Source organism: Streptomyces roseus, assembly GCF_001044425.1.
Classification (GTDB): Bacteria; Actinomycetota; Actinomycetes; order Streptomycetales; family Streptomycetaceae; genus Streptomyces; species Streptomyces roseus.
On record NZ_LFML01000037.1, the window covers coordinates 1 to 57671 of the forward strand.

Genomic DNA, 57671 nt, shown 5'->3' on the forward strand with positions numbered 1-57671 from the left:
CCGGCACACGGGAACACCCACCACCCGCTCGCTGATCGCCTACGACCACTGACCCGAGCACTTCGGACTTACTCGTCTAGTCCCCGCGGGGCGTTGACGAAGGGGCGGCCCCGGGACCCGATGGTCCCGGGGCCGCCCCTTCGCGTGGGGGCCTGCGCGTCAGCGGCCCGAGGTGAACCGCTCGTACGCGTCGCAGACCTCGTCGGCGGGGCCGTCCATGCGCAGTACGCCGGCCTCCAGCCAGATCGCCCGGTCGCAGGTCTCGCGGACCGTGCCGATGCCGTGGCTGACCAGGAAGACGGTGCCGGCCTGCTCGCGGAGCTCCTCGATGCGGGCCTGGCTGCGGCGCTGGAAGGCGGCGTCGCCGGTGGCGAGGGCCTCGTCGATCATGAGGACGTCATGGTCCTTGGCGGCGGCGATGGAGAAGCGCAGCCGGGCTCCCATGCCGGAGGAGTACGTCCGCATGGGCAGGGAGATGAAGTCGCCCTTCTCGTTGATGCCGGAGAAGTCGACGATGCTCTGGTAGCGCTCGCGGATCTGCTGCTTGGACATGCCCATCGCGAGGCCGCCGAGGACGACGTTGCGCTCGCCGGTCAGGTCGTTCATGAGGGCCGCGTTCACGCCGAGGAGGGAGGGCTGGCCGTGGGAGTAGATCCTGCCGCGGGCCACGGGCTGGAGGCCGGCGATCGCGGAGAGCAGGGTGGACTTGCCGGAGCCGTTGGTGCCGATCAGGCCGATCGCCTCGCCCTTGTACGCGACGAAGGTGACGCCCTTGACGGCGTGGACCTCGCGCATGCCGGGGGCGGGCCCCCGGGTGAAGAGCCGGCTCAGTGCGGCGGTGGCGCCGCCCTTGCGGGCGCCCGCGCCGTTCACCTTGTAGACGACGTGGACGTCGTCGGCGATGACGGTCGGGGTCCGGGTGTCGCGGGGGCCGGGGAGCGCCGCGGCCGGCGGGGTCGCGGGTGCGGGTGCGGGTGCGGATGTGGATGTGGATGCGGTTCGGGTGTCAGCCACGGCCGTACTCCTCCTCGGCCTTCCAGAAGTAGATGAATCCGCCGACGCCCGCGAGCAGCGCCCAGCCGGCGGCGATCGCCCATACGTGGTGCGGCAGCGCGTGCGCGTCGAAGCCGTCGATCAGCGCGTAGCGCATCAGGTCGATGTAGACGGCCGCCGGGTTGGTCTTGAGCAGGACGGTCACCCAGTGCGCGAGGTGGTCCTTCTTGAGCATCGAGTCGATCGACCACATGACCCCGGACGAGTACATCCAGGTACGCAGGACGAAGGGCATCAGCTGGCTGACGTCCGGGTTCTTGCTGCCGATCCGGGCCATGACCATGGCGAAGCCGGCGCAGAAGACGGCCATCAGCGCCAGGGCGGGCGCGGCCAGCAGCCACCTGGGGCCCGGGGTCTGACCGAGGGCGAGCAGGAGCAGGACGAGCGCGCCCATGGTCACCAGCAGCTGCTGGAACAGCTGGGCGACCGTCGACAGGGGGAGGCTGGCGCGCGGGAAGTGCAGGGCGCGGACCAGGCCGAGGTTGCTGTGGACGGCGCGGGTGGAGGCGTTGATGGAGCTGCCGATGAAGTCCCAGACGAAGACGCCGGTGATCAGGAACGGGATGTAGTCGCTCACGCCGTGGCTGGCGTCGAGGACGATCCCGAAGATGAAGTAGTAGACGGCGGCGTTGAGCAGCGGGGTCACCAGGTGCCAGACCTGGCCCAGCTTGGCCGTGCTGTACGTGGCGTGCATCCGGGCGGTTGCGTACGCGGTCACGAAGTGGCGCCGGCCCCAGAGCTGGCGCACGTAACTCGGCAGTGAAGGGCGGGCGCCGCTGACGGTCAGGCCGTGGGCCGCCGCCAGGTCGGCGAGCGCGGCCGAGGTCGCCGCCGGTGCGGCGGGGTGGGTGGTCACTGTCACGGGGGGTCGCTTTCGACGGGGTCAGGGCGTCGGCAGGCTGGAGGCTGACGATGGGACGGACCCGTATCGTCGCTACGGCGAGATTAGGGGGGCGTGCGACGGAACGCAACCGTATCGTCGTGACGGGTGGGTGACGGCGTGCGCGGCTATGCTCGGTGCATGACCACCACGGACCCCGCCACCACAGCCCCCGGCCCCGCTCCCGCTCCCGCCGCCGCCCGCCGCGCCCCTGCCGGGGCCGCCGTCCTGCGCGAGGACGTGACGGAGGCGATCCGGGCCGCGGTGCTGGACGAGCTGGCCGCGGTCGGGTTCTCGCGGATGTCGATCGAGGGGATCGCGCGGCGGGCCGGAGTCGGCAAGACGGCCGTGTACCGGCGCTGGAAGTCGAAGCTGCACCTGGTGCTGGACCTGGTGGGGGCCTTCGCGGTGGACGGCCTGCCGGTGCCGGCCACGGGCTCGCTGTACGGCGACGTACGGGCGCTGCTGGAGGTGATGTCACACGTGCTGCGGCACCCGGTGGCCTCGGCGGTGATCCCCGACCTCCTGGTGGAGGCCGCGCGGAACCCGGAGATCGCCGACGCGGTACGCGGCGCGCTGTTGGAGGGGGAGCGGCGCATGGCGCAGGGGATCGTCTCCGAGGCGGTGGCGCGCGGAGAGCTGGCGGAGGGTACGGACCCGGGGCGGGCGCTCGACCTGGCGATCGGCCCGCTCTATTGGCGGCAGGTGGTGGTGCGGGAGGCCGTGCCGACGGAGTACCTGGACGACCTGGCCAGGTCCGTGGTCGCGGGGCTGACCGCCGCTTCTGCCTGACACCGGCCAACAAAGCACTACCAGGGCCGGAGGCCGGCGGTCAGGGTGGGTTCCCGGGTCAGGGGCGGCGCCGTCGGGGCCGGGGTGCGCTCGGCCAGGGGGATGACCGGCGGGGTGGGCTCCGGATCGTTCAGGAAGACCCGGCGCACCACCCGCTCCGCCGCGTGGCCGTCGTCGTACGAGCAGAAGCGGGATCGGAACGCCGCGCGCAGCTGCGCCGAGCGCGAGCCCTGCCAATGGCCCGTCGTGAAGATGTCCACCAGCTCGTCCTCCGTGCGGGCGATCGCCCCGGGCGGACAGGTCCGCAGGTCGAAGTACGTGCCGCGGGCGGCCTCGTACGCCTCCCAGTCGTCCGCGTGGATCACGATCGGCCGGTCGAGGGCCGCGTAATCGAACATCAGCGAGGAGTAGTCCGTCACCAACGCGTCCGAGGCCAGGCAGAGTTCCTCCACCGACGGGTACGCGGAGACGTCGACCAGCCGCGCGTGGCGCACCGGCTCACCGGGCGCGTCCGCGTACGTCAGGTGCGTACGGGCCAGGATCGTGAAGCGCGGACCCAGGTCCCGCAGCAACCGCTCGAAGTCCAGGTGTTCGGGCCGGCTGCGCCGGTAGTCGCGGTGGGTCGGCGCGTACAGGACCGCCGTCGACCCGGGCGGGATGCCCAGGCGTTCGCGCAGCGCCACCACGTCGTCCAGGGTGGCCCGGTGGAAGGCGTCGTTGCGCGGGTAGCCGTACTCCAGCGTCGTGTACGAGGACGGGACCGCCCGCTCCCACACCAGGGTGGAGTGGCGGTTCGCGGACAGCAGGTAGTCCCACTGGTCCGCGCCGCGCAGCAGCCCCGCGAAGTCCGTCGTCGGGGTGGCGGCCGGGCGGTCCTGGAGGTCCAGACCGACCCGCTTGAGCGGGGTGCCGTGCTGCGTCTGGAGCAGGACCTGGCCCGGCCGCTTGACCAGGGCGCGCTCGAAGTTGACGTTCGTGGTGAGGTACGTGGCCCGCGCCAGGGCCGTCCAGTACGCCGCCGAGCCCGGGCGGAGCGCGGCCGTCTGCGCCGGGAGCGTCGCCGCGTGCCGGGGATCGCAGATCCACGCCGTCCGCATGCGCGGGGCGAGCTCGCGCAGTTTGGCCTCGATTGCCGCCGGGTTGCAGGCGTAGCCGCCGTGCCAGTACGCGGAGAAGACCGCCAGCTCCGGGCGCAGCGGCAGCAGCCGCTGGCATCGGTAGTGCAGCCGCAGCGCGCTCTCGCGCAGCCCGCGCCCCAGCGCGACCCCCGCCCGCCCCGCCGCCAGCGCGGCCGAGCGCAGCACCGACAGCGTGCCGTACGTACGGCGCGCGCCGAGCCGCATCAGCAGGTGGCGGATCCGGTCGGTGCGCGTGAGGGAGGGCGGGGGCGAGCCGGCGCTGCGGTACCGGCGCAGCAGCGTGGCGGCCCGCCGGAAGAACTCGGCCCGGCAGGCGCGCGGGAGGCGGCGCGGATCGGCGTACAGGGCGCAGAAGTGCTCGGCCATCCGCCGGTGCACGGCGGGGCGCCAGCGCTCCAGCTCGGGGCGGCTGGCGAGATGGCCGAAGACCCGGTCGTACTGGTCGAAGACGTCCAGGTGGCGGCGGGTGGTCGTGGTCAGGATCGAGCCGGTGCGCCGCTGGCGGTAGTGGACGCAGACCCGGTCGAGGACGGCGATGGACTCGGCGGCCAGCAGCGCCGGGTAGGTCCAGGGGGTGTCCTCGTAGAGGCCGGGCGGGAACCGCAGGCCCTCGCGCTCCACGTACTCGCGGCGGTACGCCTTGTTCCAGACGACCATCAGCATGCCGAGCAGGGCCGGGCGGTCGGCGAGCCGGAAGCTGGCGGGGCCCTCCTCGGACAGCCGGTGCGCGAGGCGGTTGCGCACGAGCTCCCCGGTCCAGAAGGTGCGCGCGTAGTCGTAGACGAGGACGTCGGGGGAGCCGGTGTCCTTGAGGCGGTCGGTGAGTGCCTGGAGGGCGCCGGGGGCGAGGGTGTCGTCGCCGTCGAGGAAGACCAGGTAGTCGCCGGTGGCCCGGGCCAGACCCGCGTTGCGGGCCGGGCCCAGGCCGAGGTTGTGCGCCAGGTGCACGGCGGTCACCCGGGGGTCCCGGGCCGCGTACTCGTCGATGATCGCGCCGCAGGCGTCCGGGGAGGCGTCGTCGACCGCGATCAGTTCCAGATCCGGGAACGACTGGGACAGGACCGAGTCCAGACTCTCCTGGAGGTACGCCTGAACCTTGTACGCGGGCACGATGACGCTGAACCGGGGCACGGGACATCCAGGGGTCGGCGCGGGCATGTGGCTCCCCCAGCAACCCCCGCGTGGCGATCGGGTTACGCAGCGTGTGGCATTCGGGTTACCCAGCGTCAACGCCGCACGTCAACCACCATGATCGGCCCGCTGTGCGCTACTTGACCGCTCCGGCCATCACCCCCGTGACGAACTGCCGCTGGAACGCGAAGAAGACGACGAGCGGGACGATCATCGACAGGAACGCGCCGGGAGCCAGTACGTCGATGTTGTTGCCGAACTGCCGCACCTGCTGCTGGAGCGCGACCGTGATCGGCGGGTTCGCCGAGTCCGCGAACACCAGCGCGACCAGCATGTCGTTCCACACCCACAGGAACTGGAAGATGCCGAGCGAGGCGATCGCCGGGCCGCCCAGCGGCAGCACCACCCGGGCGAACAGCCGCAGTTCGCCCGCCCCGTCCAGGCGGGCCGCCTCCAGCAGCTCGCGCGGGATCTCCGCGAAGAAGTTGCGCAGCAGGAAGACGGCGAACGGCAGCCCGAACGCGGTGTGGAACAGGACCACGCCCGCCGTGGTCTCGAACAGGCCGATGGCGCCGAAGAGTTCGGAGACCGGGATCAGCGCCACCTGCACGGGGACGACCAGCAGCCCGACCACGACCAGGAACAGCCAGTCCCGGCCGGGGAACTCCAGCCAGGCGAAGGCGTATCCGGCGAGCGAGCCCAGCGCGACCACGAGCAGGGTCGCCGGGACCGCGATGGCCACGGTGCTGAGCAGCGCACCGGTGATGGTGTCGTTGGCCAGCAGCCGCTCGTAGTTGTCGGCCGTCAGCCGGGTCGGGGCGGTCAGCGCCTGCCACCAGCCGCCCTTGTTCAGGTCGGTGGGGGAGAGGAACGAGGAGATCAGCAGCCCGAGCGTGGGCATCAGCCAGAACAGCGCGGCCAGGACCAGGAAGACACGGACGGCCCCGGCCGCGGCCCCCGCGGCCAGCTTGCCGGCCCTGGCACCGGCGCGCGGAGCGGGACGCGCTCCGGCACGTTCCTCCGGGCGGGCCTGCGCGGCGGCGCTCATCGGGCCCCCTCCTTCCGCAGCCTGCGGATGTTGTAGAGCATGACCGGGAGGACCAGCACCAGCAGCAGCACCGCGATGGCGCTGCCCAGCCCCGGGTCGGCGTCGGTGCCGAAGGAGGTCCGGTACAGCTGGAGGGCCAGGACGTTCGCGTCGTCCTGCACCGAGCCCGGCGCGATCACGAAGACCAGGTCGAAGATCTTCATGACGTTGATGACGAGGGTGACGAGGACCACCGCCAGCAGCGGCGCCAGCAGCGGCACGGTGACCCGGCGGAACACCTGCCACTCGTTCGCCCCGTCCACCCGCGCCGCCTCCAGCAGCTCACGCGGTACGGCGGCCAGCCCGGCCCCGATCAGCACCATCGCGAACCCGGCCCACATCCACACGTACGCCCCGATCACCGCCGGGGTCACCAGCGTCGGGCCGAGCCACTCCACCCCCGCGTACGCCTCGCGGAAGTTCGCCGCGGGCAGCCGCAGCACCGCCCCGTCCGCCTTCGCGGACAGGGTGAACGTGCCGTCGGGGCGGGCCGACGCCGAGTCGACCACCCGGCCGTCCTTGACCGCCTCGACCCGGATCCCGGCCAGGCCCGACTCGGTGGGGTCCACCGCGTTCGTACGGCCGCCCCCGCCCCGGGTGAAGTCCTGCCAGACCGTCCCGGTGACCTTGCCGGGTTCGGCGGCCGCGGGGCGGGCCGTACGGGTCCCCCCGGGCAGGTCCTCCGGGGCCACCCCGACCAGCGGGAGCAGCACCGGCACCCCCGCCCGTACGGGATCACGGGTCGTGAAGCCGCCCGCGTCGGCCCCCGAGGCCGGGACCAGCGGGGAGTCGCGGCCCGGGCGGGCCTTGGGGAAGGCCGAGGACTCGGCGAACGTGTCGTGCACCCCGACCCAGACCGCGTTGGCGATGCCCCGGTGGGGGTCGTGGTCGTACACGAGCCGGAAGATGATGCCGGCGGCCAGCATCGAGATGGCCATCGGCATGAACACGAGCAGCTTGAAGGCCGTTCCCCAGCGCACCCGTTCGGTCAGCACCGCGAAGATCAGGCCGAGGGCGGTGGCGGTGGTCGGGGCCAGCACCACCCACAGCGCCGTGTTCCTCAGGGCCGTACGGATCGTGTCGTCGTGCAGGATCTCGCCGTAGTTGGCGCCGCCCACGAAGGTGTCGCCGGAGCGGTCGAAGAAGCTGCGGTAGAGGGAGTAGCCGATCGGGTGCACGACGAGCGCGCCGAGCAGCACCAGGGCGGGCAGGAGGAACGCCGCCGCGACGAGGCGGCGGCGCCGGGTCTCCGCGGACCGTGCGGGCGTGGCCGGTATGGCCCCGGTGGGCGTGGCGGCCTTGGCGGCCTTGGCGGTCACCGGTTCAGTTCCCGTAGGCCTTGGCCGCGTCCGCCTCCAGTCTGGCCTGTGTACCCGCCACGTCCGACGGGTTCGCCAGGAAGTCCTGGAGCGCCTTCCACTCGCCGGCCCCCGGGGTCCCGCCGAACGCCGCCGGGGCCTGGTCCGACATGTCGAAGCGGAAGTCGTCGCCCGCCGCGATCAGGGCCTTGGCGATGTCCCGCTGGATGGGGTTCGGATAGGCGCCCGGGTCCACCGCCTTGTTCGCGGAGATGAACCCGCCCTCGCGGGCCTGGATCTCGCCCGCGTCCGGGGACGCCAGGAACGTCAGCAGCGCCTGCGCGCCCTTCGACGGCTTCAGCGCGACCGCCACGTCACCGCCCGAGATCACGGGCGGCTTGGCGCCGACCGCCGGGAAGTTGAAGACGAGGGCGTCCTGGCCGACCTTCGCCTCCGTCTGCGCGATGTTCACCGCCACGAAGTCGCCCTCGAACACCATCGCGCCCGCCGGACGGTCGCCCCCGGTGAAGGTCTGCGTCACCGACTTCGGGAACTCGGTGGCCAGCGCCCCGCTCGCCCCGCCCGCCAGAAAGTCCTTGCGCCCGAACAGCTCGCCGAGCGTGGTCAGCGCCTGCTTGACGCTCTCGTCCGTCCACTTGATCTCGTGCTTGGCCAGCTGGTCGTACTTCTGCGGACCCGCCTGGGAGAGGTAGACGTTCTCGAACCAGTCGGTGAGCGTCCAGCCGTCCGCGCCGGCCACCGAGACGGCCGGGGTGCCGGAGGCGGAGAGCGTGTCGGCCGCCTGCACCAGTTCCTTCCAGGTCTTGGGGGGCTCCACGCCCGCCGCCTTGAAGGCCTTCGCGTTGTACCAGATCAGCGACTTGTTGGCGGCCTTGTAGTACACGCCGTACTGGGTGCCGCCGACCGCGCCCAGCTTCTTCCAGCCGTCCGCGTAGTTCGCGTCGAGCTGCGCCTTGGCCTCCGGCCCGACCGGCTGGACCCACTTGTTCTGCACGGCCGCGGTCAGGGCGCCCACCTGCGGGAGCAGCGCCACGTCCGGCGGCTGGCCGCCCGCGATCTTCGTACCGAGGAAGGTGACGATCGGGTCCTGGGCCGGGACGAAGGTGACCGTGGCACCGGTCCGCTTCTCGAACTCCTTGAGGACCTTCGTGAAGTTCGCCTGCTCCGGACCCGTCCAGACCGCCGCGACCTCCAGCTTCTCGCCGTCCAGACGCGGTAACGCCACCGGCGGCCTCGCCTGCGGGGACGACTCGGCGCCCTGCGGCGGGTCGGACTTCCCGTCCCCGCCCCCGCACGCGCCGAGCGCGAGCGCGCCCACGGCCGCCAGGGCCGTCCAGGCGACCGTGCGGCTCCTTCTCCGGCCGCCGGTGCGGCTACCGTCCTTCGTCCGGCCCGTTCCCTGCCTGCGCATGGCTCTGCCCCCGATGCCCGTGGTGTGCCCGTGGTGTGACCTGTCGTGTGACTCGCCCCACAAGGTCTACGCCGAGCCGCGTACCCCCGCAATACCGCGTCGAACCGCGCCGCGCGCCCGCGGGCGGGTTCAGGGCGCGGGCGGGAACAGCACGGGTATCGCCGAGACCAGGTGCGAGGCCCGGTCCAGGGCGCTCGCCAGCAGCGCCAGGTCGGTGGGGCCGTTGCCCAGCTCGCGCACCGGCCGGCGGGCCGGGGGATCACCCATCCGCTCCCACTCCACCGGGACCACCGTCGGCCGCTGCGTCGCCGTCCGCGGGATCCGGCCGGTCACCCGGCCGCCCTGGAAGGGGACCGTCCGCCCGTCGCGGTAGCGCAGCCGGCCGCGGCCGGGGCCCGGCTGGTCGGGAGCGTCCAGCTCGATCCGCAGCGGGTTCGTCCGGGCCAGCTCGGTGTCGGCCGTACGGTCGGGGCGGGCGCTGGTGGCCACCAGGTGCACCCCGAGCCGGGCGCCGTCGCGGGCCACCGCCTCCAGCGCCCGTACGACGGACCCGGCGGCGGGGCGGCCCGCGCTGCCGAGCCCCGGCGCGACCAGCGCGTCGAAGTCGTCCACCAGCACCACCAGTCTGGGCAGGGGGCTGGGGCCGGGCGGGTCGGCGCGCACGGCGGAGGCGCGCAGCCGCAGCGTGCCGGTGCGCTGGGAATCGAGGTCGCCGAGCAGCTCGCCGGGGCTGGGCTGGCGGGGTGCGACCATCCGGTCGGAGACCTCCCGCCGGGCGTGCCACTCGGCGAACGCGGCGCCGTCCAGGAGCTCGGCGCGCCGTTTCAGCTCGGCCCCCAGGGCTTGGGCGAACTCCCGCATGCGCAGGGGGTCGCAGGCCACGAGGTGGGCGCAGACGTGCGGGAGCTCGGTGCACGGCCGGAGCCCGTCGCCGCGCTCGCCGCCGGCCCCGTCGAGGAGCAGCAGCCCGAGCCGGTCGGGGCGGGCGGCCGCGGCGAGGGAGGCGGCCACCGAGCGCAGCAGCTCCGTACGGCCGCTGCCGGCGGGCCCCTCGACGAGCAGGTGCGGGCCGTCCTGGACCAGCTCGGCGCCGACCGGGCCGCGCCGTCCGCTGCCGAGCACGAGCTCGGCGCGGCCGCCGACGCCCTGCCCCTGGTCGGTGGCGGCGGCCCAGCGGGCCATCAGGGAGGCCGGGGTGGCCCGGGCCAGTCCCAGCTCGTCCAGCAGGCGGGCGGTGTTCGGGAGGGCTGCGGCGACGGCCTGGCGGGGTCCGGAGGGGGAGGGCTCGGCGCGCAGCGGGGCGAGGGAGCGGGCGAAACGCTCGGCCCAGGCGGCGGAGACGGCATCGGCGGTGGCGGTGGTCCCGGGCGGGGACGGCTTGCCGCCGGTCACCGTGAACGTCCGTACGGTGGTGGCCACATCACCGCTGAGCAGGGCGACCGCGCCACAGGTCCGGAAGGCGGGGACGCTCGCGCAGGCGGCCTCGTACGTCTCGGCGAGCGGGGAGGCGGGCGTGGCGGCCGGTGCCTCGGCGAGCACGAGGAGGTGGATACCGGCGGCCGGGCCGTGCGCGGCGAGCCGGCCGGTGATGTCGTGCAGCGCGGCGGCGCCGGGATCGCCGTCGACGACGACGAGCGTGTACGGGCCCGGGTGGGCCTCGCCCGGGGAGCCCTCGCCGAGGGGTCTCCCGCCGAGGGGGCTCTCGTCGAGGCGGCGGGTCAGCTCGGCGGTCCGGGCGGCCGCCTGGTCGCGGTCGTACGCGAGGAGCAGGCGGCAGTCCTGGCCGTGCGCGGGCCGTACGTGCGGCAGCCAGCCGAGCCAGCCCCAGTCGGCGCGCCGCTCGGGGAGGGCGCGGGCGCGGTCGGCGGCGAGGAGGACGATCTCCAGCTCGCCGGGCCCGTGCAGGGCGGCGAGCTGGGCGATCACGCAACGGGCGACGCCGGTCAGCCGGGCGCGGGGACCGGCGATGCCGAGGGCGCCGACCTCCTGGAACGCGATCCGGCTGCCGGCCCCGAGCCCGACGTCGAGCCGCCCCGGGCCCCGGGACCACAGCCGCCGGGTGGGCCCGAGCGCGGCGAGCAGCAGAGCGGCGGGATCGTCGGCGTCGGGTGCGGCGGCCGGGACGGCTTCGGCGGCGGCGCCCTCGTACCCCGGATCCTCTTCCCCGCGGACCCATTTGCGGGCCCAGGCGCCGAGCCCGCGCTTGCGCGGCCGCTGTCCGGCGTCGTCGACGCCCTCGCGGGAGCCGGGGGAGCCGTACTCCGCCCCGGCCCGGCCCGTACCGGGCGCGCCGATGTGCAGGCCGGCGCCCGACCCGACCCCGGAGGCGGCGCCGCTCCACCCGGACCCGTTGGTGTCGGAGTCGGGGCGTACCCCGGAGCCGTGCGCGGGGGCGCCGGTCCGGGAGGGGGTGGGGTGGGGGGAGGGAGCCTCGGGGTGGGCGGGTGCGTCGGGCTCGCCGGGCCGGCCGGAGGCGGAACCGGGCGCGCCCGCCCGCGGGCCGCCCTGGCCGGCCGGCAGGGACAGGTGGCCTTCCAGGTCCGGGACCAGGGGGAGGGGGGCCGGGGCGTCGGGGGCCAGGCGGAGCGTGGATTCGCCGATGCGCAGCAGCGCCCCCGGCGCCAGCGCCACCGGCTGCGGGCCCACCGGCGCGCCGTCCACCGTCGTACCGTTCGTGGAGTTCAGGTCGGCCACGGCCACGCGGCCGTCCGGCATCACCGTCACCGCGCAGTGCAGCCGCGACACGTCCGGATCGTCCAGCGGGACATCGGCGTCCGCCGAGCGCCCGATCCGGATCGCCCCGGGGTGCAGCAGGTGCACCCCGCCCGCGTCCGGCCCCGCCACCACGTGCAGCTGCGCGCCGTCCGCCCCGACGGGCAGGACGTCCCCGTCCGGCAGGACGCCCGGCACCGGCGCGCCCAGCCCCAGCACCGCCCCGTCGACGAGCGGCGGCTCGCCGAGCACCCGCCGCTGGAGGTCGAGCCGCTCCGTCCCGGCGTACAGCACGACCGTGCCGCCGGTGTCGGGGCCGCCGACGGTCGCCGCGAGCCCGGAGGCCACGGCGGCGAGCGCGGTGCCCACGGGCGCGGTGACGAGCACGTCACAGCCGGCGGGCGCGGTCTGGTGGCCGCTGCGCGACCCAAGGACGGTCAGCCGGATCTGCATCGCCGTCAGCGGTCCCTTCTGCGCGGTGCGCGGTGCGTGCGCCCGGCAGGGGTGCGACGGGGCATGGCCGCCCCGATCAACCCCCCACCCGGCACGGCGCGTCGTCCGGTCAGGTCTGCCCGGAACGCGGGCTCCCGTCCCGGCCGTTCCGTACGGGTGCATCCTCGCACCTGTCGCCGACAACACGCCCGGCGCCCGGCAATAAATGATCTTGAATGATCACACCCCCGCACATGTCGCGTACACGCCCGGGCGCGTGGCCCGGCCGAAAAGTGGAACGCGGGCGGGGGAAAATCACCTCCGGCATACCCCTCAAACCTCACCCTTCGTACAAATGTGCGGCAACCAACCTCCGGCGCCCCGCGTCTTCCCCGACGGCACCCCCTAGAGTGGGCCGGAAAAACGCACCACGAAACGAACCACAGCAGGACGACAGCAGGGAGCGCGAGACGTGCGGCCAGTCGGCAGCAAGTACCTGCTCGTAGAGCCGCTCGGACGCGGCGCCACGGGCACCGTCTGGCGTGCCAGCCAGCGGGAGACGGCCGGCGCGGAGGCGGCGGTCGCCGGGCAGCCCGGCGAGACCGTGGCCATCAAGGTCCTCAAGGAGGAGCTGGCCCAGGACGCGGACATCGTCATGCGCTTCCTGCGCGAGCGCTCGGTCCTGCTGCGCCTGACGCACCCCAACATCGTGCGCACCCGCGACCTCGTCGTCGAGGGCGACCTGCTCGCCCTGGTCATGGACCTGATCGACGGTCCGGACCTGCACAAGTACATCCGGCAGAACGGCCCCTTCTCGCCGGTCGCCGCGAGCCTGCTGACCGCCCAGATCGCGGACGCGCTCGCCGCCAGCCACGCCGACGGCGTGGTCCACCGCGACCTGAAGCCCGCCAACGTGCTGCTCGACGAGCGCGGCGGCCAGATGAAGCCGATGCTCACCGACTTCGGCATCGCCCGCCTCGCCGACTCCCCGGGGCTGACGCGCACGCACGAGTTCGTCGGCACGCCCGCGTACGTCGCCCCCGAGTCCGCCGAGGGGCGTCCGCAGACCTCCGCCGTCGACATCTACGGCGCCGGCATCCTGCTCTACGAGCTGGTCACCGGACGGCCGCCGTTCGCCGGCGGCACCGCCCTCGAAGTCCTCCACCGCCACCTCAGCGAGGACCCGCAGCGGCCGCCGAACGTGCCCGAACCGCTCTGGATCGTCATCGAGCGCTGCCTGCGCAAGGAGCCGAACGAACGCCCCAGCGCCGAGAACCTGGCCCGCGGCCTGCGCGTGGTCGCCTCCGGCATCGGCGTGCACAGCGCCCCCGCCGAGGTGGAGGCCGCCCTCGGCGTCGGCGCGCTGCTGGCGCCCGACCCCTCGCCGGCGCCGGTCCCCGAGACCCCGGGTGCGGGCGGCGCCGCCGAGGCGACCCAGGTGCTGCCCGGCCGGATCGGCGCCGCCCCGCCGATGGGCGCGTACGACCCGAACGGCATGACCAGCGTGCTCCCGCCGGTCGGCGCGGCCGACGCCACCTCCGTGCTGCCGAGCACGGGCCGCCCCGGTGGCCCGGGCGGCCCGGGCGCGGACCCGACCTCGGTCATGCCCCCGGTGCAGCAGCCGGACCAGCCGCACCCGTGGCAGTCCCAGATGCGGGCCGCGCGCGACCGCAACGAGCAGACGCAGATGCAGTACCTCGACCCGGGCGAGGACCCGCTGCGCCGGCGCCCGCAGCGGCAGGCGCCCCCGCCGCCGCAGCGGCCCCAGCAGCCCCCTCAGTACCGCCAGGGCCCGCCGCCCCCGCCGTACCAGCAGCAGCCGCCGTACCAGCAGCCTCCGCAGCAGCCGTACTACCAGCAGCAGCCGCCGCCCCAGCACTACCAGCAGCCGCAGCAGCCTCCGTACCAGCAGCCGCCCCAGCGGCAGGCCCCGCAGCGGCAGCAGCCCCCGCAGCAGCAGCCCCCGCAGGCCCCGCCGCAGCGCCGCGAGCCGCGCGAGCCGCGCCCGCGCAGCGCCAACCCGATCAAGATCCCGGGCCTGGGCTGCCTCAAGGGCTGCCTGGTCATGATCCTGCTGTTCGTGGTGGCGGGCTGGCTGGTCTGGGAGCTCACCCCGCTCCAGGAGTGGGTCGGCACCGGCAAGGGCTGGTTCGACCAGCTGTGGACCTGGGGCTCCGACATCGTCGACTGGGTCACCGCCCTCGGCGACTCCACGGGCGGCGGCTCGGGCGGCGGCACGCCCTGAACCGGGCGTCCAAAGCGTTGGGTTGTTGATTTGTCGACTTCTGGGACGTGATTTCGCCCCCAGAAGTGAAGGTCGCCGTGTTCCGGGGCGTTCAACCCCCATCCGGCCGCGTAGCTTTGGTGCGTACGCCAGCCGCTGAGGGAGCAGTCGTGGCACGGAAGATCGGCAGCCGGTACACCGCGCACCAGATCCTGGGGCGCGGCAGCGCGGGCACGGTGTGGCTGGGCGAGGGGCCGGACGGGCCCGTCGCCGTCAAACTGCTGCGCGAGGACCTCGCGTCCGACCAGGAGCTGGTCGGACGCTTCGTCCAGGAGCGCAGCGCGCTGCTCGGCCTGGACCACCCGCACGTGGTGTCCGTCCGCGACCTCGTCGTGGACGGCAACGACCTGGCCCTGGTCATGGACCTCGTCCGCGGTACGGACCTGCGCACGCGCCTCGACCGGGAGCGCCGGCTCGCCCCGGAGGCGGCCGTGGCGATCGTCGCGGACGTCGCGGACGCGCTGGCGGCGGCGCACGCGGCGGGGGTCGTGCACCGGGACGTGAAGCCCGAGAACGTCCTGCTGGACATGCAGGGGCCGCTGGGGCCCGGCGGCTCGCACCCGGCGCTGCTGACCGACTTCGGGGTGGCCAAGCTGATCGATTCGCCGCGGCGGGCGCCGTCCGGGGCGCCGGGAGCGCGGGCCTCGGCGACGACGACGCGGATCATCGGTACGCCGGACTATCTGGCTCCGGAGATCGTCGAGGGCCTGCCGCCGCGGGCCGCTGTCGACATATACGCGCTGGCCACGGTGTTGTACGAGCTGCTGGCGGGGTTCACCCCGTTCGGCGGGGGGCACCCGGGCGCGGTCCTGCGCCGGCATGTGACGGAGACGGTGGTTCCGCTCCCCGGCATCCCCGACGAGCTGTGGCAGCTGATGGTGCAGTGCCTGGCGAAGGCGCCGGCCTCCCGGCTGCGGGCCTCGGAGCTCTCGCTGCGCCTGCGGGACCTGCTCCCCCTGCTGGCCGGCATGCCGCCGCTGGACGTGGACGAGCCGGACGAGCCCGAGCCGGAGCAGTCGTCGGCTGAGCCCGCCCCGGAGGCCGAGTCCCCCCGGCGGCGGGGCGTGGTCCCGCTGGTGCCGGGCTCCGCGACCGACTCGAACCGGGACACCCACACCTCGATGCGGGTGCCGGGGCCGGACGAGCTGGCCGGGGGCGCGCTGGGCACGGCCCGGGTCCCGCGCCCCGCGGGCGGCCACCGCCCGGGCTCCGCCCGCCACCGCGCCGAGACGGCCCGCAAGCGGCGCCTCGCGCTCACCGCGGGGGCCGTGGCGCTGGCCGCGGCGCTCGGCGTGGGCACGTGGCTGGCCACCTCCGGCGACGAGCCCCCGCCCCAGGACACCAAACACTCCACCCCGGCCAAGCCGTAGCCGGGGGCCGACCCCGCAGCCGCACTCGGGCGCGGGGGAGGGCCCCCGCGCTCCCGTACCGGGCTACGCCTCCACGAGCTCCGGGTGCCAGCGGCGGGCCACCGCCGGGTGGGCCCGGGTCCAGCCCTTCAGCTCGTTGCGGCCGTACTCGGCGTGCAGCGGGTTCGAGGAGTCGTGCGCGACACCGGGCGCCGACCGCAGGTACTCGCCCGGCACCGTCTCGATCACGGCGTCCAGCCGCGGGTTGTAGAAGAAGGGCACGGAGTAGCGCTCCACCGCCCCCGGCGGGCTGACCACCCGGTGGTCCGTGGCCACCAGGTACCCCTCCGTCGCGATTTCCAGCAGCTCGCCCAGGTTGACCACGAACGCCCCCGGCATCGGCGGGATGTCCACGAAGCCGCCGTCCCGGACGACCTGCAGCCCGCCCACCCCGTCCTGCAGCAGCAGTGTCAGGAACCCGTAGTCCTTGTGCGCCCCGACCCCCTGGCCTGCCCCGGAGGGGGCCGATCCCGGGTAGCGGATGAGCTTGGTGTGCAGGTGCGGCCGGTCCGCGAACGCCGCGTCGAAGAAGTCGGACGGAGCGCCGATCGAGGTCAGCAGCCCCCGCAGCAGCCGGTGGGCCACCGCCGCCAGCCGCGCCTGCCACTCCAGCACCACCGGCCGCAGCTCCGGCAGGGCCTGCGGCCACTGGTTCGGGCCCTCCAGCCACAGGTACGCCGGGTCGTCCGGCCCCAGCACCGGCGCCGGCCGCTCGGCGCCGACGTCCAGCTGGTCGCGCCAGTCGGAGGCGCCGCCGGTCAGCTCGTGGCCGATGCGGGTGTACCCGCGGAAGTGCGGCGAGTTCAGATTGCTCACCGCGAGCCGGTCGGCCTCCGGCAGGGCGAAGAAAGCCCTGGTCAGCTCCAGGATGCGGGCGGTCTCGGCCTCGCTGATCCCGTGTCCGGTGAGGTACAGGAAGCCGGTGTCCCGGGCCACGGCGTGCAGCTTCTTCAGGAAGTCGGCCCGCTGGGCCGGGTCGTCGGCCTGGGACAGGTCGATGACGGGAAGCGCCGGAACTGCGGATTCGGCGGGAAGATCGGTGTGCGCGGACGGCATGACGGCTCCGTTTCGGATGTCACGGGGTCCTGTTCCCCAGAGGTGTCGGGGCAGCGGATGGGGAGGGCCGCCGGCAGGGATGGCGCCGGAGCCGCTTGGGCCGCGTACAGGACCAAGTCGGATCGGGGTGGATCAGGCTTGGGGATGGTCCGGCGGCAGACAGCTCGTCGTCGTGACACGCATGTGGTCCACATGGCGGCGCTTGACGAGGAGCAGAGTCATACCGTGAGCGTACGCCCGTTCCCGCCCTCATCAGAACGGGTGATCCGGCCTGCCCGGACGGGGCCGCCCGCGGACCGGCTACGCTGGACCCGTGGCAGTCGTCGATGTTTCCGAAGAGCTGAAGTCCCTCTCCTCGACCATGGGGTCGATCGAGGCCGTCCTGGACCTCGACAAGCTGAGGGCAGAAATCGCCGTGCTCGAGGAGCAGGCCGCCGCGCCGTCCCTGTGGGACGACCCGGAGGCCGCTCAGAAGATCACGAGCAAGCTGTCGCACCTCCAGGCCGAGGTCCGCAAGACCGAGACCCTGCGCAGTCGCATCGACGACCTCGCGGTGCTGTTCGACCTCGCCCAGGAGATGGACGACGCGGACACCCTCGCGGAGGCGGAGACCGAGCTGGTCTCCGTCCGCAAGGCGCTGGACGAGATGGAGGTCCGCACCCTGCTCTCCGGCGAGTACGCCGAGCGCGAGGCGCTGGTCAACATCCGCGCCGAGGCCGGCGGCGTCGACGCCTCCGACTTCGCCGAGCGCCTCCAGCGCATGTACCTGCGCTGGGCCGAGCGCCACGGCTACCCCACCGAGATCTACGAGACCTCGTACGCGGAAGAGGCCGGCATCAAGTCGACCACCTTCGTCGTCAAGGCCCCGTACGCCTACGGCACCCTCTCCGTCGAGCAGGGCACCCACCGCCTCGTGCGCATCTCGCCCTTCGACAACCAGGGCCGCCGCCAGACCTCCTTCGCGGGCGTCGAGGTGCTGCCGGTCGTCGAGACCAGCGACCACGTCGAGATCGACGAGACCGAGCTGCGCGTCGACGTGTACCGCGCCTCCGGCCCCGGCGGCCAGGGCGTCAACACCACCGACTCGGCCGTGCGCATCACGCACCTGCCGACCGGCATCGTCGTCTCCTGCCAGAACGAGCGCTCGCAGATCCAGAACAAGGCCAGCGCCATGAACGTCCTCCAGGCCAAGCTGCTGGAGCGGCGCCGCCAGGAGGAGCAGGCCAGGATGGACGCCCTCAAGGACGGCGGCAGCTCCTGGGGCAACCAGATGCGGTCCTACGTCCTGCACCCGTACCAGATGGTCAAGGACCTGCGGACGGAGTTCGAGGTCGGCAACCCGCAGGCGGTGCTCGACGGCGAGATCGACGGCTTCCTGGAGGCCGGCATCCGCTGGCGCAAGCAGCAGGAGCAGAGCGCGTAAGCGCCGCCGCGCGCGCCAGGCACCACGTACGGCGAAGGGCCCGGACACCTGGGGTGTCCGGGCCCTTCCGCGTCCGTGGAGCCGGCCGAGTCGTCGAGGTCCGTCGGCGTCGATGACCGGGACGCGGCGGGGGGAGCTACGCCGTCTGCTGGGCCAGGAGGGCGAGAGCCGCCACGAGGACCACCATGAGCACGATGAGCGCCAAGGGGTTCAGGCCGCCGAAGGGGCCTTCCTGCTGCTGGAGGCGCTCCCGGTTCGCCCGGCACACCGGGCAGCGGCCCTGGCTGACGGGCGCGGCGCAGTTCGCGCACACGAGCCGGTCATAGGTCATGCGCTCTCCTCCTCTCGTCCCCTTGAACTACGAACACCTTGAACAACGCTTGAACCAACGACTGCGTTCCCCTACCACTGTGCCAGCTCCGGCGACATTCGGCGCGGCCCGTCCGGGCAATCCCGGTCCGTCCCGGGACGATCCCCTCCCGGACCAGGGGATATATCGGGCAACTCCGGCCGCCGGGCCCCCGCCCCCCGCCCGTTCGCGTATGGTCACGCACACCGACTCCGCACACCTACTCCGGCGACCGTGGTGCACCCGTGATCCGATTCGACAACGTCTCCAAGTCCTACCCGAAGCAGAACCGCCCCGCACTCAGAGATGTCTCCCTGGAGATCGCGAAAGGCGAGTTCGTCTTCCTGGTCGGCTCCTCCGGCTCCGGCAAGTCCACCTTCCTGCGGCTGGTCCTGCGCGAGGAGCGGGCGAGCCACGGCCAGGTGCACGTCCTGGGCAAGGACCTCGCCAAGCTCTCCAACTGGAAGGTCCCACAGATGCGGCGCCAGCTGGGGACCGTCTTCCAGGACTTCCGCCTGCTCCCCAACAAGACGGTGGCCGAGAACGTCGCCTTCGCCCAGGAGGTCATCGGCAAGCCCCGGGGCGAGATCCGCAAGGCCGTCCCGCAGGTCCTGGAGCTCGTGGGCCTCGGCGGCAAGGAGGACCGCATGCCCGGCGAGCTCTCCGGCGGTGAGCAGCAGCGCGTGGCCATCGCCCGCGCCTTCGTCAACCGGCCGGCCCTCCTCATCGCGGACGAGCCCACCGGCAACCTCGACCCGCAGACCTCGGTCGGCATCATGAAGCTGCTGGACCGGATCAACCGCACCGGCACCACCGTGATCATGGCCACGCACGACCAGCAGATCGTGGACCAGATGCGCAAGCGCGTCATCGAACTCGAACAGGGCCGACTCGTGCGCGACCAGTCGCGCGGCGTCTACGGCTACCAGCACTGAAAGGCCCTTGAGACGTCATGCGCGCCCAGTTCGTCATGTCGGAGATCGGCGTCGGCCTCCGCCGCAATCTCACCATGACCTTCGCGGTCATCATCTCCGTGGCCCTGTCGCTGGCCCTGTTCGGCGGCTCCCTGCTCATGCGCGACCAGGTGAGCAAGATGAAGGGCTACTGGTACGACAAGGTCAACGTCTCGATCTACCTCTGCAACAAGAGCGACGCGGAGGACAACAGCGAGAGCGGGAGCAAGGCCTGCGCCAAGGGCGCGGTCACTCCCGACCAGAAGCAGCAGATCGAGACCGACCTCAAGAAGATGGAGCTCGTCGAGACCGTCCACTACGAGTCCTCCGACGAGGCCTACAAGCACTACAAGGAGCGCTTCGGACACACCGCGCTCGCCTCGGTGGTCACCCCGGACCAGATGCCCGAATCCTTCCGGGTGAAGCTCAAGCAGCCCGAGAAGTACCAGGTCATCACGACCGCCTTCGCGGGCCGCGACGGCGTCCAGTCGGTGGAGGACCAGCACCAGGAGCTGGACAATCTCTTCACGATGCTCGGCTACCTCAACCTGGCCGCCCTCGGCATCATGCTCATCATGCTGATCGTGGCCCTGCTGCTGATCGTCAACACCGTGCGCGTCTCCGCCTTCAGCCGCAGGCGCGAGACGGGGATCATGCGGCTCGTGGGCGCCTCAAGCTTCTACATCCAGGTCCCGTTCATCATGGAGGCCGCTTTCGCGGGCCTCGTCGGCGGCGTGTTCGCCTGCGTGATGCTCGGCGCCGGCCAGTACTTCGTCATCGACCACGGCGCCTCGCTCCGTACGAAGATGGAGCTGATCAACTTCATCGGCTGGGACTCCGTGTTGACGAAGCTGCCGTTGGTGCTGGTCATCGGGGTGCTGATGCCCTCGCTGGCCGCCTTCATCGCATTGCGCAAGTACCTGAAGGTGTGACGAGCGCCCCGTGTGAGGTCGGTCCAACCCGCCCTGCCCCCACGGGGCTTGTCCTAGACTCGGCGCCATGCCGGGACTGCCCGTCTTCTGTCTCCGGCCCCGCGACCTGCGTCGCGGGGCCGTTTTGACGTTGGCCTTCATCGCCGCCGTCGCCACCGCGGCGGGCACCGGCTGCTGGGACCGCGCGGACGCCGTCGCCGCAGCGGGAGGCGGCTTAGCGGCCGCCGGTCCGCGGGACCCCGCGGCCGCCGACCCCGGGGCGCCCGCCGGGACCGCGAGCGCCACCGCCGACCGCGAGGCCGTCGCCCGCGCCGCGGCCGAGGCCGTGGCCGAGGGCAAGTCCGGCAAGAAGGCCGCCCAGGAGGTGGTCAGCCGCAGCGGCGACCGCTGGGGCATGGTCTACGACAAGGGCGAGTACGCCGCCTTCACCGACGACCTCGACGGCCGCTGGACCGGCGTCGGGCTCTGGATCGAGAGCCGTCCGGGCGACCGCGTCGCCGTCGAGAAGGTCCAGCCCGACAGCCCCGCCGCCCGCGCCGGCCTGCGCGCCGGGGACCGCCTCCTCAGCGTCGACGGCCACCCCGTCACCGGCCTGCGCGTCTGCGACGTGGTCGCCCTGCTGCGCGGCGGCGCCGGCACCCCGGTCGTCCTGCGCCTCACCCGGGACGGCGCCGACCTCACCGAGACCCTGCACCGCGAGCGGCTGCACACCGAGCCCGTGACCGTACGGGAGCTGCCCGGCCCGATCACCGTCATCAAGGTCGCCTCCTTCAGCCGCGGCTCCGGCGAGCAGGTCCGCGCCGCCGTCCGCGAGGCCCCGGCCGGCTCCGGCATCATGCTCGACCTGCGCGGCAACCCGGGCGGCCTGGTCACCGAGGCCGTGACGGCCGCCTCGGCCTTCCTGGACGGCGGGCTGGTGGCCACGTACGACGTACGGGGAGCCCAGCGCGCCCTGTACGCGAGCCCGGGCGGGGACACCGCCCGGCCCCTGGTGGCGCTGGTCGACGGCGGCACGATGAGCGCGGCGGAGCTGGTCACGGGCGCCCTCCAGGACCGCGGCCGCGCGGTGGCGGTGGGCACGAGGACCTTCGGCAAGGGCTCGGTGCAGATGCCGACGCCGCTGCCGGACGGCTCGGTGGCCGAGCTGACGGTGGGCACGTACCGCACCCCGGGGGGCCGCAGCCTCGACGGCAGCGGCATCACCCCGGACCTGGCGGCGGGCGACGGGGTCGAGGAACGGGCCCGCACGGTATTGGGTGGCCTCGGGGTGGGTCCGTAGTGCGAAAATGACCGCACTATGGCTAAGGAACAAGGGCGCAAGCTGATCGCCCAGAACAAGAAGGCGCGGCACGACTACACGATCATCGACACCTACGAGTGCGGTCTCGTGCTCACGGGCACCGAGGTCAAGTCCCTGCGCCAGGGCCGTGCCTCGCTGGTGGACGGCTTCGTGTCGGTGGAGAGCGGCGAGGCCTGGCTCTACAACGTGCACGTGCCGGAGTACAGCCAGGGCACCTGGACCAACCACAGCGCCCGTCGCAAGCGCAAGCTCCTCCTGCACCGCGAGGAGATCGACAAGCTGGACTCGAAGACCGGCGAGACGGGCAACACGATCGTGCCGCTCTCGCTGTACTTCAAGGACGGCCGGGCGAAGGTCGAGATCGCGCTGGCGAAGGGCAAGAAGGAGTACGACAAGCGCCAGGCCCTGCGGGAGAAGCAGGACACGCGCGAGACGAACCGGGTGATCTCGGCCGTGAAGCGCAAGGAGCGCGGCCAGCTGTAATCTCCTGGCATGCCGTGGTCCACTTCGCGTACCATGGCGTCAGCACCACCCCCCGGGGTGGAGCAGCTTGCGCAGTACCTAACTGAACAGCGTGAAACATGGGGATGATCGGTTTCGACAGCGGATGTCGATGCAGGGGAAGCGAGCCGAGGAAGCGGCAATGATCTCGCTAACCACATGTCGCAAAAAATAATCGCCAACTCCAAGAGCGATAACTCCCGCTTCACCCTCGCTGCCTAATAACAGTGAGCTGAAGCCTCTGTGAGGAGCGTCAGCCCGGAAGTGGTCCCGGTCCGGATCCTGGCGTCAATTAGGGATCTAAACCTCTAGCCCCGGTCACGGGGGTTGGAGGGAAACCAAACAGTGACTGAGCCCGTCGGAGACTTGTCCGTGTGATCTCCGGGGCCGAGAAAAGCGCAGCGGACTGCGCTCGGAGAAGCCCTGCTTCTGCACCGTTGGACGCGGGTTCGATTCCCGCCATCTCCACCACCCCATGTGGGCGAAGGCCCCGCGGCCGTCAGGCTGCGGGGCCTTCGTCATGCCCGAAGCGTCCGCCGTGTCAGTAGTGGAAGCGGGCCTTGAGCACCTTCACCTCCTTGTCGTCCGCCCGGTACACGAGGCGGTGTTCGTCGTCGATGCGGCGGGACCAGTAGCCGGACAATTCGCCCTTCAGGGGTTCGGGCTTGCCGATCCCGGTGAAGGGGTCGCGCTGGATCTCGCCGATCAGGCGGGTGATCCGGCGCGCCATTTTCATGTCGGACGCCAGCCAGAACAGGAAATCCTCCCAGGCGGCCGGGTCGAAGTGAACGCTCCTCACTCCTCCCCTCCGGCCAATCGCCTCAGCTCGTCCATGCTCTTGGCGACCGAGGCCGCGCCCTCGCGGTCGCGCGCGACGGCTTCCATCAGCCGTTGGGCGTTGGCCGGGGAGCGGAGCAGGTAGACGGTCTCCTGCCAGGAGTCGTAGTCGTCGGCTGACATCAGGACGGCGTCGCCGTTCTTGGAGGTGATGCGCACCGGGGCGTGGTCCGTGTTGACCCGCTCGATCAGCGGGAACAGGGTCGCCCTGGCTTCGCTGGCGCTGATGGACATGGTCCGCTCCTCCGGTAGTGGTACCGCTTTACCGTAAATGACTCGTACCGGAAAGTCGTACCGTCTGGCTGACGGCGAGTGCCAGGAGGGCCGCCGCGGCCGGGAGGGCGAACGGGGTGGTGGGGCCCAGGCGGTCGATCAGGTGGCCCGCCGTGGCCGCACCCAGGGCTATGCCCGTCAGGATCGCCGTCACCGCCAGGGTCATCGACTCGTTGAGGCGGCCCTCGGGGGCGAGCGCCTGGACGCGCGACATCGCCGTGACCATCGTCGGGGCCGTGGCCATGCCGGCCAGGAGGAGGGCGCCGGCCAGGAGGGGGAGGGAGCCCGTGGCGGCCGCCGCCCAGGGCAGGGTCAGGGCCGCCGCCAGGGCGGTCAGGCAGGTGCGCAGGGAGCGCGGGCGCAGCGCTCCGTAGAGCAGGCCGGCCGCGCAGGAGCCCGCGGCCTGGAGGGCCAGGACCAGGCCGGTGGCGGCGCCCAGACCCCGGGCGCCGAGGTACGCGATCGACGTCACCTCCATCGAGCCGAACAGCACGCCCAGGGGGGCGAAGAGGGCCAGGGCCGGCAGCAGCGTGCGCAGGGGGGAGCTGCCGGCGCGGGGCGCCGACGGCGGGGGCTCCGTGCGGCGCTGGGAGGTGAAGACGAGCATGCCGCTCAGGAGCAGGGCGGCCGCCGTGAGCGTGCCCGCCTCCGGGAAGGCGGCCGAGCAGAGGAACGCCGCCGCCACCGGGCCCAGCATGAAGCACAGCTCGTCGGCGGCCTGCTCGAACGACATCGCCGTGTGGTGCGCGGCGGGGGAGTCGCGCAGCAGGTGGGTCCAGCGGGCCCGGGACATGCCGCCGATGTTGGGGGTGGTCGCGGTGGCGGCGTACGAGGCGAACAGGGTCCAGGCGGGGGCGTGCGCGCGGACGCACAGGACGAGCCCCACCGATCCGAGCACCGCGAACAGGGTCGCGGGGACGGCGATCCGGGCCTGGCCGTACCGGTCGACCAGGCGGGCGGTCCACGGCGCGACCAGCGCCGTGGCGGCCATCCCGGTCGCGGTGACCGCGCCGGCGAGGGCGTACGAGCCGCGCTGGCCGGCGATCATCATGACCGCGCTGATGCCGAACATGCCCATCGGGAGCCGGGCCAGCAGGTTTCCCGCCGTGAAGGCGCGGGTCCCGGGGCGGGAGAAGAGGCGGGCGTACGGGCCCCGGGCGCGGGGCCGGCGAGGGCGCGGTGCGGGGGCTATCACGAGCGTCGAGCCCGTCACGGTCATCAACTGCGGCATGATCCAAGGCTCCGGCGCGGGGGCCCCGGGCGTCCAACACCCGTTCCGGCGCCATTGACCCGTTTCCGTTGTTAGTCTCCCCGGGTGATACCCCGTGACGTGGAACCGCGGCTGCTGCGCGGGTTCGTCGCCGTGGCCGAGGAACTGCACTTCACCCGCGCCGCCGCCCGCCTGTACGTCGCCCAGCAGGCGCTGAGCCGCGACGTGCGGCGGCTGGAGACCGCCCTGGGCGCGGCACTGTTCGTACGGACGACCCGGGCCGTCGAGCTGACCGGCGACGGGGAACGGCTGCTGCCCCTGGCCCGGCGGGTGCTGGCCGCGCACGAGGAGCTGGCCGCCGCCTTCGCCTCGGCCGGCCCCCGGCCGCTGCTCGTCGACCTGAACACCGACGGGCCGAGCACCGCCCGCACCGTCCTGGAGCGGGCCCGCGAACTCGCCCCGGACTGCGAGCTGATGGCCCGCTTCGAGAGCGGGCTGACGTACGCCGCGGCCGAGGTCGCCGCCGGACGCCTCGACGTGTCCTTCGGGTACGCCGACGGGCTGGCCCCGGCGCTGCGGGCCCGCCTCGCGCACCGGCCCGTACGGTACGAGCCGCTCGCGGTCCTGCTGCCCGAGGGGCACCCGCTGGCCGCGCGGGCCGAGGTACCGCTGGACGCGCTGGCCGGGGAGGCCGTGTACGCCGGGGCCGGCAACCCGCGGACCCTGGAGTGGACCGGGCTCGCCCGCGAGCTGCTGGCGGGCCGCGGGATCGCGCTCGCGCCGCCCGCGCCCGTGGCCGTGGGCAAGGAGGAGTTCCGCCGGGTCATGGCCAAGACCCGCAATCCGGTCCTGGTGACGGTGGACTTCGTCGACCTGCCCGGCAGCGTGAAGCGGCCGCTCGTCGCCCCGGTCCCGCTGTCCCCGCTGTCGATGGTCTGGCGCGAGGGATTCCGCCACCCCGGGCTCGACGCGCTCCACCGGGCCGCGACCGCCCTCGGCACCGAACACGGCTGGCTGGACGTGCCCCCGGCGAGCTGGCGCCCCACGGCGCTCACAGGCGGCACCGGCGGCGGGTGAGAGCAAGGTTTCCCCCCGGTCATCCGGCGGGGACCGGGGCCGAAACGCGCCGTTCCTACGGTCGTCACCACGGACGCGACAGCTGTGGAGGCGTGTGATGACCGGTACGACCGCACCGCGCGGGGCACGCAAGGGGGGCCGCTGGATCGAGCGGTGGGAACCCGAGGACGAGGCCTTCTGGAAGGAGTCCGGGGAGCGCGTCGCCCGCCGGAACCTGCTCTACTCCGTGCTCAGCGAGCACATCGGGTTCTCCATCTGGACCCTGTGGTCGGTGATGGTGCTCTTCATGGGCCCCGCGTACGGGATCGACCCGGCCGGGAAGTTCTTCCTCATCGCCACGGCCACCTTCGTGGGCGCCCTCGTCCGGGTCCCCTACACCTTCGCCGTCGCCCGCTTCGGCGGCCGCAACTGGACCGCCTTCAGCGCCCTGCTCCTGCTCGCGCCCACCGGGGCCGCGCTGGTCGTCATGGAGCCGGGGACCTCGTACGGGACCTTCCTGGCCGTGGCCGCGCTGACGGGCGTGGGCGGCGGGAACTTCGCCTCCTCCATGACCAACATCAACGCCTTCTTCCCGCTGCGCAAGAAGGGCTGGGCGCTCGGCCTGAACGCCGGCGGCGGCAACATCGGCGTGCCCGTGGTGCAGCTCCTCGCCCTGCTGGTCATCGGGACGGCCGGGGCCGGGCACCCGCGGCTGCTGCTCGGGCTCTACGTGCCGCTGATCGTCGCCGCGGCCGCGCTGGCCCTGCTGCGGATGGACAACCTGGCTCCCGTACGGGGCGACACCGGCGCCGTGCGCGAGGCGGTCCGCGACGCCCACACCTGGATCATGGCCTTCCTCTACACCGGCACCTTCGGGTCCTTCATCGGCTACGGCTTCGCCTTCGGGCTCGTCCTCCAGACGCAGTTCGGCCGCACCCCGCTCCAGGCCGCCTCGCTCACCTTCGTCGGGCCGCTGCTCGGCTCACTCGTCCGGCCCGTCGGCGGCGCCCTCGCGGACCGGTTCGGCGGCGCCCGGATCACCCTCGCGACCTTCGTGGCGATGGCGGCGGCCACCGGGCTCGTCGTCCACGCCTCGGGCGAGGAGTCCCTGCCCGTCTTCCTCGTCGGGTTCGTGGCGCTGTTCGTGCTCAGCGGGCTCGGCAACGGCTCCACGTACAAGATGGTCCCCGGCATCTTCCAGGCCAAGGCGCTGGCGCGGGGCATGGCCGGGGAGGCGGCCGCCGCGTACGGGCGGCGGCTGTCCGGCGCCGCCATGGGACTCATCGGCGCGGTCGGCGCGCTCGGCGGACTCGGCATCAACCTGGCCTTCCGGCAGGCGTTCTCGGCCTCCGGGTCCGGGACGGCGGCCTTCGTCACCTTCCTCGGCTTCTACGCGGCCTGCTCCGCGGTGACCTGGGCGGTATACCTTCGCCGGCCGGCGCCCGCGTCGCTCCCCGCGGCCGGGACCGATACGAAGCCGCAGCTCACGTCGGTGTAACGGCGGTTTACGGGCCCGAAATACGGCCGAACCGAGCCTGACACGGCGAGTTGACAGGCTCGTTCCCGCTTCCGCTCCCGCTCCCGCGACGCGTGTCGTGCGACGCGATCGCGATGCGATACCGACCCACTGGGCAAGGCAGGTCACCATGGACGACAGGCACACGGCCGCCGCACCCGCGACGCCGGGCCCCCTCGCGGGATTCACCGTGGGGGTCACCGCGGCCCGACGCGCGGACGAGCTGATCGCCCTGCTGCGCCGGCGCGGGGCCACGGTCGTGCACGCCCCGGCCCTGCGGATCGTGCCGCTGGCCGACGACAGCGAACTGCTCGCCGCCACCAAGGAACTGATCGGCTGCGCTCCCGACACCGTCGTCGCCACCACCGCGATCGGCTTCCGCGGGTGGATCGAGGCCGCCGACGGATGGGGGATCGGCGAGGAGCTGCTGACACGGCTGCGGGCCACCGAACTGCTGGCGCGCGGACCGAAGGTCAAGGGCGCCGTACGGGCCGCGGGGCTGGTCGAGACGTGGTCCCCGCAGTCGGAGTCCCTGGCCGAGGTCCTCGACCGGATGCTGGCCGGCGGGGTCGCCGGGCGGCGCATCGCGCTCCAGCTGCACGGGGAGCCGCTGCCCGGGTTCGTGGAGGCGCTGCGGGCCGGCGGGGCCGAGGTGGTCGTGGTCCCCGTGTACCGGTGGACGGCCCCGGAGGACCTCGCGCCGATGGACCGGTTGCTGGACGCGGTGGCGGCCGGCGTCGGGACGATCGACGCGGTCAGCTTCACCTCGGCCCCGGCGGCCGCGTCGCTGCTCGCGCGGGCCGAGGAGCGGGGGATGGGTGAGGCGGTGCTCGCGGGGCTGCGGGGGGACGTGTTGTCGGCGTGCGTGGGGCCGGTGACGGCGCTGCCGTTGCAGGCGCGCGGGGTGGACACCGTGCAGCCGGAGCGGTTCCGGCTGGGGCCGCTGGTACAGCTGCTGTGCCAGGAGCTGCCGGGGCGGGCGCGGGTGCTGCCGGTGGCGGGGCACCGGGTGGAGATCCGGGGGCACGCGGTGCTGGTGGACACGGAGCTGCGGCCGGTGCCGCCGGCGGGGATGGCCCTGCTGCGGGCGCTGGCCCGCCGGCCGGGCTGGGTCGTGGGGCGGGCGGAGCTGCTGCGGGCGCTGCCGGGCGCGGGGCGCGACGAGCACGCCGTGGAGACGGCGATGGCCCGGCTGCGGGGGGCGCTGGGAGCGGCGAACCTGATCCAGACGGTGGTCAAGAGGGGCTACCGGCTGGCCCTGGACGCCGGCGACTGCTCACCGGCGCACCGGTAGGCGCCTTGCCGATCGGAGCGGGCCCGGCCCGTCCCGGGGCTGGATGTGGCGGCCGGGGTTGGCTAGCGTGCCCTGGTGATCATTGACGGGGTGGAGATGCGGCGCATCGAGGTCGGGGACGCCGCCGGGCTCGCCGACGCGCTGGTACGGAACCGGGCCCACATGGCGCACGTCGAGCCGTGGCGGTCCGAGGTGTTCTACACGGAGGCGGGACAGGCCGCCCGCATCGAGGCGCTGCTCGCCGAATACGCCGCGGGGCGCCAGGCCTCGTACGTCCTCGTCGAGGCCGGCTCCGGCGCGCCCGTCGGGACGATCAACCTGGGCAGCATCGTCCTCGGGCCCCTGCGCAGCGGCGGCATCGGCTACTGGGTCGACCGGGCCTGGCACGGCCGCGGACTGGCCACCGCCGCCGTCGAGGAGGTGTGCCGGATCGCCCGCGACGAGATCGGGCTGCACCGCGTCGAGGCCGGGACCCTCGTCGACAACCTCGCCTCGCAGCGGGTCCTGGCCAAGGCCGGGTTCGAGCGGTACGGGCTCGCCCCGCGCTACCTGCACATCAACGGCGCCTGGCGCGACCACATCCTCTTCCAGCGCATCCTCCACGACGACGCACCCCTCTGAACCGGCCCGGCCGTCGTACGGGGGGTTCCGCATCGCAGCGGGGCGCGGCACTCTGAGAGGCACGCGCACCCGTGGGAGGGTCCCGGGCAAGAGGCGGTGACGGGCATGTGGTTCGAATCCGGGCGGGTGTCCCTGGACCTGGTGGCCACCTTCGCCGCCCCCGCGGGCGCCGAGCAGATCCGCGACGGCGACGAGCTGCGCCTGTGGCTCACCGGAGCCGGGCTCGTGCCCGACCGGACGCCGATCGCCCGGGTCGGCCCCGACTGGGTGGAGGCCTTCCGCGCGCTGCGCCGCGACGTGGGGAGCCTCGTACGGGCCGAGCTCGCCGGGGCCGGCCCCGACGGGGGCGCGCTCGCCCGGGTCAACGCGCTGGCCGCCGGTCCACCCCCGGGACTGTGTGCCGTACCGGACCAAGAAGGGCACCTCGTGCGGGAGTTGTGCGGCGGCGTCGAATGCGCCGCGCTGCTCGCCGCCGTGGCCCGCGACGCCGTCGAACTGCTCACCGACCCCGGCGAGCGGGACCTGCTGCGCTCCTGCGAGGGCGACGGCTGCACCCGGCTCTACCTGGACACTTCGCGCGGGCACCGGCGGCGCTGGTGCTCCAGCGAGCTGTGCGGCAACCGCGAGCGGGTCGCCCGGCACCGCCGCAGGGTCCTCGCGGCCCGCCCCGGGTAGCGATCGGGGGGCCGCCGCACGCCGGACGGGCAGTGATCTTCGCCCGGTCACCGGAACGGGCGTGCGGACAGGGCTCCGCTTCGCGTACGGTTGACGGTCGCCCATGCACGTCAGAAGGGGGCCTTGGTGGCCGCGCAGAATGCCGCTGTCGACAGCACGGCGGATTCCGTCCGCGATCGGGAGATCGCGGTCGAGCAGACGCACCTGGACCAGGTGTACCGCCGCCTCGAAGAGAAGATCGACGAGGCCGAGTTCCTGATGAACGACGCGGCCAAGCGCGGTCAGGTCGGCACGCCCGGCGCGCTCGCCGAGCGCGACGCACAGGTCTTCCGGGCGGGAATCCACCTGAACCGGCTGAACAACGAGTTCGAGGACTTCCTCTTCGGCCGGATCGACCTGGTCCTCGGCAAGGACGGGGAGCGCGGCCCCGACGGCGCGTACACCTCCGTCGAGCCCGCGGACGACGCGATCCGCGCGGACCTCACCGCCGACATCGCCGAGACGCTCCACATCGGGCGCATCGGCGTGCTCGACGCCGACTACGCGCCGCTGGTCATCGACTGGCGCGCACCGGCCGCCGCGCCGTTCTACCGGTCCACGCCCAAGGACCCGGGCCGCGTCATCCGGCGCCGCGTCATCCGCTCCAAGGGCCGCAAGGTGCTCGGCGTCGAGGACGACCTCATGCGCCCCGAGATCACCGCCTCCCTCGACGGCCGGGAGCTGCCCGCCATCGGCGACGGCGCCCTGATGGCCGCGCTCGGGCGGGCCCGTACGCACTCGATGCGGGACATCGTCTCCTCCATCCAGGCCGAGCAGGACATGGTGATCCGGGCCCCCGCCGCCTCGGTCGCCGAGGTCGCGGGCGGCCCGGGCACCGGCAAGACCGCCGTCGCCCTGCACCGCGCCGCCTACCTGCTCTACCAGGACCGGCGCCGCTACTCCGGCGGGATCCTGATCGTCTCGCCCACCCCGCTGCTCGTCGCGTACACCGAAGGCGTGCTGCCCTCCCTCGGCGAGGAGGGCCAGGTCGCCATCCGGGCGCTCGGCTCGCTGGTCGACGGCGCCGAGGCGACCACGTACGACGAACCGGCCGTGGCCCGCGTCAAGGGCTCCTCGCGCATGCGCAAGGTGCTCCACAAGGCCGTACGGGGCGCACTGGAGCTGGGTGACGCGCCCGAGCGGCTGCGGGTCGTGGCGTTCGGGCGGCGCCAGGAGCTGGAGGCCGGCGAGCTGAACCGGATCCGCCAGAACGTGCTCAGCGGCACCGCGCCCGTGAACCTGCTGCGGCCGCGCGCCCGCAAGCTGCTCCTCGACGCCCTGTACGCGAGGTCCGGCGGGGCCGGCCGGCACAGCGACCCGGAGCTTGCGGCCGAGCTGCGCTCCGCGTTCGACGAGGACATCTCCACCGAGGACGCGTTCATCGACTTCCTGAACGCCTGGTGGCCCGAGCTGACCCCGCGCGGGGTGCTCGCCGCGATGGCCGACGAGCGCCGCCTCGGCCGCTGGTCGCGCCGCGTCCTCAACCCGCGCGAGACCCGCCTGCTGGCGCGCTCGCTGCGCCGGGTGGGTCCGGACGGCAAGGGCCCGCTGTCGGTCCACGACGTGGCGCTGCTGGACGAGCTCCAGCTGCTGCTCGGCGCGCCGGCCCGGCCCAAGCGCAAGCGGCAGCTCGACCCGCTGGACCAGCTCAGCGGGCTGGAGGAGCTGATGCCGACCCGCGAGGAGACCCAGTGGGAGCGGGCGGAGCGGATCGCGGCGGAGCGCACCGAGTACGCGCACGTGATCGTCGACGAGGCGCAGGACCTGACGCCGATGCAGTGGCGGATGGTCGGCCGCCGGGGCCGGATGGGCACCTGGACGGTGGTCGGCGACCCGGCGCAGTCCTCGTGGACGGACCCGGAGGAGGCGGCCGCGGCGCGTGACGAGGCCCTGGGCTCCCGGCCGCGCCGCCGGTTCACCCTGACGGTGAACTACCGCAACCCGGCGGAGGTCGCGGAGGTCGCCTCCCGGGTGCTGCGGCTGGCGATGCCGGGCATGGAGCCGCCGACGGCGGTCCGCTCCACGGGTCTGGAGCCCCGCTTCACGGCCGCCGGCGCCGATCTGGGCGCGGCGGTCCGCGAGGAGACGCGCAGGCTGCTGGAGCAGGTCGACGGCACGGTCGGCGTGGTCGTGGCGATGGACCGGCGCGCGGAGGCCGCAGGCTGGCTGGCGGACCTGGGGGAGCGGGCGGTGGCGCTCGGCAGCCTGGAGGCCAAGGGTCTGGAGTACGACGCGACGGTGGTCGTCTCCCCTGCGGAGATCGCGCAGGAGTCCCCCGCGGGCCTGCGGGTCCTGTACGTGGCCCTGACGCGCGCGACGCAGCAGCTGACGGTGGTTGCCACCGGCCGTGACGAGCCCGGCGAGGACGGGGTGCCGGCACTGCTGGCGCCGTAGGGGCCGCCCGGCACGGATGGCCCGCGCCCACACGCGTGGTGAGACGAGGTCAACCCCCTGGAGGGGGATCGCTTCCGGCGATCCTTTGTTAGCCTGGGTACGGCACCGACTCGATCCAAGCCCCCGGGCCCAACCTTCGTCGCTTAGAGCGACCACTTGCCGCGAGGCGAGCATGGCGGGTCGGTGTCATAGACGTTCATACAGGTCCGCGCTCCCCGGATTCCGGGGGGCGCGGACCTTTTTGTGCGGGCCCCCGGCTTCCGAACGCCTGATCTATCTCGTATGGTGGAAGAGTCTTTCCGAAATTTGTAGCTGGTTACCTTGTACTGGCTGGTAGGTGGGACGATCGGACAACAGGTCCTGCCGCACCTGGCGTGCGCGGGGCCCTGTGTGCGTACAAAAAACCAGGGACAGAAGAGGAACACGGCCATGGCAACGGCGCCCAGCGTCTCGTACTCGATGACGGTCCGCCTGGAAGTGCCCGCGAGCGGAACCGCGGTCTCCCAGCTGACCACCGCCGTGGAGTCTTCCGGTGGGTCGGTCACCGGCCTCGACGTGACCGCATCCGGTCACGAGAAGCTCCGCATCGACGTCACCATCGCCGCGACCTCCACCGCGCACGCCGACGAGATCGTCGGCAAGCTGCGCGGCATCGAGGGCGTCAGTCTCGGCAAGGTCTCCGACCGAACCTTCCTGATGCACCTCGGCGGCAAGATCGAGATGGCGTCCAAGCACCCCATCCGCAACCGCGACGACCTCTCGATGATCTACACCCCGGGCGTGGCCCGCGTGTGCATGGCGATCGCCGAGAACCCCGAGGACGCCCGCCGCCTGACCATCAAGCGCAACACGGTCGCAGTCGTGACGGACGGCTCCGCCGTGCTCGGCCTCGGCAACATCGGACCGATGGCCGCCATGCCGGTCATGGAGGGCAAGGCGGCCCTCTTCAAGCGCTTCGCGGACATCGACGCGTGGCCGATCTGCCTGGACACCCAGGACCCCGACGAGATCGTCGCGGCCGTCAAGGCGATCGCCCCGGGCTTCGCCGGCATCAACCTGGAGGACATCTCCGCGCCGCGCTGCTTCGAGATCGAGGCCCGGCTGCGCGAGGCCCTCGACATCCCCGTCTTCCACGACGACCAGCACGGCACGGCCATCGTCGTCCTCGCCGCCCTCACCAACGCACTTCGCGTGGTGGGCAAGGCAGTTGGCGACGTCAAGGTCGTCATGTCCGGTGCCGGCGCCGCCGGTACGGCCATCCTCAAGCTGCTCCTCGCGGCCGGCGTGAAGAACGCCGTGAGCGCCGACATCCACGGCGTCGTGCACGCGGGCCGCACCGACCTGGTCGACGCGGCCGTCGATTCGCCGCTGCGCTGGATCGCCGACAACACCAACCCCGAGGGCTACACCGGCACTCTGAAGGAGGCCGTGGTCGGCGCCGACGTGTTCATCGGCGTCTCCGCCCCCAACGTGCTGTCCGGCGAGGACGTCGCCGCCATGGCCGAGGGGGCGATCGTGTTCGCGCTCGCGAACCCGGACCCCGAGGTGGACCCGGCCGTCGCCCGCCAGACCGCCGCCGTCGTGGCCACCGGCCGCTCCGACTTCCCGAACCAGATCAACAACGTGCTGGTCTTCCCGGGTGTCTTCCGCGGCCTGCTGGACGCCCAGTCCCGCACCGTGAACACGGACATGATGCTGGCCGCCGCGACCGCGCTGGCCGACGTCGTCGGCGAGGACGAGCTCAACGCCAACTACATCATCCCCTCGGTGTTCAACGACAAGGTGGCCGGCGCGGTCGCCGGGGCCGTCCGCAAGGCCGCCTCGGCGCTCTGACGCGCGGTCGGACGCAGCCGCCGGGGTCCCGGCCGTCTGTGACGGCCCTCACGGCTCGCCTCTCCCGGCGCGTCGCGAGATGCGGGCCCGGCGGGCCGCCTCTAGGGTTGCGGGGATGCCCGCGAGGTCCGCGGTCCGCATCCACCAAGTGCGGACGGAGCGTCACCGCGGCGTGACTGTGGCGCTTTTCGTGTGACCCTGGCGGGTGCCGGATTGGCTTTCCCGCCGCTGGTGGGGGCAGGATGCGTAACCGGGCGAGAGGGTCTGACGTTCAGACCCGGGTCCGGGGACTGTCCGAGGGCCCTGGCAGCATCGGCTTCGATCTCACGCCTCTAAGGCAAGTTGAACACGGGAGTACAACATGAACCGCAGTGAGCTGGTGGCCGCTCTGTCCGAGCGCGCCGAGGTGACCCGCAAGGACGCCGACGCCGTTCTGGCCGCGCTCGCCGAGACCGTCGGCGAGATTGTCGCCAAGGGCGACGAGAAGGTCACCATCCCCGGCTTCCTGACCTTCGAGCGCACCCACCGTGCCGCTCGCACCGCGCGCAACCCGCAGACCGGCGACCCCATCCAGATCCCGGCCGGCTTCAGCGTGAAGGTCTCCGCGGGCTCCAAGCTCAAGGAAGCCGCCAAGGGCAAGTAAGTCCCGCCCGTACCGGAGCCCGCAGGGGCGTTCGGAGCGGCGGAGCAGTACGCAGTACTGGCGAAGGGCGGCCATCCCCGGGCGGGGAGGCCGCCCTTCGGCCTGTCCGGGGCCCCGGGCGGCCCCGGCCGCCCCGGGCCGCCAAGAGGGCCGTACGGCCGCCCTGCGCCCGCGTACGGGTGACCTCGCGCCGCGTACGCCGTCCTGCGCGGCCGTACGGCCGCCCCGCGCCGCGTACGGGCCCTGCGCCGCCGCCCGGGCCCCGTGCCCGCGTACGGCCGGGAGGGCGCATGCGAAAGCCCCCCGGGCCCTTGCGGGGCCCGGGGGGCTTACGGCCGGCCGTAACGGCTCAGACGAGGTCGCCGCCCGGGAGCTCGACCTTCGCCCCGAGCTCCACGAGCTTCTCCATGAAGTTCTCGTAGCCGCGGTTGATGAGGTCGATGCCGTGGACGCGCGAGGTGCCCTCGGCCGCCAGCGCCGCGATCAGGTACGAGAACCCGCCGCGCAGGTCGGGGATGACCAGGTCGGCCCCCTGCAGCTTCGTCGGGCCGGAGACGACCGCCGAATGCAGGAAGTTGCGCTGCCCGAACCGGCAGGCGCTGCCGCCCAGGCACTCCCGGTACAGCTGGATGTGTGCACCCATCTGGTTGAGCGCGGAGGTGAATCCCAGACGGGACTCGTAGACCGTCTCGTGCACGATCGACAGGCCCGTGGCCTGGGTCAGGGCGACCACCAGCGGCTGCTGCCAGTCGGTCTGGAAACCGGGGTGGACGTCCGTCTCCAGCGCGATCGCGTTGAGCGGGCCGCCCGGGTGCCAGAAGCGGATGCCCTCGTCGTCGATCTCGAACGCGCCGCCGACACGGCGGTACGTGTTCAGGAACGTCATCATCGAGCGCTGCTGCGCCCCGCGGACGTAGATGTTGCCGCCGGTCGCCAGCGCCGCGGAAGCCCAGGAGGCGGCTTCCAGGCGGTCCGGGAGCGCCTTGTGGTTGTAGCCGCCGAGGCGGTCGACACCGGTGATCCGGATGGTCCGGTCGGTGTCCATGGAGATGATGGCGCCCATCTTCTGCAGTACGCAGATGAGGTCCTCGATCTCCGGTTCCACCGCGGCGTTGCTGAGCTCGGTGACGCCCTCGGCCAGGACGGCCGTCAGCAGCACCTGTTCGGTCGAGCCGACCGAGGGGTACGGCAGGCGGATCTTGCAGCCGCGGAGGCGCTGCGGGGCCTCCAGGTACTGGCCGCCCTCACGCTTCTCGATGGTCGCGCCGAACTGGCGGAGCACGTCGAAGTGGAAGTCGATCGGCCGGCCGCCGATGTCGCAGCCGCCCAGGCCCGGGATGAAGGCGTGGCCGAGGCGGTGCAGCAGCGGGCCGCAGAACAGGATCGGGATGCGCGACGAACCCGCGTGCGCGTCGATGTCCGCGACGTTCGCGCTCTCGACGTGCGTCGGGTCGAGGACGAGCTCGCCCGGCTCCTCGCCGGGGCGCACGGTCACCCCGTGCAGCTGGAGCAGCCCGCGCACGACCCGGACGTCGCGGATGTCGGGAACGTTGCGCAGCCGGCTGGGTTCGCTGCCGAGCAGAGCGGCGACCATGGCCTTGGGCACGAGGTTCTTCGCACCGCGGACACGGATCTCGCCCTCGAGCGGGGTACCGCCATGGACAAGTAGTACGTCGTCTCTGTCTGTGCCGGTCATGAATCTCGCGTTCCGGAGAGGGGCTCCCCCGGCGAGGCCAGAGGAGGGTGGGCAGGGGGCCAGGGAAAAGGGTAAGGGGCAGCACCCCCTTGTTCGTAAGGCCGACGCGGCCGTATGACTGTCATGAATCAGCCACAACACCCACAGTGCCCACCTCATGGCGGAGTGTCGCATTCCGGCCGCGTCGGCGACGCGCGCTCCTCCCTGCCGCCGTGCGCCCTGAACTGCGAGCGATCCGATGCGTCCGCCCGCTCCCCCCGGAGGGCGAATGTGCGAGATCATGTCGGCATGACCGAGGTGTCCTCCCTCACAGGGCGGCTGCTCGTGGCCACCCCCACCCTCGCGGACCCGAACTTCGACCGCGCGGTGGTGCTCCTGCTCGACCACGACGAGCAGGGCTCGCTCGGCGTGGTCCTCAACCGGCCCACCCCGGTGGGGGTCGGCGACGTCCTGCTCCCCTGGGCGACCCTGGCCGGCGATCCCGGGGTCGTCTTCCAGGGCGGCCCGGTCGGCCTGGACTCGGCGCTCGGCGTGGCCGTCATCCCCGGCGAGGAGGGGCCGCTCGGGTGGCGCCGGGTGTACGGGGCGATCGGGCTGGTCGACCTGGAGGCCCCGCCGGAGCTCCTGGCCGCGGCCCTCGGCTCGCTGCGGATCTTCGCCGGGTACTCCGGCTGGGGCCCGGGCCAGCTGGAGGCGGAGCTGGGCGAGGGCGCCTGGTACGTCGTGGAATCGGAGCCGGGCGACGTGTCGTACCCGGATCCGGAAAGGCTGTGGCGGGCGGTGCTGCGCCGCCAGCGCAACGAGCTCGCGATGGTCGCGACGTATCCCGACGACCCGTCGCTCAACTGACCCGCGCATGGGTCGGTACCCTGGCTTTTATGAGCACTCTTGAGCCCGAGCGCGGGACTGGTACGGGGACCCTCGTAGAGCCGACGCCGCAGGTGTCCCACGGCGACGGCGACCACGAGCGCTTCGCCCACTACGTCCAGAAGGACAAGATCATGGAGAGCGCGCTCGGCGGGACCCCCGTCGTCGCGCTGTGCGGCAAGGTGTGGGTGCCGGGCCGTGACCCGAAGAAGTACCCGGTCTGCCCCATGTGCAAGGAGATCTACGAGTCCATGGGCCCCGGCGGGGACAAGGACAAGGGCGGCAAGGGCGACAAGTAGTCCGCACCTGGTCCGCAGGGTCCCGCCCCCGGGGCGCCGACCCGGCCGCCGTGTCCCGGCAGGCCGAAGGCCCCCGGACGCGTTCGCACGCGTCCGGGGGCCTTTGCCGTGCGCGGAGAGCGGACTAGGGTCGGCCGCACGCGGGCGCCCGGCGCCCTGTGGAACGCCTGTTGCGCACTGCGCAACGGCAGACGGTGGAGGGGTCGAGGCCATGCCCGAGTTGATTCCGCAGCCCCGGTACGCGCGGTTCGCGCCCGACGGCGGCGCGTGCGTACTGGACGATCCGCTCCTCGACGCCGGCCCCGGCACCGAGGGCACCGCCCGCTGGCTGCGCCGCGAGCTCGGCGCGGCCACCGGCTGGGACCTGCCCGCGCCGGAGGCGGGACACGCGGACGGCGGGCGCGTGGTCATCCGGCTGGCGCTGCGCCCCGAGCTCGCGCGCGGCGCCGGGGCGGAGTCGTACGAGCTGCGCGTCACGCGGGAGCGGGTGCTGCTCGAAGGCGCCGACCCGGCGGGCCTCTTCTATGCCGCGCAGACACTGCGTCAGCTGCTCGGGCCCGAGGCCCACCGGCGCGCCCCCGCGACGCCGGACCGCCGCCGGCGGCTGCCGGTGGGAGAGGTCCGGGACGCACCCCGCTTCGGATGGCGCGGGCTGATGCTCGACGTGGCCCGGCACTTCATGCCGAAGGACGGCGTGCTGCGGTACATCGACCTGCTCGCCGCGCACAAGCTCAACGTGCTGCACCTGCACCTGACGGACGACCAGGGCTGGCGCATCGAGATCAAGCGCCACCCGCGGCTCACCGAGGTCGGCGCCTGGCGGCCGCGCAGCCGCTGGGGGCACCGGGCCTCGCCGCTGTGGAACGAGACCCCGCACGGCGGCTTCTACACGCAGGAGGACGTCCGCGAGATCGTCGCGTACGCCGCCGAGCGGCACGTACGGGTGGTCCCGGAGATCGACGTACCGGGGCATTCGCAGGCCGCCATCGCCGCGTACCCGGAACTCGGCAACACGGACGTCGTGGACACCGCCGCGCTTCAGGTGTGGGACGACTGGGGGATCAACGAGAACGTGCTCGCGCCGACCGAGGCCGTACTGCGCTTCTACGAGGGCGTCTTCGAGGAGCTCCTGGAACTGTTCCCGGCGGAGGTCTCGCCGTTCGTCCACGTGGGCGGAGACGAGTGCCCCAAGGAGCAGTGGCGTGCGTCGGCACTCGCGCAGGAGCGGATCCGGGAGTTGGGGGTGGACGGGGAGGACGGGCTGCAGTCCTGGTTCATCCGGCACTTCGACGGCTGGCTCGCGGAGCGCGGGCGGCGGCTGATCGGGTGGGACGAGATCCTGGAGGGCGGGCTCGCGCCGGGGGCCGCGGTCTCCTCCTGGCGCGGGTACGCGGGCGGGATCGCCGCCGCGGAGGCGGGGCACGACGTGGTGATGTGCCCCGAGCAGCACGTGTACCTGGACCACCGTCAGGCGGGCGGCCCGGACGAGCCGATGCCGATCGGGTACGTGCGCACGCTGGAGGACGTGTACCGCTTCGAGCCGGTGCCGCCGAAGCTGTCGCCGGAGGCCGCCTCCCGCGTCCTGGGCGCGCAGGCCAACGTGTGGACCGAGGTGATGGAGAACCAGAGCCGGGTCGACTACCAGGTGTTCCCCCGCCTGGCGGCCTTCGCGGAGGTGGTGTGGTCGCGGCTGCCGGAGCCGGGCGAGCGGGACTACGCGGACTTCGAGGCCAGAATGGGCGCGCACTACCGGCGGCTCGACGTGCTCGGCGTCGACTACCGGCGGCCGGGCGGGCCCTTGCCGTGGCAGCGGCGGCCGGGGGTGCTCGGCCGTCCGATGGAGGGGGAGCCCCCGAACGTGTGATGAGGGAGGGCGGCGGGGCGCCAGGTGGTGGGCCGCGGTTGGCCGGAACCGGTCCGCGCGCCGCCGCGCCCCCGCTCCGCGGGCGCGACGGCTTCGCGGACCGTTCGGGACCGTTCGGAACGCTTCGGACTTCCGTGGAACTCCCGAGGCTTCCGGGACGTCCTTCGTTCTTGGGGGGAGTCGGGAACTCTTGCTCGATTCCGGGGTATTCGGCGGATCTCCATCGATTCGGTTCATTCGGTGAATACGGTGGAAACCGGACGGCCGGGAGGGTCGGGGGCGCCCGCCGGACCCTCGCGCCGGGCGGTGGGGAAGATGTGCCAGAGTTGCCACGTCCCGGCGGTGAGCACGTACCGTACGGCGGACAGGCGTGAGCGCCGGGACCGGGACATCGGGAAGGGGCAGCTGGGTTGACCACGCACGCACCGCATGCACTGCATTCATCTCAGGGGCCGCAGGCGGCGCAGTCCGTGACGCTGCCGGCCTCGCTCGACGAGGCCGTGGCGGCACTCGCCGCCATGCCCGCCACCGTGCCCGTCGCCGGCGGCACCGACCTCATGGCCTCCGTCAACGCCGGGCTGCTGCGGCCCGCCGCGCTCGTCGGCCTCGGCCGGATCAACGAGATCCGCGGCTGGCAGTACCAGGACGGGCACGCCCTGCTCGGCGCCGGGCTCACCCACGCGCGGATGGGACGGCCGGATTTCGCCGCTCTGATCCCCGCGCTGGCGGCGGCCGCGCGGGCCGCCGGGCCCCCGCAGATCCGCAACGCCGGCACCCTCGGCGGCAACATCGCCACCGCCGCGCCGACGGGCGACGCCCTGCCCGTACTGGCCGCGCTGGAGGCGGTCCTCGTCATCCACGGCCCCGGCGGATCGCGCCGCGAGATCCCGGTCTCGTACCTGCTCGCCGGCCGCGAGATGCTGCGGCCCGGCGAACTGATCGGCTTCGTACGGGTGCCGCTGCTGCACGCGCCGCAGGTCTTCCTGAAGGCCACGGGACGCACCGGGCCGGGGCGCGCGGTGGCGTCCGTGGGGCTCGTACTGGATCCCGCGCGCCGGGGTGTGCGCTGTGCGATCGGCGCGGTCGCGCCCATGCCGCTGCGGCCGCTGGAGGCCGAGCAGTGGGTCGCCTCGCTGATCGACTGGGACGGGGAGAGGACGCTGGCGCCCGAGGCGCTGGAGGCCTTCGGCGAGTACGTCGCGGCCGCCTGCGTCCCCGACCAGGGGGAGCCGGTGGCACCCGGGGTACTGCATCTGCGGCGGACGGTCGCCGTGCTGGCACGGAGGGCCCTGGGGAGGGCGCTGACCTCATGAGTGAGAACGAGAACGTGAACGGCGTGAACGGCGTGGGCGGCGTGGGCGGAACGACGGGCGAGGCGGGTCCCGAGGGCCATGCCGGCACCGGCTGGGGCTGGGAGCCGGTCCCGCAAGGCGGCGAGTACGACTCCGACGCGACGGCCTTCGTGAAGCTGCCGCAGGACATGCTGGACGCGCTCGGCACCGGGGAGCCGCTCGCGGCGCCCGGGCACGGCTACGTGCCGCCGCCGATGATCGTGCCGCTGGGTTCGGGGAGCGCCGATCCGGCGGCGACGGGTACGTGGACGATGCCGGCGCAGTGGCCCGAGGCGGGGACGGCGGCCCGGGGCGGCCCGGGGACCGCGGGTGCGCCGGCCGGAGCGCCGACGCCGGCGCCGGTCGGGGGGCCGATCCCGGCCTCGATCCCGCTTCCGGCGTCGGTGGCGGCGGCGTTCGGGGGCGCAGCGCAGGATTCGGGTGCGGGTGCGGGTGCGGGTGCGGCTTCGGGTTCGGCCGGGGGTGCGCACGATCCCGGTGCCACCGCCGAGTGGCGGTTCCCCGAGGCGGTGCAGGACTCCGAGCCCGTGACGACGGGCCAGTGGACCCTGCCGGAACTGCCCGAGCAGACCGGCGAGTTCCGCCGCAGCGCCCCGGCGGCCGACTGGAGCCAGGCTCCGGCGACCCTGCCGGGCGGCGCGGCGGCCCCCTGGGCGACCCACCCCGGCTTCGAGCCGGCGGACGCCGCCGGTCAGGGCGCCACGGGTGAGGGCGTCGCAGGTGAGGGCGCGGCCGAGCAGGGCGCGGCCGGTCCGGGTGGTGTCGGTCCCGATGGCGCGATGAGCGCGGGCGTGCTGCCCGAGGCGCGCCCCGACGCGGGCGACACCGGTACCTCGGGCGCCGGCCTGCGGCGGCTCGGCGGCCCCGGCGTCGGCGGCCCCGGAGGCGCTCCGCGCCTGCTGGGCGGCCCCGGTGTGGGCACGCTCCCGGAGGCGGCGGAGCCCGAGCCGGCGCATCCGGCCCCGCACGACATCGAGGCCGCGCACGGCGCGGCGGGGACGCCGGTCACGGCGGAGCGGCCGCATCCGGGGGCGGAGGCCGCCGAGGTCGCTCCGGCCGTCGGGGCGGGCCCGGCCGTCGGGGCGGACCCGGAGGCGGAGCGCGCGGCGACGCCCGCGGAGTACGGGCTCCCGGGTGGCCCCGGGGACACCGACGGGCACGGGTTCACGGCATCGGGCCACGGCCCCGCCGGGGCGGAGCCCGGGCCGGGCGGTGAGCACGCCTTCACGGCGGAGCCCGCCGCGGAGCGGGGCCCGGAGCCCGCCGGTACGGACGGGCGGGGGTTCGCCTTCGCCGAAGCGGGGGAGCCGGGAACGCCGGGCGCGGACACCGCGGACATCGCCTCTGCGGTGCCGGATGCGGGTGGGGGCGAAGGTTTCCCGGCCGAGGTGGCGGCGTACGAAGAAAACGCGACAGTGGGGGCCGTCGCCCATCACGAGCATCCGCTGGCTTCCTACGTCCTGCGCGTCAACGGCGCCGACCGGCCCGTCACCGGCGCGTGGATCGGCGAGTCCCTGCTCTACGTGCTGCGCGAGCGGCTCGGCCTCGCCGGCGCCAAGGACGGCTGCTCCCAGGGCGAATGCGGGGCGTGCGCGGTGCAGGTCGACGGCCGGCTCGTCGCCTCCTGCCTGGTGCCGGCCGCGACGGCGGCGAGCAGTGAGGTGCGGACCGTGGAGGGGCTCGCCGGTGGCGGGGAACTCTCGGACGTGCAGCAGGCGTTGTGCAGGTCGGGTGCGGTGCAGTGCGGGTTCTGCGTGCCCGGCATGGCCATGACCATCCACGACCTGCTGGAGGGCAACCACGCCCCCACCGAGCTGGAGACGCGCCAGGCGCTGTGCGGCAACCTGTGCCGCTGCTCGGGCTACAAGGGCGTCATCGAGGCCGTGCGCGAGGTCGTCGCCGAGCGCGACGCGGCGTCGGGGGGCGGTGGCGGGGGCGAGGCTGCTGCGCCCGGGAACGGGCTCGCGCCCGGCTACGGGGCCGGCGCGGAAGCGCGTATCCCGCACCAGGCCCCGCCCGGCGAGGGCGGGATCCACCACAACGGAGGCATGGCGTGAGCGGGCACGACGCGGCCACGGCCACGACGACGGTATCGGTCTCCGCGGGCGCCTCGGCCTCCGCGGCGCCCGAGGCGGGCGAGCAGGAGGTGCCGCGCGGAATCGGAGCCTCCGTGCCCGCCGCCGACACCCGGGCCAAGAGCGAGGGCACCTTCCCGTACGCCGCCGACCTGTGGGCCGAGGGCCTCCTGTGGGCCGCCGTCCTGCGCTCCCCGCACGCCCACGCCCGCATCCTCTCCATCGACACCTCCGCGGCCGCCGCCATGCCCGGCGTGCGCGCCGTCGTCACCCACGCCGACGTCCCCGGCGCCACCACCCACGGCCGCCGCGTCGCCGACCGGCCCGTCTTCGCCCACGACGTCGTGCGCCACCACGGCGAGCCCATCGCCGCCGTCGCCGCCGACCACCCGGACACCGCCCGTCTCGCCGCCGCCGCGATCGCCGTCGAGTACGAGCTGCTGGACGCGGTCACCGACCCCGAGCAGTCCTTCGGTGCCGCCCCGCTCCACCCGGACGGCAACCTGATCCGGCACATCCCGCTCCGCTACGGCGATCCGGAGGCCACCGGCGAGGTCGTCGTCGAGGGCCTGTACCGGATCGGCCGCCAGGACCCCGCGCCCATCGGCGCCGAGGCGGGGCTGGCCGTGCCGCGCCCCGACGGCGGCGTGGAGATCTACACCGCCTCCACCGACCCCCACCTGGACCGCGACCTGGCGGCCGCCTGCTTCGGCCTCGAACCGGACCGGGTGCGCGTCGTCGTCACGGGCGTCCCGGGCGCCACGGCCGACCGCGAGGACGCGGCGTTCCAGCTGCCGCTGGGCCTGCTGGCGCTGCGCACCGGCTACCCGGTCAAGCTGGCCGCCACCCGCGAGGAGTCCTTCCTCGGCCACACCCACCGCCACCCGACGCTGCTGCGCTACCGCCACCACGCGGACGCGGAGGGGCGGCTGGTCAAGGTCGAGGCCCAGATCCTGATGGACGCGGGCGCGTACGCCGACTCGTCCTCCGAGTCGCTGGCGGCGGCGGTCGCGTTCGCGTGCGGCCCGTACGTGGTCCCGCACGCCTTCGTGGAGGGCTGGGCGGTCCGTACGAACAACCCGCCGTCGGGCCACGTGCGGGGCGAGGGCGCGATGCAGGTCTGCGCCGCGTACGAGGGCCAGATGGACAAGCTCGCGGCCGCGCTCGGCATCGACGGCGCCGAGCTGCGCCTGCGCAACGTACTGGCGACGGGCGACCTCCTGCCCACCGGCCAGACGGTGACCTGCCCGGCACCGGTGGCCGAACTCCTGCGCGCGGTACGCGACTTCGAGCTCCCCTCCCTCCCGAAGGACACCCCCGAGGACGAGTGGCTGCTGCCGGGCGGCCCGGAGGGCGCGGGCGAGCCGGGCGCGGTGCGGCGCGGGGTCGGGTACGGCGTGGGCATGGTCCACATGCTCGGCGCGGAGGGCACGGACGAGGTCTCGACGGCGACGGTCAAGGTCGTCGACGGGTCGGCGACGGTGATCTGCGCGGCGGTGGACACGGGGCAGGGCTTCGCCACGCTGGCCCGCCAGATCGTGCAGGAGACGCTGGGTGTCGAAGAGGTGGTCACGGCCCCGGTCGACACGGACCAGCCGCCGGCGGGCCCGGCGGCGCACGGCCGCCACACGTGGGTGAGCGGCGGCGCGGTGGAGCGGGCGGCGAAGATGGTCCGCACCCAGCTCCTCCAGCCGATGGCGCACAAGCTGGGCATGTCGACGGAGCTCCTGCAGATCCAGGACGGCCGGATCACCTCGTACGACGGCGCGTTCTCGACGACGGTCGCGGAGGCGATGGCGGGCAAGGAACTCTGGGCGACGGCCCAGTGCCGCCCGCACCCGACGGAGCCCCTGGACGGCGACGGCCAGGGCGACGCGTTCGTCGGCCTCGCGTTCTGCGCGATCCGTGCGGTGGTGGACGTGGACATCGAGCTCGGGTCGGTCCGCGTGGTCGAACTGGCGGTGGCGCAGGACGTGGGCCGCATCCTCAACCCCCGCCAGCTGGAGGCCCGTATCGAAGCGGGCGTCACGCAGGGCGTGGGCGCGGCCCTGACGGAGAACCTCCGCTCGGTGTCGGGTCTGGTCCGCCACCCGGACCTGACGGGCTACGCGCTGCCGACGTCGCTGGACGCGCCGGTGGTGCGGATCGTCAAACTGGTCGAAGAGCGGGACGTGGTGGCGCCGTTCGGGGCGAAGGCGGCGAGCGCGATCCCGGTGGTGACGACCCCGGCGGCGGTGGCCTCGGCGGTACGTGCGGCCACGGGCCGCCCGGTGAACAGGCTCCCGATCCGGCCATCGGCGGCGGTGGCGGCGCCCAACTCGTGACCGTGTGACCCGCATTGCACCTGCAACCCCGAGGTTGGGGCTGTCGGTGCCGGTCGCTAGAGTGATCGTGAGGACGTAGCTCGTGCGCGATTGAACGGGTGCGAACGGGGAGGGGCCGCGGCGCAAGCGCCGCGACCCCGGGGATTTCGGGGAGTCGGGGAGGTCATCGTGGCAGAGGAGAAGGCACCGGACGGGCTGGTGGGGCTGGGCGGCCTCGGAGCGGGCCTGGCGGACGCGATCAGGAAACAGGCGAACGCGCAGCAGGCCGCGGCCGACCTGAAGATCGAGCACGACACGCTGACCGAGTACCAGAAGATGGTCGACGACCTCCTGGACGACCTCACGGGCTCGGCCGCGGACCACAAGAAACTGGCGACGAACACCCTGCCGGCGGCCAAGCTGGGCTCGGGCTTCCCGGAGGCCGACGCGCTGTTCAAGTCGTACACGACGGTCGTCTCGGAGCTCGAGAAGCTCTCGAAGGGTCTGGGTGGACTGATCGAGGCCATGGGCATCGCGATCCTGTCGGCGGGCAACGGGTACACCGACGTGGACTACGAGACCAAGCGTCGGATGGTCGCTCTCGCGCAGACGGCGGAGGCGCAGTACGACCCGAAACGCGACCCGTACGTCGAGGAACAGCGCAAGCTGGAAGCCTCGAAGCACCAAGGTTCCGAGACTCCCGGTTCGCACGGCAAGCCGAGGGGGGCTGACTACTGATGGCAACGAATTTCGAGGGCTACTCGCACCAGAAACTGCGCGAGATGCGGGCTTCGCTCGACCCGACGGCGGTCAAGGACCGCGCCGACCGCCTGCAGAAGGCGTCCGAGGACATCGCGAAGATCGCTGAGAAGCTGAAGAACCACCGAGTCACAGGGTGGGAAGGCGAGGCAGCGACGGCCTTCCAGGAATGGGTGGGCCGGGCTGGCAATGCCACCCTTCGGCTGAGTGAGTACAGCGCGACGGGCGCGAAGTGGATGGGTGAAACCGTCCAGAAGATGGTCGAGGCGCGGGACATGCCCGCGTACGACACGAAGGCCGCCGAGAACCTGGCAGCGGCCCGCAAGGCCCACAACGACCCGGACGCACAGCAGATCGCCAGCCAGGAGCGGAGCAAGCTCGACGCTGACCACCGCGAGTCCATCAGGTTGATGAACAACCTGGCGCAGTCGTACGAGCTCTCCTACGGCGAGATGGACAAGGCGGAGATCCCGACGTTCCCGCCGCCGCCGGCGGCGATCGTTCCGACGGACGTCTCCATGGAAGGCGATCTGGCTCGCCCAGGTGGCGGGGGTTCGAGTCCAGGCAACTCATCGCACGCACCTAACGCACCCGGCAATACGGGGTCCGAGAACGAGCAGGGTTGGGCACCAGGCCAGCAGTCAAAGATGGACAGCCCTCCGTCCCAGACGACGGTGCATCCGTCCTTGCCCGGGACCCCGGATCGTGACGTTGACGTGGACCTTGACCACGTTGCGACCTTGCCGCCTCCCACGACGACTTTGCCCCCGACGACGGCCACACCGGTCCCCAACCTTCCGGTGGGCCCTGGCCCCGGGCCCGTCGTCCCCATCCCGCCTGTGGGTCTCCCGCCAGTCACTGGCAAGACGGGCCTTGGTCCCGGCCTGGGCCAGGTATCAAACCTCGGCCCGGGCGCCAGCGGTTCCGGCAGGGTCAATCCGATCCCAGGTCTGCCCCCTCGGGATTCCGGCATCATGGGCGGTCGCGCCGTGCAAACCAGCGGCCCCACCGCGGGCATCCCACGCGGCACGGTCATCGGCGGCGAGGGCACACAGACCGGCCGAGGAATGGTGGGCGGAGCGCCTCACGGGGGCGGCGGTGCTGCACACGCCAGCGGTGTGAGCGGTTCGCCGGCGCGGCGGCTGGCCTCGGAGCCGGGCGGCATTGTGGGCGGCCGCCAGTCGGTCACAGGGGGGCGCGTGACGGCGGGGGGGCAGCCGTTCACGCAGGGGGGCTCGGGTCTCGTGCGCAACAGTGGTGGCGCCATGGGCCATGGAGCCGCTGGTACTCGAGCTCCGGGCAGACGACGCGAGGATCAAGGCGGCGAGCGCCCCGATTATTTGGTCGAGGACGAAGAGACCTGGCAGGGCGGCCGTCGTGTCGCTCCGCCGGTGATCGACTGAGAAGAACGGACGTTGTACGGGATGCACAAGCGTAAGGCCACCGCGGCCCTCGTCGGCTTGTTGCTGGCTGGGGTCGCCGCAACCCCAGCTCATGCGGAAACCATTCGTTCGAAGCAGTGGCATCTCGACACCATGAAAGCCGAAGAGATCTGGAAGATCAGCAACGGCAAGGGGGTCACTGTTGCACTGATCGATACGGGTGTGAATCGCATTCCGGAACTCGAAGGGCAGGTGCTGTCCGGTAAGGACTTCGTCCAAGGGGATGGCGCAGGTGACGAGCGGAAGGATCTCAGCAGTCACGGCACGAGCATGGCATCGATCATCGCCGCTACCGGAAACCATCCCAGCGGTGACGGCGCTTTCGGCCTTGCGCCTGGGAGCAAGATCCTTCCGATTCGTGTACCTGACATGCTGGAGGGGGCAGACACTCCAACGTGGGTGGCGGCCATTCGTTATGCGGCGGACTCGGATGCCAAGATCATCAATATCTCCCTCGCCTACCCCGGCACTCCGAAGGATGACGAAAAGCGCAGGGAAGCCGTGAAGTACGCGCTCTCCAAAGGAAAGTTGATCTTTGCTGGTGCCGGCAACAATGGGGACACGGGTAACAAGGTCATGTACCCTGCCGCCACCCCCGGAGTAGTGGCTGTCGGCGCCGTGGACTCCAAGGGCGAACCGACCAAGGAGTCACAGCACGGCGGTCAGCTCGACATGGCGGCGCCTGGTATGGACATCGTCACAGCTTGTGCAGGAAAGACCGGACTCTGCACCAGTCACGGCACCAGCGACGCATCAGCCCTGGCCTCCGCCTCCGCCGCCCTCCTCTGGTCCGCGCACCCCGACTGGACCAACAACCAAGTCCTCCGTGTCCTCTTGAACACCGCGGGCAAGCCGGCCGACGGCACCCAGCGCAACGACTACGTCGGCTACGGCATCGTCCGGCCCAGGATCGCCGTTCCCAACCCCGGTGACCCCGGTCCGGCCGACGTGTACCCGCTGCCCGACCTGGCTGCCGCGGATGCGGCCAGGAACCCCTCGCCCTCCGGCGACGGCAAGGCGTCCGGCCCGGCGGCCCCCAAGCCTGCGCCGCAGGCCGACGGGAAGAAGAGCGGCAGCTCGCTTCCCTGGATCGCCCTCGGGCTGGGAGCCTGCGTGCTCATCGGCGGAGCGGTCACCGCCGTCGTCGTGCGGCGCAGGAACCACTGACGGCGCGTACGAGACGGAACCAACCGGACGACGGCCCAGCCGTAACCCCCAACGCAGTTGAGCGTGTTAGACGCTGATGTGACACAGGGAGAAAAGCACGCGATGTCGTTCGACGAGGAATGGTCCACCGCGCGCGCCACGGCCGCGGCCAACGTCTCGATGCGCCTGAACCACGTCCCGGCCGACCCCGGCGGCGGTGGCACGGCCGGCGGGGACCTGGAACTCAACCAGGACCACATCGGCGCCATCGGCTCCGAGGCCTACAAGCTGCACTCGCGGCTCCAGACGGACGGCAAGCACGCCGCGACCGCCACCGGTGAGGCTGCCGGTGCGCTCACGAAGGAGAGCTTCGCCAGCGGCGCCGCACTGCTGAAGCTCAACACCACGTGGGAGAGCCAGGTGAAGACCCTGGTGGCGGCCTGCGCGAACATCTCGAACGGCCTCAACTACTCGCTCAAGTCCCACGCCCGGGAAGAGCAGCAGCTGCACGCCGACTTCACCACGTCCGCGATCGACAAGTACCTCAAGTAGGCGGCGCCTCCATGTTGACGTACGAGAACGTGATGAACGCGCCCTTGGACAAGCTCCAGACGGCGGTCACGGACTGGAAGGCCATGGCCGACAAGCTGGACGAGATGGCCGAGGCCGCCCGCAACGGCATGAAGGCCAAGGCCGACAAGGCCGAGTGGAGCGGGGTCACCGCGGGCGTCGGGCGGGCGTTCGTCGACAAGACGGCCAAGGAGTTCGAGGACGCGGCGAAGGAGGCCAAGGGCGTCCACCAACTCCTCAGCGACGGACACACCACCATCAAGACCGCGCGGGACGCGCTGAAGAAGGCCGCCGACGAGGAGATCCCGGCCGCCGGGTTCCGCGTGGACGCGGCCGGCAAGGTCTCGGTCGTTCCGATGGACCCGAAGACCGAGTTCGCGGCCCGGCACGACCCGGACTACCCCGAGTTCAAGCGCAAGCAGGAGGAGAACCGCAAGGCCTGGCAGGCGAGGGTCGACCGGCTCGTGGAGGACTGCGCGGACGCCGACGACTCCCTGGCCCGCGCGCTGCGCGCGAACGTCTCGGACGACCACGACTTCACCGCCCCGAAGTACACCACCCTCGACGGCGAGCAGGCCGACCGGGCGGCCGAGCTGATGAGGAAGCTCAGCAAGGAGCCGGGCGGCGTGGCCCGCGATCCCGGGGCGCTGCGCGAGCTGGAGGACCTGCTCGACGACAACCGCAACGATGCGGAGTTCGCCCCGGACTTCTACCGCAAGCTCGGCCCCGAGGGCACGCTGGAGGCGTACGCGAAGCTGTCCATCGACGCCTCGACCCTCGGCGAGGCCGGCAAGGACCGCCTGGCGATGGTCGGCAACATCCAGAACGACCTGGGCGCGATGCTGGGGCTGGCCACGCAGAAGAGTTCGCCCAACCACCTGGACGCGGTATGGACGACCGGCCTGATGAAGGCCGGCCGCAAGGAGATGCAGGTCACCGGTGATATGACCAGCAGGATCTACGGGTACCAGGCGTTGGGCGCGCTGCTCCACGAAGGCAAGTACGACAAGGACTTCCTGACCTCGGTCGGCCGGGACATGGTCGCCTTCGACCGCGAAAACCCGAAGGCCTGGGAGCACGGATCCCCCTACGACCCGAAGACGGTGCTCAGCCAGGGCAAGGACGGCAGCCGCGGCTTCTACCCGCTGACGGGCCTGATGGACGCGATGTCCCACAACCCGGACGCGGCGACGGCCTTCTTCAACGAGCCCGTCCGCCAGGACAGCAACGGCGACGGCATCGTCACGACGGCCGACAAGGTCGTGTCCGGCCAGCACGGCAAGGCCCAGGGCATGGTCGACTACATGCTGGACAAGGAGTCCTGGGCCGACGCCTTCGACCGGACGCCGAGCCACCCCTACGGCCAAGCGGGCCCGGCCCAGGAGGCACTCGGCGGCGCCCTCGAAGCGGCGGTCTCGGGCCGCGTACCGGGCGACGAGGACGCGAAGCCGGTCCCGCACAGCAAGGAAATGACGACGATCATGGAACGCGTCGTCGAGAAGATCGGCGACAAGCCCGAGTTGGTCACGGGGAAGCCGGGCGAGGACGGTAGCGACCCCTTGAAGGGGCTGGCGGGCCACTTCGGTCAGATGGCTGCCGAGTACATGCCCGACATCCAGGCCTCGGCGGAGAACGGCAGTGGGATGATCAAGGTCAATGGCGAGATGGCCACGTTCCACAAGGCCGACATGGCCGCCTTCATCGGCGCCGTGGGCCAGGACCCGGACGCGTACGGCGCGATGACCGCCTCCCAGCGCGCCTTCACGACCACGCTCATCAACGACGTCATCGCGCATCGCAGCGAATACGAGGACGTCGACGCGGCGATCAAGAGTGCCGTTCACCCGGGCGGTCAGATTGCGGGCATCCTGTCAGAGGCCAGGGCCGAGGGCACGTTCGGGGAGAACGCCCACACGAAGGAAGAGTACGTAAAGGGCGTCGAAGACAACGCCAAGTGGGTCAATCGCGCCATCAGCGCGGCGGGCGGCAAGTACCTGGAGATGGTCCCGCTGGCCGGGGACGTTGTGGAATGGCTCCAGGAGGACATCACGGAAGGATTGGTCGAGCGGGCGACCAAGGACAAGGCCGAGAAGATCGGCGAGATCGACCACAAGGCGGTGCTCGACTACACGGACGCTCAGACGGCGGCCGGGCTGTCGGCAGCGCAGTCAGTCCGGAAGGCCACCGAGGGAACCGGAATGTCCCAGCGGACCGTCGACGCCCTCGCCGGCGTCGCGTCGACCGAGACGGCGAACGCCCATGCCGTCGGCCGCGGCCAGGTCGCGACGTCCAACGGAGGTTCTTGATGCGCACCCGTCGGTCCACCTTTGTGCTGGCGGCGGCTGCCGTCGCGATAACCCAGGCCGTACTGACCGGCTGTTCCAAGGGGACCGAAACGGCTGCCTCAAAGCTGCCCGAGCGCACCTGCTTCGACGTCTTCGACCGGTCTGATCTGGGGCCCTTGGTGGGCAACGGTGAGCAGGTGAACGTGTCGGGACCGGCCGACATGCAGCTGACCGCGGTGCGCCGGGGCGCCACGTGCAGTGTCGACGTGGACGGCAAGGACCGGTTCCTCGCCTCTGCGACGCGTCAGCCGCTGGAGCAGAGCTTCTTCTGGAACGCCCAGCTGATCAAGCCGCCGGCGGACCCGCTGCCGTTGGGCGACAAGGGCATCGTCTACGACACGGGGGCCCGGGTGCTCCTCGTCTGCAAGGGGAGCCAGGACAGCTTTCAGGTCGAGCTGTCGCTCAGCGGCTCCACCGACCAGGTCGAGAAGGGCGAATCCCGCCCGTTGTTCACTCGGCTCATGAAGAAGTTCGTCGAAGCGGGCCGGCAGCAGACGCGCTGCGGGGTCTAGTCCGCACGCCGCGCGCGGAGGAACAAAGAGAAGGCCGCTCAGAGCAGTTCTGAGCGGCCTTCGGGAGAAGCCGTGGCGGGAATTGAACCCGCGTGCCTCGCTTTGCAGGCGAGTCCCTCAACCACTCGGGCACACGGCTGTGGGTGGTGATATGTGTGACCGTACGGGCCGGTGGCGGGGCGCGGAAGGGGCGCGCGGGGGGTGCAATGCGATTGCCATGGTGCGTTCACGATGCGCGGGACTAGGTCTTCGGGACCAGGCGGGGATGGGTCCAATTGACCGGGGCGTAGCCCGGGGGTGGGGCTTACTCTGGGGCGATGAGTGCCCTTGAAGACCGCCTGTCGCAGCGCCACGTGCCGGTTCCTCCGGAGTCGGAGGGCGGGATTCTCGGGGCCGCGTACCGGGTGCTCAGCATCGGGATCATCTCCGTCATCTTCCTGATCGCCTTCGAGGCGACCGCCGTCGGGACGGCCATGCCCGTCGCCGCGCGCGAGCTGGACGGGATCGGGCTCTACGCCTTCGGTTTCTCCGCCTACTTCACCACCAGCCTCTTCGGCATGGTGCTGTCGGGGCAGTGGGCCGACCGGGAGGGGCCGTTGCGGCCCCTCACCGTCGGGATCGCCTCCTTCGCCGCCGGCCTCCTGTGCGCCGGGACCGCCGGAGCCATGTGGATCTTCGTCCTCGGGCGGGCCGTGCAGGGGTTCGGGGGCGGGCTGGTCATCGTCGCGCTGTACGTCGTCGTGAGCCGGGCCTACCCGGAGCGGCTGCGGCCCGCGATCATGGCCGCCTTCGCCGCGAGCTGGGTGGTGCCGTCCATCGTCGGGCCGCTGGCCTCCGGGGCCGTGACCGAGCACCTCGGCTGGCGCTGGGTGTTCCTCGGGATACCCGTGCTGGTCGTCGTACCGCTGGTGGTGGCCCTGCCCGCGATACGGCGCACCGCGTCCGGACCGGTGGACCCGGGCGCGCCGCCCGCCGCCTTCGACGGGAGGCGGATCCGGCTGGCTTTCGGGATCTCCGCTGGGGCGGGGCTGTTGCAGTACGCCGCGCAGGACCTGCGGTGGCTCTCGCTGCTGCCGGCCGCCGCGGGCGTGGGGCTGCTGGTGCCTGCCGTACGGGGGCTGCTGCCGCGCGGTACGTACCTGGCCCGGCGCGGGCTGCCTTCGGTGGTGCTGCTGCGCGGGGTTGCGGCGGGGTCGTTCATCTCAGCGGAGAGCTTCGTGCCGCTGATGCTGGTGACCCAGCGGGGGCTGAGCCCGACGCTGGCCGGGTTCTCGCTGGCGGCGGGCGGTGCGACCTGGGCGGGGGGTTCGTGGCTGCAGTCGAAGCCGCGGATGGCGCCGTACCGGCAGCGGCTGATGGTGGCCGGGATGGTGCTGGTGGCCCTCGCGATCGCGGCCGCGCCGGCCGTGCTGATCGAGTCCGTGCCGGTGTGGACGCTGGCGGTCGCCTGGGCGGTGGGCTGCCTCGGGATGGGGCTCGTGACCGCCTCGACGAGCGTGCTGCTGCTGGAACTGTCGGCGCCGGAGGAGGCGGGGGCCAACTCCGCCGCGCTCCAGATCTCGGACGCGCTGGCCAACGTGGTGCTGCTGGCGGCGGGGGGCGCGGCCTTCGCCGCGCTGGGCGGGGGAGCGGTGGGGGCCGCGCACGCCGTCGCCGCCGAGGGGGCGGGTTCGGGCTCGCACCCGGCGGCGTTCGCCGTGGTCTTCCTGCCGATGGCGTGCGTGGCGCTGGTCGGGGCGTGGGTCGCGACCCGGCTGTACGGGGAGAAGCCGGAGCCGGCCGCAACGCGGGCGTGAGCGGGCCGGGCCGGGCGGGGGCCGGCCGGGGGCGGGGCAGGCCGGGGCCCAGGCCCCGCGGCGCCCGTGCGTACCCTGCCCGGATGGATAACTTGATCGTTCCGCTGGACGGCGGTGACCGGGCCCAGCTCGCCGATCTTGCCGACGCGACGGGGCGTGCCCCCGAGGACGTCGCGCGCGAGGCCGTGCGCCGGTACCTGCGGGACGAACGGGCGCGGGTCGGGGACGAGGCCGCGCGCTTGGCGCAGCGGCACGACGCGCTGCTGAAGCGGCTCGGCCGGTGAGCGCCGGCGTGCGGCACCTGACCCTCGCCGAGGTGCTCGACCTCGCGCGGCACGCCTGCCAGGAGCAGCCCGTCGAGCTGCGTGCCCCCGGGCTGCTGGAGTCCGCCGTGCACCGGCCCCGCGCGCGGATGTTCGGGACTCCCGCCTACGCGGACCCGTACGAGCAGGCCGCCGCGCTCCTGCACGGGATCGCGATCAACCACCCCCTCGTCGACGGGAACAAGCGGACGGCCTGGCTCGCCGCCGCCACCTTCCTCGCCGTGAACGGCATCGACCTCGCCGGCGTGGACCAGGACACCGCCTACGACCTGGTCATCGACGTCGCCGCCGGCCACGAGGCCGATGTGGCCCGCATCGCCGAGCGGTTGCGCCGGATGTGACGCTCGCCGCACCCGCCGAGGTCACGGGCCTGTCCCTCCCCGAGGGGCCGGCCGGCCCCGGTAGGGTGGCCCGGTTGTCCTACGTACGACCGCCGCCGAGAGCCGAACCGGAGACCGTGACTACTACCGCCTCCCACCACCTCTCACCCGCCTTCCCCGGCCGTGCCCCCTGGGGTACCGCCAGCAAGCTGCGCGCATGGCAGCAGGGTGCGCTGGACCGGTACATCCAGACCCAGCCCCGCGACTTCCTCGCGGTCGCGACGCCCGGCGCGGGCAAGACGACCTTCGCGCTGACGCTCGCGTCCTGGCTGCTGCACCACCACGTCGTGCAGCAGGTGACCGTCGTCGCGCCCACCGAGCACCTGAAGAAGCAGTGGGCCGAGGCCGCCGCCCGGATAGGCATCCGGCTGGACCCGGAGTACTCCGCCGGGCCGCTCAGCAAGGACTACCACGGGGTCGCCGTCACGTACGCGGGCGTGGGCGTGCGCCCGATGCTGCACCGCAACCGCTGCGAGCAGCGCAAGACCCTGGTCATCCTCGACGAGATCCACCACGCCGGCGACTCGAAGTCCTGGGGCGAGGCCTGCCTGGAGGCTTTCGACCCGGCGACCCGGCGGCTCGCGCTGACCGGTACGCCCTTCCGGTCCGACACCAACCCCATTCCCTTCGTGACCTACGAAGAGGGCAACGACGGCATCCGCCGGTCCTCCGCCGACTACACCTACGGCTACGGGAACGCCCTCGGTGACGGCGTCGTCCGGCCCGTGATCTTCCTCTCCTACAGCGGCAACATGCGCTGGCGCACCAAGGCGGGCGACGAGATCGCCGCCCGCCTCGGCGAGCCGATGACCAAGGACGCCATCTCCCAGGCCTGGCGCACCGCGCTGGACCCGCGCGGCGACTGGATGCCCAACGTGCTGCGCGCCGCCGACCAGCGCCTGACCGAGGTCCGCAAGGGCATCCCGGACGCGGGCGGGCTCGTCATCGCCTCCGATCAGGACTCGGCGCGCGCGTACGCCAAGCTGATCCGCGAGATCACCGGCACCAAGGCCACCCTCGTCCTCTCCGACGACACCGGCGCCTCGAAGAACATCGACACCTTCAGCGGGAACGACGACCGCTGGATGGTCGCGGTCCGCATGGTGTCCGAGGGCGTCGACGTACCGCGCCTCGCAGTCGGCGTGTACGCGACGACGATCTCCACCCCGCTCTTCTTCGCGCAGGCGGTCGGCCGCTTCGTGCGTTCGCGCAGGCGCGGCGAGACGGCCTCCGTCTTCCTCCCGACCATCCCCTATCTCCTCGGCTTCGCCAACGAGATGGAGGTCGAGCGCGACCACGTCCTCGACAAGCCCAAGAAGAAGGGCGAGGAGGACCCGTACGCCGAGTCCGAGAAGGAGATGGACGAGGCGAACCGGCAGGAGGACGAGGACACCGGCGAGGACGAGCAGATGTCCTTCGAGGCGCTGGAGTCCGACGCCGTCTTCGACCGGGTGCTCTACGACGGCGCCGAGTTCGGCATGCAGGCGCACCCGGGCAGCGAGGAGGAGCAGGACTACCTCGGCATCCCGGGTCTGCTGGAGCCGGACCAGGTGCAGATGCTGCTCCAGAAGCGGCAGTCCCGGCAGATCGCGCACAGCCGCCGCAAGCCGGACACCGAGGCGGACCTGCTGGAGCTGCCGGCCGAGCGGCGGCCGGTGGTCTCGCACAAGGAACTGCTGGAGCTGCGCAAGTCGCTGAACACGATGGTGGGCGCGTACGTCCACCAGAGCGGCAAGCCGCACGGTGTGATCCACACCGAACTGCGGCGCGTGTGCGGCGGCCCCCCGAGCGCGGAGGCGACGGCGGGACAGCTGCGGGAGCGGATCAAGAAGGTGCAGGAGTGGGCCACCCGGATGCGGTGACCCCCCTTCCCGCGTCCACCGTTCCTACGGACTGACGGGCGTGCCCCGGGCGGAGTTTCGTACGGGGGCGCCGTCACGTTCCGTGTCCGGACCGGGGGCCGGACCGGCGTCGCCCGGGGGCCCGCGGCCCCCGATCCGCGTCGGCCGATCGCACAGGCGCCGGCGGTCGGCCCGGGTAACGAAACGTCTCCTCCGGCGATCGTTTACCGGCACAAAGGGGTAGTTGGCGCCCGGATTCTGGACGAGCCCTTCCGCTGAGCGGACCCGCTCGCTAATGTCCCCGCATCGAACGCCCCGTGGCAGAGCCGCCGCGGGAGCGCAGCCGGTGCCATGGCCGCTACCGGCGGCCTCTCGTGCGTCGCCGTGGGACCGGCGCCGCATACACCCCGAGAGTCACCGCCGCTCACCGAGAGAGGGAGAGGCGTCGTGACCGCGGAAACCTCCCAGACTCTGGACCGAGGACTCAGAGTCCTCAAACTGCTCGCCGACACCGACCACGGTCTGACCGTCACCGAGCTCTCCAACCGCCTCGGTGTCAACCGCACCGTGGTCTACCGCCTGCTGGCCACCCTGGAGCAGCACGCCCTGGTCCGGCGCGACCTGGGCGGCCGGGCCCGCGTCGGACTCGGCGTACTGCGGCTCGGCCGGCAGGTGCACCCGCTGGTGCGCGAGGCGGCCCTGCCCGCGCTGCGGTCCCTCGCCGAGGACATAGGCGCCACCGCGCACCTGACCCTCGTCGACGGCACCGAGGCGCTCGCCGTGGCCGTCGTCGAGCCCACCTGGACCGACTACCACGTGGCCTACCGGGCCGGCTTCCGCCACCCGCTGGACCGCGGGGCGGCCGGGCGGGCCATTCTGGCCGCCCGTCAGGGCACGCTCACCGAGCCCGGGTACACGCTGACCCACGGGGAGCTGGAGGCGGGCGCCAGCGGAGCGGCGGCCCCCCTCGTGGGCATCACGGGGCTGGAGGGCAGCGTGGGCGTCGTGATGCTGGCCGACGCCGTGCCGGAGCGGGTCGGCCCGCGGGTGGTGGACGCGGCCCGAGAGGTGGCCGACGCCCTGCGCTGACGCACTGAGCCTGCCTGCCTTCCCGCCGTACGAGCCGGACGAGGCGTACGAGCCGTACGACGGGTACCAGGGGTACGCCGCCGGCGTACGGGCGGGCTCCGCGCCGCGTCCCGCACGGTGGGGCGCGGCGTGCGCGGGGGCGCCCGATACATTGGCCGGGTGCTCTCTCGCCTCACACGTCTGCCGCGTCCCGCCGCCCTGGCCGTCTGCGCCGTGCCCGTGCTCGGGCTGTTCGCCGCCGCGGCCTTCGCGCCGCTGCCCTTCGTGATCGCCCAGCCGGGCCTCACGGCCGACGTGCTCGGCGACCGCGACGGCAAGCCGGTCGTCTCCGTGACGGGCGCCCCGACCCGGCAGACCACCGGCCAGCTGCGGATGACCACCATCCAGGCCACCGGCCCCTCCACCACCGTGACCCTGCCCGAGCTCGTCGGCGACTGGTTCGACACCGCCCGGGCGGT

General features: G+C 72.9%; 47 protein-coding genes, 1 tRNA gene and 1 other RNA gene (1 of these 49 running past the window's edge). 35 read left to right on the forward strand and 14 right to left on the reverse strand.

Annotated elements, in window-relative coordinates; all coding sequences use genetic code 11:
- Positions 1–159: 159 nt before the first annotated feature.
- A complete protein-coding gene (locus ACS04_RS09930; RefSeq protein WP_048476223.1) occupies positions 160–903 on the reverse strand; it encodes an ABC transporter ATP-binding protein in 744 nt (247 codons plus the stop codon).
- A 103-nt stretch (positions 904–1006) separates the two neighbouring features.
- Positions 1007–1915, reverse strand: a complete 909-nt coding sequence (locus ACS04_RS09935) for an ABC transporter permease (protein ID WP_048476183.1) — start codon at positions 1913–1915, stop codon at positions 1007–1009.
- Positions 1916–2074: 159 nt separating this feature from the next.
- Between ACS04_RS09935 and ACS04_RS09940 the strand changes: the two genes are divergently transcribed.
- Positions 2075–2725, forward strand: a complete 651-nt coding sequence (locus ACS04_RS09940; RefSeq protein WP_048476184.1) for a TetR/AcrR family transcriptional regulator — start codon at positions 2075–2077, stop codon at positions 2723–2725.
- A 17-nt stretch (positions 2726–2742) separates the two neighbouring features.
- On the opposite strand, the gene ACS04_RS09945 is transcribed toward ACS04_RS09940, so the two are convergent.
- The 5 genes from ACS04_RS09945 to ACS04_RS09965 form a co-directional block, all read right to left on the reverse strand.
- Entirely contained in the window at positions 2743–4995 is a 2253-nt protein-coding gene (locus tag ACS04_RS09945) for a bifunctional glycosyltransferase/CDP-glycerol:glycerophosphate glycerophosphotransferase (RefSeq protein ID WP_048476185.1), read from the reverse strand.
- Positions 4996–5131: 136 nt separating this feature from the next.
- Positions 5132–6043 (reverse strand): carbohydrate ABC transporter permease, encoded by a 912-nt coding sequence (locus ACS04_RS09950; RefSeq protein WP_048476186.1) that lies wholly within the window; start codon positions 6041–6043, stop codon positions 5132–5134.
- On the reverse strand, positions 6040–7401 hold the full coding sequence (locus ACS04_RS09955; RefSeq protein WP_048476187.1) for a carbohydrate ABC transporter permease: 1362 nt from the start codon (positions 7399–7401) through the stop codon (positions 6040–6042). The genes ACS04_RS09950 and ACS04_RS09955 overlap by 4 nt, the downstream gene beginning before the upstream one ends.
- A gap of 4 nt (positions 7402–7405) precedes the next feature.
- Entirely contained in the window at positions 7406–8812 is a 1407-nt protein-coding gene (locus ACS04_RS09960; RefSeq protein ID WP_078864601.1) for an ABC transporter substrate-binding protein, read from the reverse strand.
- 129 nt (positions 8813–8941) lie between these two features.
- Positions 8942–11977, reverse strand: coding sequence for an FHA domain-containing protein (locus ACS04_RS09965; RefSeq protein ID WP_048476188.1), 3036 nt, complete (start codon positions 11975–11977; stop codon positions 8942–8944).
- Positions 11978–12428: 451 nt separating this feature from the next.
- Between ACS04_RS09965 and ACS04_RS09970 the strand changes: the two genes are divergently transcribed.
- Positions 12429–14201 carry a serine/threonine-protein kinase gene (locus tag ACS04_RS09970; protein ID WP_048476189.1) on the forward strand — a complete coding sequence of 591 codons (1773 nt, stop codon included), beginning with the start codon at positions 12429–12431 and terminating at the stop codon, positions 14199–14201.
- Positions 14202–14350: 149 nt separating this feature from the next.
- Positions 14351–15610, forward strand: a complete 1260-nt coding sequence (locus tag ACS04_RS09975) for a serine/threonine-protein kinase (protein WP_048476190.1) — start codon at positions 14351–14353, stop codon at positions 15608–15610.
- A 63-nt stretch (positions 15611–15673) separates the two neighbouring features.
- Here the strand turns inward: ACS04_RS09975 and ACS04_RS09980 are convergent, their stop codons facing one another.
- Entirely contained in the window at positions 15674–16705 is a 1032-nt protein-coding gene (locus tag ACS04_RS09980; RefSeq protein WP_048476191.1) for an isopenicillin N synthase family dioxygenase, read from the reverse strand.
- 313 nt (positions 16706–17018) lie between these two features.
- On the opposite strand from ACS04_RS09980, the gene prfB reads away from it, so the two are divergent.
- The gene (gene prfB / locus ACS04_RS09985; RefSeq protein ID WP_048476192.1) at positions 17019–18128 is read left to right on the forward strand and encodes a peptide chain release factor 2; all 1110 of its coding nucleotides are present in this window, start codon (positions 17019–17021) and stop codon (positions 18126–18128) included.
- A gap of 136 nt (positions 18129–18264) precedes the next feature.
- Here prfB and ACS04_RS09990 read toward each other — a convergent pair whose 3' ends face one another.
- Complete coding sequence (locus ACS04_RS09990; RefSeq protein ID WP_048476193.1) at positions 18265–18459, reverse strand: hypothetical protein; 195 nt, start codon at positions 18457–18459, stop codon at positions 18265–18267.
- 263 nt (positions 18460–18722) lie between these two features.
- Here ACS04_RS09990 and ftsE point away from each other — a divergent pair, with 263 nt between their 5' ends.
- The 5 genes from ftsE to ssrA all read left to right on the forward strand — a co-directional run bounded on the left by ftsE (position 18723) and on the right by ssrA (position 22634).
- Positions 18723–19412, forward strand: coding sequence for a cell division ATP-binding protein FtsE (gene ftsE / locus ACS04_RS09995; protein ID WP_048476194.1), 690 nt, complete (start codon positions 18723–18725; stop codon positions 19410–19412).
- A 17-nt stretch (positions 19413–19429) separates the two neighbouring features.
- Positions 19430–20362 (forward strand): permease-like cell division protein FtsX, encoded by a 933-nt coding sequence (gene ftsX, locus ACS04_RS10000; RefSeq protein ID WP_048476195.1) that lies wholly within the window; start codon positions 19430–19432, stop codon positions 20360–20362.
- Between the two features lie 67 nt (positions 20363–20429).
- Positions 20430–21641, forward strand: a complete 1212-nt coding sequence (locus tag ACS04_RS10005; protein WP_048476196.1) for a S41 family peptidase — start codon at positions 20430–20432, stop codon at positions 21639–21641.
- An 18-nt stretch (positions 21642–21659) separates the two neighbouring features.
- Positions 21660–22145 carry an SsrA-binding protein SmpB gene (smpB, locus tag ACS04_RS10010; RefSeq protein WP_048476197.1) on the forward strand — a complete coding sequence of 162 codons (486 nt, stop codon included), beginning with the start codon at positions 21660–21662 and terminating at the stop codon, positions 22143–22145.
- A gap of 100 nt (positions 22146–22245) precedes the next feature.
- Positions 22246–22634: a transfer-messenger RNA gene (gene ssrA / locus ACS04_RS35765) on the forward strand.
- A 70-nt stretch (positions 22635–22704) separates the two neighbouring features.
- Here ssrA and ACS04_RS10015 read toward each other — a convergent pair.
- The 3 genes from ACS04_RS10015 to ACS04_RS10025 are packed head-to-tail and all read right to left on the reverse strand — an operon-like array spanning position 22705 to position 24504.
- A complete protein-coding gene (locus tag ACS04_RS10015; RefSeq protein WP_048476198.1) occupies positions 22705–22962 on the reverse strand; it encodes a Txe/YoeB family addiction module toxin in 258 nt (85 codons plus the stop codon).
- On the reverse strand, positions 22959–23234 hold the full coding sequence (locus ACS04_RS10020; RefSeq protein WP_048476199.1) for a type II toxin-antitoxin system Phd/YefM family antitoxin: 276 nt from the start codon (positions 23232–23234) through the stop codon (positions 22959–22961). The genes ACS04_RS10015 and ACS04_RS10020 overlap by 4 nt, the downstream gene beginning before the upstream one ends.
- 28 nt (positions 23235–23262) lie before the next feature.
- A complete protein-coding gene (locus ACS04_RS10025; protein ID WP_245236342.1) occupies positions 23263–24504 on the reverse strand; it encodes an MFS transporter in 1242 nt (413 codons plus the stop codon).
- 84 nt (positions 24505–24588) lie between these two features.
- Between ACS04_RS10025 and ACS04_RS10030 the strand changes: the two genes are divergently transcribed.
- The 8 genes from ACS04_RS10030 to ACS04_RS10065 all read left to right on the forward strand — a co-directional run bounded on the left by ACS04_RS10030 (position 24589) and on the right by ACS04_RS10065 (position 34554).
- Positions 24589–25560 carry a LysR family transcriptional regulator gene (locus ACS04_RS10030; RefSeq protein ID WP_048476200.1) on the forward strand — a complete coding sequence of 324 codons (972 nt, stop codon included), beginning with the start codon at positions 24589–24591 and terminating at the stop codon, positions 25558–25560.
- A 97-nt stretch (positions 25561–25657) separates the two neighbouring features.
- Positions 25658–27037, forward strand: coding sequence for a nitrate/nitrite transporter (locus ACS04_RS10035; RefSeq protein WP_048476201.1), 1380 nt, complete (start codon positions 25658–25660; stop codon positions 27035–27037).
- A gap of 148 nt (positions 27038–27185) precedes the next feature.
- Positions 27186–28349 carry a uroporphyrinogen-III synthase gene (locus ACS04_RS10040; protein ID WP_048476202.1) on the forward strand — a complete coding sequence of 388 codons (1164 nt, stop codon included), beginning with the start codon at positions 27186–27188 and terminating at the stop codon, positions 28347–28349.
- A gap of 96 nt (positions 28350–28445) precedes the next feature.
- Positions 28446–28970, forward strand: a complete 525-nt coding sequence (locus ACS04_RS10045) for a GNAT family N-acetyltransferase (protein WP_048476226.1) — start codon at positions 28446–28448, stop codon at positions 28968–28970.
- A gap of 105 nt (positions 28971–29075) precedes the next feature.
- Positions 29076–29645, forward strand: coding sequence for a CGNR zinc finger domain-containing protein (locus tag ACS04_RS10050; protein ID WP_048476203.1), 570 nt, complete (start codon positions 29076–29078; stop codon positions 29643–29645).
- Between the two features lie 126 nt (positions 29646–29771).
- A complete protein-coding gene (locus tag ACS04_RS10055) occupies positions 29772–32078 on the forward strand; it encodes a HelD family protein (RefSeq protein ID WP_048476227.1) in 2307 nt (768 codons plus the stop codon).
- Positions 32079–32507: 429 nt separating this feature from the next.
- A complete protein-coding gene (locus ACS04_RS10060; protein WP_048476204.1) occupies positions 32508–33911 on the forward strand; it encodes an NAD-dependent malic enzyme in 1404 nt (467 codons plus the stop codon).
- A gap of 361 nt (positions 33912–34272) precedes the next feature.
- Entirely contained in the window at positions 34273–34554 is a 282-nt protein-coding gene (locus ACS04_RS10065; protein WP_030161324.1) for an HU family DNA-binding protein, read from the forward strand.
- A 349-nt stretch (positions 34555–34903) separates the two neighbouring features.
- Here the strand turns inward: ACS04_RS10065 and murA are convergent, their stop codons facing one another.
- Positions 34904–36250: a UDP-N-acetylglucosamine 1-carboxyvinyltransferase gene (gene murA, locus ACS04_RS10070; RefSeq protein ID WP_048476205.1), complete on the reverse strand. Its 1347-nt coding sequence runs from the start codon at positions 36248–36250 to the stop codon at positions 34904–34906.
- A 288-nt stretch (positions 36251–36538) separates the two neighbouring features.
- On the opposite strand from murA, the gene ACS04_RS10075 reads away from it, so the two are divergent.
- The 12 genes from ACS04_RS10075 to ACS04_RS10130 all read left to right on the forward strand — a co-directional run bounded on the left by ACS04_RS10075 (position 36539) and on the right by ACS04_RS10130 (position 51784).
- A complete protein-coding gene (locus ACS04_RS10075) occupies positions 36539–37099 on the forward strand; it encodes a YqgE/AlgH family protein (protein WP_048476206.1) in 561 nt (186 codons plus the stop codon).
- A gap of 29 nt (positions 37100–37128) precedes the next feature.
- Complete coding sequence (locus ACS04_RS10080; protein WP_078860729.1) at positions 37129–37416, forward strand: DUF3039 domain-containing protein; 288 nt, start codon at positions 37129–37131, stop codon at positions 37414–37416.
- A 211-nt stretch (positions 37417–37627) separates the two neighbouring features.
- Positions 37628–39280: a beta-N-acetylhexosaminidase gene (locus tag ACS04_RS10085; protein ID WP_048476207.1), complete on the forward strand. Its 1653-nt coding sequence runs from the start codon at positions 37628–37630 to the stop codon at positions 39278–39280.
- A gap of 410 nt (positions 39281–39690) precedes the next feature.
- A complete protein-coding gene (locus tag ACS04_RS10090; RefSeq protein ID WP_078864603.1) occupies positions 39691–40593 on the forward strand; it encodes an FAD binding domain-containing protein in 903 nt (300 codons plus the stop codon).
- The gene (locus ACS04_RS10095; RefSeq protein WP_053080732.1) at positions 40590–42689 is read left to right on the forward strand and encodes a 2Fe-2S iron-sulfur cluster-binding protein; all 2100 of its coding nucleotides are present in this window, start codon (positions 40590–40592) and stop codon (positions 42687–42689) included. Before ACS04_RS10090 ends, ACS04_RS10095 begins: the two co-directional genes overlap by 4 nt.
- Entirely contained in the window at positions 42686–45031 is a 2346-nt protein-coding gene (locus ACS04_RS10100) for a xanthine dehydrogenase family protein molybdopterin-binding subunit (RefSeq protein WP_048476209.1), read from the forward strand. The genes ACS04_RS10095 and ACS04_RS10100 overlap by 4 nt, the downstream gene beginning before the upstream one ends.
- Positions 45032–45199: 168 nt before the next feature.
- Positions 45200–45748, forward strand: coding sequence for a hypothetical protein (locus ACS04_RS10105; RefSeq protein WP_245236344.1), 549 nt, complete (start codon positions 45200–45202; stop codon positions 45746–45748).
- The gene (locus tag ACS04_RS10110; protein WP_053080733.1) at positions 45748–47172 is read left to right on the forward strand and encodes a WXG100 family type VII secretion target; all 1425 of its coding nucleotides are present in this window, start codon (positions 45748–45750) and stop codon (positions 47170–47172) included. Before ACS04_RS10105 ends, ACS04_RS10110 begins: the two co-directional genes overlap by 1 nt.
- A gap of 21 nt (positions 47173–47193) precedes the next feature.
- The gene (gene mycP, locus ACS04_RS10115) at positions 47194–48378 is read left to right on the forward strand and encodes a type VII secretion-associated serine protease mycosin (RefSeq protein ID WP_063839253.1); all 1185 of its coding nucleotides are present in this window, start codon (positions 47194–47196) and stop codon (positions 48376–48378) included.
- A gap of 102 nt (positions 48379–48480) precedes the next feature.
- Positions 48481–48909: a hypothetical protein gene (locus ACS04_RS10120; protein ID WP_048476211.1), complete on the forward strand. Its 429-nt coding sequence runs from the start codon at positions 48481–48483 to the stop codon at positions 48907–48909.
- A gap of 11 nt (positions 48910–48920) precedes the next feature.
- Positions 48921–51233, forward strand: coding sequence for a DUF6571 family protein (locus tag ACS04_RS10125; protein ID WP_048476212.1), 2313 nt, complete (start codon positions 48921–48923; stop codon positions 51231–51233).
- Complete coding sequence (locus tag ACS04_RS10130; protein ID WP_048476213.1) at positions 51233–51784, forward strand: hypothetical protein; 552 nt, start codon at positions 51233–51235, stop codon at positions 51782–51784. The genes ACS04_RS10125 and ACS04_RS10130 overlap by 1 nt, the downstream gene beginning before the upstream one ends.
- 67 nt (positions 51785–51851) lie before the next feature.
- On the opposite strand, the gene ACS04_RS10135 is transcribed toward ACS04_RS10130, so the two are convergent.
- Positions 51852–51923, reverse strand: a tRNA-Cys gene (locus ACS04_RS10135).
- 178 nt (positions 51924–52101) lie between these two features.
- Between ACS04_RS10135 and ACS04_RS10140 the strand changes: the two genes are divergently transcribed.
- The 6 genes from ACS04_RS10140 to ACS04_RS10165 form a co-directional block, all read left to right on the forward strand.
- Positions 52102–53580 carry an MFS transporter gene (locus ACS04_RS10140; RefSeq protein WP_048476214.1) on the forward strand — a complete coding sequence of 493 codons (1479 nt, stop codon included), beginning with the start codon at positions 52102–52104 and terminating at the stop codon, positions 53578–53580.
- Positions 53581–53663: 83 nt separating this feature from the next.
- Entirely contained in the window at positions 53664–53864 is a 201-nt protein-coding gene (locus tag ACS04_RS10145; protein ID WP_048476231.1) for a hypothetical protein, read from the forward strand.
- A complete protein-coding gene (locus tag ACS04_RS10150) occupies positions 53861–54244 on the forward strand; it encodes a type II toxin-antitoxin system death-on-curing family toxin (protein WP_245236345.1) in 384 nt (127 codons plus the stop codon). The genes ACS04_RS10145 and ACS04_RS10150 overlap by 4 nt, the downstream gene beginning before the upstream one ends.
- A gap of 116 nt (positions 54245–54360) precedes the next feature.
- Entirely contained in the window at positions 54361–56145 is a 1785-nt protein-coding gene (locus ACS04_RS10155) for a DEAD/DEAH box helicase (protein WP_048476215.1), read from the forward strand.
- A 426-nt stretch (positions 56146–56571) separates the two neighbouring features.
- Positions 56572–57213, forward strand: a complete 642-nt coding sequence (locus ACS04_RS10160) for an IclR family transcriptional regulator (RefSeq protein WP_030158675.1) — start codon at positions 56572–56574, stop codon at positions 57211–57213.
- A gap of 159 nt (positions 57214–57372) precedes the next feature.
- Positions 57373–57671 carry the 5' end (the start) of a S16 family serine protease gene (locus ACS04_RS10165; RefSeq protein ID WP_107438577.1) on the forward strand. It continues 499 nt past the right edge of the window, so 299 of the gene's 798 nt are visible here — the first part of the coding sequence; the start codon lies at positions 57373–57375; its stop codon lies beyond the right edge, outside the window.

What these genes read in the sequence shown, in the direction of transcription:
- ACS04_RS09940 (WP_048476184.1), top strand. Translation starts at nt 2,075, where the DNA reads ATGACCACCACGGACCCCGCCACCACAGCCCCCGGCCCCGCTCCCGCT.
- ACS04_RS09950 (WP_048476186.1), bottom strand. Translation starts at nt 6,043, where the DNA reads ATGAGCGCCGCCGCGCAGGCCCGCCCGGAGGAACGTGCCGGAGCGCGT.
- ACS04_RS09960 (WP_078864601.1), bottom strand. Translation starts at nt 8,812, where the DNA reads ATGCGCAGGCAGGGAACGGGCCGGACGAAGGACGGTAGCCGCACCGGC.
- ACS04_RS09965 (WP_048476188.1), bottom strand. Translation starts at nt 11,977, where the DNA reads ATGCAGATCCGGCTGACCGTCCTTGGGTCGCGCAGCGGCCACCAGACC.
- ACS04_RS09980 (WP_048476191.1), bottom strand. Translation starts at nt 16,705, where the DNA reads ATGCCGTCCGCGCACACCGATCTTCCCGCCGAATCCGCAGTTCCGGCG.
- ACS04_RS09990 (WP_048476193.1), bottom strand. Translation starts at nt 18,459, where the DNA reads ATGACCTATGACCGGCTCGTGTGCGCGAACTGCGCCGCGCCCGTCAGC.
- ftsX (WP_048476195.1), top strand. Translation starts at nt 19,430, where the DNA reads ATGCGCGCCCAGTTCGTCATGTCGGAGATCGGCGTCGGCCTCCGCCGC.
- ACS04_RS10005 (WP_048476196.1), top strand. Translation starts at nt 20,430, where the DNA reads ATGCCGGGACTGCCCGTCTTCTGTCTCCGGCCCCGCGACCTGCGTCGC.
- smpB (WP_048476197.1), top strand. Translation starts at nt 21,660, where the DNA reads ATGGCTAAGGAACAAGGGCGCAAGCTGATCGCCCAGAACAAGAAGGCG.
- ACS04_RS10020 (WP_048476199.1), bottom strand. Translation starts at nt 23,234, where the DNA reads ATGTCCATCAGCGCCAGCGAAGCCAGGGCGACCCTGTTCCCGCTGATC.
- ACS04_RS10025 (WP_245236342.1), bottom strand. Translation starts at nt 24,504, where the DNA reads ATGCCGCAGTTGATGACCGTGACGGGCTCGACGCTCGTGATAGCCCCC.
- ACS04_RS10035 (WP_048476201.1), top strand. Translation starts at nt 25,658, where the DNA reads ATGACCGGTACGACCGCACCGCGCGGGGCACGCAAGGGGGGCCGCTGG.
- ACS04_RS10040 (WP_048476202.1), top strand. Translation starts at nt 27,186, where the DNA reads ATGGACGACAGGCACACGGCCGCCGCACCCGCGACGCCGGGCCCCCTC.
- ACS04_RS10045 (WP_048476226.1), top strand. Translation starts at nt 28,446, where the DNA reads ATGCGGCGCATCGAGGTCGGGGACGCCGCCGGGCTCGCCGACGCGCTG.
- ACS04_RS10050 (WP_048476203.1), top strand. Translation starts at nt 29,076, where the DNA reads ATGTGGTTCGAATCCGGGCGGGTGTCCCTGGACCTGGTGGCCACCTTC.
- ACS04_RS10060 (WP_048476204.1), top strand. Translation starts at nt 32,508, where the DNA reads ATGGCAACGGCGCCCAGCGTCTCGTACTCGATGACGGTCCGCCTGGAA.
- ACS04_RS10065 (WP_030161324.1), top strand. Translation starts at nt 34,273, where the DNA reads ATGAACCGCAGTGAGCTGGTGGCCGCTCTGTCCGAGCGCGCCGAGGTG.
- murA (WP_048476205.1), bottom strand. Translation starts at nt 36,250, where the DNA reads ATGACCGGCACAGACAGAGACGACGTACTACTTGTCCATGGCGGTACC.
- ACS04_RS10075 (WP_048476206.1), top strand. Translation starts at nt 36,539, where the DNA reads ATGACCGAGGTGTCCTCCCTCACAGGGCGGCTGCTCGTGGCCACCCCC.
- ACS04_RS10080 (WP_078860729.1), top strand. Translation starts at nt 37,129, where the DNA reads ATGAGCACTCTTGAGCCCGAGCGCGGGACTGGTACGGGGACCCTCGTA.
- ACS04_RS10085 (WP_048476207.1), top strand. Translation starts at nt 37,628, where the DNA reads ATGCCCGAGTTGATTCCGCAGCCCCGGTACGCGCGGTTCGCGCCCGAC.
- ACS04_RS10095 (WP_053080732.1), top strand. Translation starts at nt 40,590, where the DNA reads ATGAGTGAGAACGAGAACGTGAACGGCGTGAACGGCGTGGGCGGCGTG.
- ACS04_RS10110 (WP_053080733.1), top strand. Translation starts at nt 45,748, where the DNA reads ATGGCAACGAATTTCGAGGGCTACTCGCACCAGAAACTGCGCGAGATG.
- mycP (WP_063839253.1), top strand. Translation starts at nt 47,194, where the DNA reads ATGCACAAGCGTAAGGCCACCGCGGCCCTCGTCGGCTTGTTGCTGGCT.
- ACS04_RS10120 (WP_048476211.1), top strand. Translation starts at nt 48,481, where the DNA reads ATGTCGTTCGACGAGGAATGGTCCACCGCGCGCGCCACGGCCGCGGCC.
- ACS04_RS10125 (WP_048476212.1), top strand. Translation starts at nt 48,921, where the DNA reads ATGTTGACGTACGAGAACGTGATGAACGCGCCCTTGGACAAGCTCCAG.
- ACS04_RS10130 (WP_048476213.1), top strand. Translation starts at nt 51,233, where the DNA reads ATGCGCACCCGTCGGTCCACCTTTGTGCTGGCGGCGGCTGCCGTCGCG.
- ACS04_RS10140 (WP_048476214.1), top strand. Translation starts at nt 52,102, where the DNA reads ATGAGTGCCCTTGAAGACCGCCTGTCGCAGCGCCACGTGCCGGTTCCT.
- ACS04_RS10145 (WP_048476231.1), top strand. Translation starts at nt 53,664, where the DNA reads ATGGATAACTTGATCGTTCCGCTGGACGGCGGTGACCGGGCCCAGCTC.